The organism is Paraburkholderia sp., from assembly GCF_047605525.1.
Taxonomy (GTDB): domain Bacteria; phylum Pseudomonadota; class Gammaproteobacteria; order Burkholderiales; family Burkholderiaceae; genus Paraburkholderia.
Genome location: NZ_JASGFN010000004.1, coordinates 345,699 through 403,369, shown reverse-complemented (window position 1 = coordinate 403,369; position 57,671 = coordinate 345,699). Strand labels below are relative to the sequence as shown.

Annotated in this window: 50 protein-coding genes (2 of these 50 cut by a window edge); 12 read left to right on the top strand and 38 right to left on the bottom strand. The window is 62.4% G+C overall.

Annotated elements, in window-relative coordinates:
* The 7 genes from QM685_RS08505 to QM685_RS08475 all read right to left on the bottom strand — a co-directional run.
* On the bottom strand, positions 1-213 hold the 5' portion of the coding sequence (locus QM685_RS08505; protein WP_415114693.1) for a hypothetical protein. 96 nt of this gene lie to the left of the window's left edge; the window shows 213 of its 309 coding nt (coding positions 1-213); it begins with the start codon at positions 211-213; its stop codon lies beyond the left edge, outside the window.
* 12 nt (positions 214-225) lie between these two features.
* Positions 226-807, bottom strand: a complete 582-nt coding sequence (locus QM685_RS08500) for an RNA polymerase sigma factor (protein WP_415114691.1) — start codon at positions 805-807, stop codon at positions 226-228.
* A gap of 154 nt (positions 808-961) precedes the next feature.
* Entirely contained in the window at positions 962-1,183 is a 222-nt protein-coding gene (locus QM685_RS08495) for a hypothetical protein (RefSeq protein ID WP_415114689.1), read from the bottom strand.
* A 99-nt stretch (positions 1,184-1,282) separates the two neighbouring features.
* Positions 1,283-2,122, bottom strand: coding sequence for an ABC transporter permease (locus QM685_RS08490; protein ID WP_415114687.1), 840 nt, complete (start codon positions 2,120-2,122; stop codon positions 1,283-1,285).
* 33 nt (positions 2,123-2,155) lie between these two features.
* The gene (locus QM685_RS08485) at positions 2,156-3,424 is read right to left on the bottom strand and encodes an ABC transporter permease (protein ID WP_415114729.1); all 1,269 of its coding nucleotides are present in this window, start codon (positions 3,422-3,424) and stop codon (positions 2,156-2,158) included.
* A gap of 95 nt (positions 3,425-3,519) precedes the next feature.
* Complete coding sequence (locus tag QM685_RS08480) at positions 3,520-4,569, bottom strand: ABC transporter substrate-binding protein (protein ID WP_415114685.1); 1,050 nt, start codon at positions 4,567-4,569, stop codon at positions 3,520-3,522.
* A 157-nt stretch (positions 4,570-4,726) separates the two neighbouring features.
* The gene (locus QM685_RS08475; RefSeq protein WP_415114683.1) at positions 4,727-5,824 is read right to left on the bottom strand and encodes an ABC transporter ATP-binding protein; all 1,098 of its coding nucleotides are present in this window, start codon (positions 5,822-5,824) and stop codon (positions 4,727-4,729) included.
* Positions 5,825-5,942: 118 nt separating this feature from the next.
* Between QM685_RS08475 and QM685_RS08470 the strand changes: the two genes are divergently transcribed.
* The gene (locus QM685_RS08470; protein WP_415114681.1) at positions 5,943-7,484 is read left to right on the top strand and encodes a PLP-dependent aminotransferase family protein; all 1,542 of its coding nucleotides are present in this window, start codon (positions 5,943-5,945) and stop codon (positions 7,482-7,484) included.
* An 18-nt stretch (positions 7,485-7,502) separates the two neighbouring features.
* Here QM685_RS08470 and QM685_RS08465 read toward each other — a convergent pair whose 3' ends face one another.
* Together QM685_RS08465 and QM685_RS08460 are read right to left on the bottom strand one after the other, a co-directional pair.
* Complete coding sequence (locus tag QM685_RS08465) at positions 7,503-11,327, bottom strand: DUF748 domain-containing protein (RefSeq protein WP_415114679.1); 3,825 nt, start codon at positions 11,325-11,327, stop codon at positions 7,503-7,505.
* Positions 11,328-11,646: 319 nt separating this feature from the next.
* Positions 11,647-13,065, bottom strand: a complete 1,419-nt coding sequence (locus tag QM685_RS08460) for a DUF1254 domain-containing protein (protein WP_415114677.1) — start codon at positions 13,063-13,065, stop codon at positions 11,647-11,649.
* A 319-nt stretch (positions 13,066-13,384) separates the two neighbouring features.
* Here QM685_RS08460 and QM685_RS08455 point away from each other — a divergent pair, with 319 nt between their 5' ends.
* Positions 13,385-14,059, top strand: a complete 675-nt coding sequence (locus QM685_RS08455) for an FMN-binding negative transcriptional regulator (protein WP_415114675.1) — start codon at positions 13,385-13,387, stop codon at positions 14,057-14,059.
* A 142-nt stretch (positions 14,060-14,201) separates the two neighbouring features.
* Positions 14,202-16,853: a heavy metal translocating P-type ATPase gene (locus tag QM685_RS08450; RefSeq protein WP_415114673.1), complete on the top strand. Its 2,652-nt coding sequence runs from the start codon at positions 14,202-14,204 to the stop codon at positions 16,851-16,853.
* 43 nt (positions 16,854-16,896) lie between these two features.
* On the opposite strand, the gene QM685_RS08445 is transcribed toward QM685_RS08450, so the two are convergent.
* Positions 16,897-17,550, bottom strand: coding sequence for a glutathione S-transferase family protein (locus QM685_RS08445; RefSeq protein WP_415114671.1), 654 nt, complete (start codon positions 17,548-17,550; stop codon positions 16,897-16,899).
* A gap of 217 nt (positions 17,551-17,767) precedes the next feature.
* Here QM685_RS08445 and QM685_RS08440 point away from each other — a divergent pair, with 217 nt between their 5' ends.
* A complete protein-coding gene (locus QM685_RS08440) occupies positions 17,768-19,237 on the top strand; it encodes a polyhydroxyalkanoate depolymerase (protein ID WP_415114669.1) in 1,470 nt (489 codons plus the stop codon).
* 94 nt (positions 19,238-19,331) lie between these two features.
* On the opposite strand, the gene QM685_RS08435 is transcribed toward QM685_RS08440, so the two are convergent.
* The 7 genes from QM685_RS08435 to QM685_RS08405 form a co-directional block, all read right to left on the bottom strand.
* Positions 19,332-19,766 carry a cupin domain-containing protein gene (locus QM685_RS08435; RefSeq protein ID WP_415114667.1) on the bottom strand — a complete coding sequence of 145 codons (435 nt, stop codon included), beginning with the start codon at positions 19,764-19,766 and terminating at the stop codon, positions 19,332-19,334.
* A 199-nt stretch (positions 19,767-19,965) separates the two neighbouring features.
* On the bottom strand, positions 19,966-20,577 hold the full coding sequence (locus QM685_RS08430) for a flavin reductase family protein (RefSeq protein WP_415114665.1): 612 nt from the start codon (positions 20,575-20,577) through the stop codon (positions 19,966-19,968).
* 92 nt (positions 20,578-20,669) lie between these two features.
* Entirely contained in the window at positions 20,670-21,545 is an 876-nt protein-coding gene (locus tag QM685_RS08425) for a 3-hydroxyacyl-CoA dehydrogenase family protein (protein ID WP_415114727.1), read from the bottom strand.
* 228 nt (positions 21,546-21,773) lie between these two features.
* Positions 21,774-22,076, bottom strand: coding sequence for a hypothetical protein (locus QM685_RS08420; RefSeq protein WP_415114663.1), 303 nt, complete (start codon positions 22,074-22,076; stop codon positions 21,774-21,776).
* Positions 22,077-22,572: 496 nt separating this feature from the next.
* Positions 22,573-22,731: a hypothetical protein gene (locus tag QM685_RS08415; protein ID WP_415114661.1), complete on the bottom strand. Its 159-nt coding sequence runs from the start codon at positions 22,729-22,731 to the stop codon at positions 22,573-22,575.
* Between the two features lie 346 nt (positions 22,732-23,077).
* Complete coding sequence (locus tag QM685_RS08410; protein WP_415114659.1) at positions 23,078-24,190, bottom strand: hypothetical protein; 1,113 nt, start codon at positions 24,188-24,190, stop codon at positions 23,078-23,080.
* 142 nt (positions 24,191-24,332) lie between these two features.
* The gene (locus QM685_RS08405) at positions 24,333-25,022 is read right to left on the bottom strand and encodes an MgtC/SapB family protein (RefSeq protein ID WP_415114658.1); all 690 of its coding nucleotides are present in this window, start codon (positions 25,020-25,022) and stop codon (positions 24,333-24,335) included.
* A 265-nt stretch (positions 25,023-25,287) separates the two neighbouring features.
* On the opposite strand from QM685_RS08405, the gene QM685_RS08400 reads away from it, so the two are divergent.
* Both QM685_RS08400 and QM685_RS08395 read left to right on the top strand, forming a co-directional pair.
* A complete protein-coding gene (locus QM685_RS08400; protein ID WP_415114656.1) occupies positions 25,288-26,421 on the top strand; it encodes an AGE family epimerase/isomerase in 1,134 nt (377 codons plus the stop codon).
* A gap of 306 nt (positions 26,422-26,727) precedes the next feature.
* Positions 26,728-26,931 carry a cold-shock protein gene (locus QM685_RS08395; protein WP_085488605.1) on the top strand — a complete coding sequence of 68 codons (204 nt, stop codon included), beginning with the start codon at positions 26,728-26,730 and terminating at the stop codon, positions 26,929-26,931.
* Between the two features lie 135 nt (positions 26,932-27,066).
* Here the strand turns inward: QM685_RS08395 and QM685_RS08390 are convergent, their stop codons facing one another.
* On the bottom strand, positions 27,067-28,689 hold the full coding sequence (locus QM685_RS08390) for a methyl-accepting chemotaxis protein (RefSeq protein ID WP_415114654.1): 1,623 nt from the start codon (positions 28,687-28,689) through the stop codon (positions 27,067-27,069).
* Between the two features lie 279 nt (positions 28,690-28,968).
* On the opposite strand from QM685_RS08390, the gene QM685_RS08385 reads away from it, so the two are divergent.
* Complete coding sequence (locus QM685_RS08385) at positions 28,969-29,400, top strand: PaaI family thioesterase (RefSeq protein ID WP_415114652.1); 432 nt, start codon at positions 28,969-28,971, stop codon at positions 29,398-29,400.
* 87 nt (positions 29,401-29,487) lie between these two features.
* Here the strand turns inward: QM685_RS08385 and QM685_RS08380 are convergent, their stop codons facing one another.
* Positions 29,488-32,667 carry an EAL domain-containing protein gene (locus QM685_RS08380; protein ID WP_415114650.1) on the bottom strand — a complete coding sequence of 1,060 codons (3,180 nt, stop codon included), beginning with the start codon at positions 32,665-32,667 and terminating at the stop codon, positions 29,488-29,490.
* Positions 32,668-33,441: 774 nt separating this feature from the next.
* On the opposite strand from QM685_RS08380, the gene QM685_RS08375 reads away from it, so the two are divergent.
* Positions 33,442-35,526 carry a P-loop ATPase, Sll1717 family gene (locus tag QM685_RS08375; protein ID WP_415114648.1) on the top strand — a complete coding sequence of 695 codons (2,085 nt, stop codon included), beginning with the start codon at positions 33,442-33,444 and terminating at the stop codon, positions 35,524-35,526.
* Between the two features lie 607 nt (positions 35,527-36,133).
* Positions 36,134-36,592, top strand: coding sequence for a hypothetical protein (locus QM685_RS08370; protein ID WP_415114646.1), 459 nt, complete (start codon positions 36,134-36,136; stop codon positions 36,590-36,592).
* Between the two features lie 784 nt (positions 36,593-37,376).
* Here the strand turns inward: QM685_RS08370 and QM685_RS08365 are convergent.
* The 12 genes from QM685_RS08365 to QM685_RS08310 form a co-directional block, all read right to left on the bottom strand.
* Positions 37,377-37,580: a hypothetical protein gene (locus tag QM685_RS08365; RefSeq protein ID WP_415114644.1), complete on the bottom strand. Its 204-nt coding sequence runs from the start codon at positions 37,578-37,580 to the stop codon at positions 37,377-37,379.
* Positions 37,581-37,787: 207 nt separating this feature from the next.
* Entirely contained in the window at positions 37,788-38,222 is a 435-nt protein-coding gene (locus QM685_RS08360) for a hypothetical protein (RefSeq protein ID WP_415114642.1), read from the bottom strand.
* A gap of 9 nt (positions 38,223-38,231) precedes the next feature.
* Positions 38,232-38,747 (bottom strand): hypothetical protein, encoded by a 516-nt coding sequence (locus QM685_RS08355; RefSeq protein ID WP_415114640.1) that lies wholly within the window; start codon positions 38,745-38,747, stop codon positions 38,232-38,234.
* 260 nt (positions 38,748-39,007) lie between these two features.
* Positions 39,008-39,856, bottom strand: a complete 849-nt coding sequence (locus QM685_RS08350) for an ureidoglycolate lyase (RefSeq protein ID WP_415114638.1) — start codon at positions 39,854-39,856, stop codon at positions 39,008-39,010.
* A gap of 60 nt (positions 39,857-39,916) precedes the next feature.
* Complete coding sequence (locus tag QM685_RS08345; RefSeq protein ID WP_415114636.1) at positions 39,917-40,660, bottom strand: SDR family oxidoreductase; 744 nt, start codon at positions 40,658-40,660, stop codon at positions 39,917-39,919.
* Positions 40,661-40,718: 58 nt separating this feature from the next.
* Positions 40,719-41,549: an amidohydrolase family protein gene (locus QM685_RS08340; protein WP_415114634.1), complete on the bottom strand. Its 831-nt coding sequence runs from the start codon at positions 41,547-41,549 to the stop codon at positions 40,719-40,721.
* A 7-nt stretch (positions 41,550-41,556) separates the two neighbouring features.
* Complete coding sequence (locus QM685_RS08335; protein ID WP_415114725.1) at positions 41,557-42,597, bottom strand: aldo/keto reductase; 1,041 nt, start codon at positions 42,595-42,597, stop codon at positions 41,557-41,559.
* 106 nt (positions 42,598-42,703) lie between these two features.
* Positions 42,704-44,026 (bottom strand): UxaA family hydrolase, encoded by a 1,323-nt coding sequence (locus tag QM685_RS08330; protein WP_415114632.1) that lies wholly within the window; start codon positions 44,024-44,026, stop codon positions 42,704-42,706.
* Entirely contained in the window at positions 44,019-44,369 is a 351-nt protein-coding gene (locus QM685_RS08325) for a UxaA family hydrolase (RefSeq protein ID WP_415114630.1), read from the bottom strand. Before QM685_RS08325 ends, QM685_RS08330 begins: the two co-directional genes overlap by 8 nt.
* Before the next feature lie 25 nt (positions 44,370-44,394).
* Positions 44,395-45,453, bottom strand: a complete 1,059-nt coding sequence (locus QM685_RS08320) for an ABC transporter permease (RefSeq protein WP_415114628.1) — start codon at positions 45,451-45,453, stop codon at positions 44,395-44,397.
* Positions 45,443-46,960: a sugar ABC transporter ATP-binding protein gene (locus QM685_RS08315; protein ID WP_415114626.1), complete on the bottom strand. Its 1,518-nt coding sequence runs from the start codon at positions 46,958-46,960 to the stop codon at positions 45,443-45,445. Before QM685_RS08315 ends, QM685_RS08320 begins: the two co-directional genes overlap by 11 nt.
* 56 nt (positions 46,961-47,016) lie before the next feature.
* Positions 47,017-48,069: a sugar ABC transporter substrate-binding protein gene (locus QM685_RS08310; protein WP_415114624.1), complete on the bottom strand. Its 1,053-nt coding sequence runs from the start codon at positions 48,067-48,069 to the stop codon at positions 47,017-47,019.
* 273 nt (positions 48,070-48,342) lie between these two features.
* Between QM685_RS08310 and QM685_RS08305 the strand changes: the two genes are divergently transcribed.
* From QM685_RS08305 to QM685_RS08295, 3 genes are all read left to right on the top strand, one after another.
* Positions 48,343-49,128, top strand: a complete 786-nt coding sequence (locus QM685_RS08305) for an IclR family transcriptional regulator (RefSeq protein ID WP_415114723.1) — start codon at positions 48,343-48,345, stop codon at positions 49,126-49,128.
* Between the two features lie 86 nt (positions 49,129-49,214).
* Complete coding sequence (locus QM685_RS08300; protein ID WP_415114622.1) at positions 49,215-49,760, top strand: hypothetical protein; 546 nt, start codon at positions 49,215-49,217, stop codon at positions 49,758-49,760.
* Between the two features lie 405 nt (positions 49,761-50,165).
* Positions 50,166-51,104, top strand: coding sequence for a GNAT family N-acetyltransferase (locus tag QM685_RS08295; RefSeq protein WP_415114620.1), 939 nt, complete (start codon positions 50,166-50,168; stop codon positions 51,102-51,104).
* Positions 51,105-51,110: 6 nt separating this feature from the next.
* On the opposite strand, the gene QM685_RS08290 is transcribed toward QM685_RS08295, so the two are convergent.
* The 7 genes from QM685_RS08290 to QM685_RS08260 all read right to left on the bottom strand — a co-directional run.
* Positions 51,111-52,367, bottom strand: coding sequence for an oligosaccharide flippase family protein (locus QM685_RS08290; protein ID WP_415114618.1), 1,257 nt, complete (start codon positions 52,365-52,367; stop codon positions 51,111-51,113).
* A gap of 12 nt (positions 52,368-52,379) precedes the next feature.
* Positions 52,380-53,480, bottom strand: a complete 1,101-nt coding sequence (locus tag QM685_RS08285) for a glycoside hydrolase family 99-like domain-containing protein (protein WP_415114615.1) — start codon at positions 53,478-53,480, stop codon at positions 52,380-52,382.
* Complete coding sequence (locus QM685_RS08280; RefSeq protein ID WP_415114613.1) at positions 53,477-54,733, bottom strand: hypothetical protein; 1,257 nt, start codon at positions 54,731-54,733, stop codon at positions 53,477-53,479. The genes QM685_RS08285 and QM685_RS08280 overlap by 4 nt, the downstream gene beginning before the upstream one ends.
* Positions 54,717-55,211, bottom strand: coding sequence for a serine O-acetyltransferase (locus tag QM685_RS08275; RefSeq protein WP_415114721.1), 495 nt, complete (start codon positions 55,209-55,211; stop codon positions 54,717-54,719). The genes QM685_RS08280 and QM685_RS08275 overlap by 17 nt, the downstream gene beginning before the upstream one ends.
* A gap of 110 nt (positions 55,212-55,321) precedes the next feature.
* The gene (locus tag QM685_RS08270; RefSeq protein ID WP_415114611.1) at positions 55,322-56,209 is read right to left on the bottom strand and encodes a glycosyltransferase; all 888 of its coding nucleotides are present in this window, start codon (positions 56,207-56,209) and stop codon (positions 55,322-55,324) included.
* Between the two features lie 34 nt (positions 56,210-56,243).
* A complete protein-coding gene (locus QM685_RS08265) occupies positions 56,244-57,143 on the bottom strand; it encodes a glycosyltransferase family 2 protein (protein WP_415114609.1) in 900 nt (299 codons plus the stop codon).
* Between the two features lie 70 nt (positions 57,144-57,213).
* Positions 57,214-57,671 carry the 3' portion of a polysaccharide biosynthesis tyrosine autokinase gene (locus tag QM685_RS08260; RefSeq protein ID WP_415114607.1) on the bottom strand. Its footprint extends 1,786 nt past the window's final position, so the window shows 458 of its 2,244 coding nt (coding positions 1,787-2,244); its start codon lies off the right edge, out of view; the stop codon is at positions 57,214-57,216.

Here is a 57,671-nt window from a genome sequence, read left to right as displayed (position 1 = left end):
CCGTTCGCGCCAGCCGCCGTGTCCGCGGAATCCGCCAAACAGAATGCGGCTCAAAACCAGCAAGCCCAATGCATGTGCGAAGTCGATCGCATGAGCGCCGACGAACAGCGCCGGAATCACCCAATTCCATAGAGTCATGACCACCCAACCGAGCACGCCTATGGCGACCACCACGAGCAGCGCCTTGCCCGCGCATCTGATTCGAAAATTCATCCGTCGACTCCTCTAAATACCCAGTTCGTCATAAATGGCCTGCAGTCGGGCGCGCAGATGCAAGACCGCGTAGCGTTTGCGCGCGAGCAGCGTATTGAGCGTGACACCACTTTCCGCCGCCATCGCCTTGAAGGATCGCCCCTCCAGCTCGTGCGCGATAAATACCTCACGTTGATTCGGCGGCAAATCGTCGAGCGCATCCTGTAAGGCCTCGAGCAATAGAGCGCGAGCATAGAGGGCTTCGGGACCCGCGTCGTGCGCCGGTAGCGCGAGGTCGAGGCGATACTCACTGCTGGCGTCGTCCTCGGTCTCGGACAGATCTGTCAGCGGCTGCTCTTTCTTCTTGCGAAAACGATCGATGATGCGGTTGCGCGCGGCACGAAAAAGCCACGCGCTCGCCTGTTCAATCGGAGCGGGAAGGCGGTAAGCCTGCACAAATTCGTGGAACACATCCTGCAGGATGTCCTCGGCATCGTCCGGGTCGCGTATTCGACGCCGGATAAAATTGACGAGCCTTGTGCGCTCACGCGCCACGGTCGCGGTGATGTCGCTGTCTCGGTCGGTCATCGGGTGCGAGGTGGGTGGCGGTTCCATGCGCCTGAAGACGTTTCAGGAACGCAAATATTGTGGCCAGCGCGAAAAATCTTTCGTCGAGCCACTGCCGGTTCGCTCGAAGCAGTGCGTAACCGTTTCAGAGAGAGCCCCAACGCCCTCCCGAAGTCTTCTTGCGTATATTCGCGGAAGCAGATCAGAGATCAGGCATACCGTTGTCTTTGTCGTGCCAAACACGCCGCTTACGAATGCCAGAGAGGACCGCCATGATGATCCCGAGAACAAAGAACAAAGGCGGCAACCACCATGAAAATCGTCGCAGTTCCGCGAGCGTGATGATCACCATGCCAAAAGCAACTCCGCACAGACAGCGGAATGTTTGTACCCACGCATCTTCGTCTCTCGGAATCTTCTTCATAGTCGACTTTACGAAACACGAGGAACCAGTAGTCAGCGATTTGATTGGAACATTCTAATTGAACGAAAGAATCGTAATAATAACCCTCGCGTTTTTACTTCACCCCCTCACCGCCCGCGCCGCATTCCTCCCCCGCAGCCACTCGAGCGCCAGCAGCAAACACGTCGAGAAAACAATCAGAATCGTCGCCAGCGCGGCAATCGTCGGGCTGATGTTCTCGCGAATGCCGGTAAACATCTGGCGCGGCAGCGTGGTCTGATCCGCGCCCGCGAGGAACAGCGTAACGACGACTTCATCGAACGACGTCGCGAACGCGAACAGCGCGCCCGAAATCACCCCCGGCGCGATCACCGGCAACGTGATGCGGAAAAACGTCTTCACCGGATTCGCGCCGAGCGACAAGCTCGCGCGCACGAGGTTGTAGTTGAAGCCCTGCAGCGTGGCCGCCACTGTCGTCACGACGAACGGCACGCCGAGCGATGCATGCGCGAGGATTAGCCCGATATAGGTATTCGCGAGACCGAGCGGCGCGAAAAACAGATACATGCCGACGCCGACCACCACGACCGGCACGATCATCGGCGAAATCAGGACCGCCATCAGCAGACCCTTGCCGCGAAAGTTCGCCTTGGTGAGTCCGATCGCCGCGAGCGTGCCGAGCACGGTCGCGACCACCGTCGCCGACGGCGCGACGATAAAGCTGTTTTTCGCGGCCATCCGCCATTCATCGGACGCGACGAGGTTCTGATACCAGCGCAGCGACCAGCCCGGAATCGGATACACGAGGAACGTGCTCGACGAAAACGACAGCGGCACGATCGCGAGCACGGGCAGGATCAGATACAGCAGCGTCAGCACCACGAGCACGCGCAACGCGAAATACCACACGCGCTCGACCAGCGACGTATGCGGTGCGAACAGGGGCCTGGCAAGTTTCATCGCGGTTTGCTCCGTCCGGTTCATGTCACCCCTTCAGCCGAGGCTCAGCGAAGAACGCGTGAAGCGTCCGTAGATCACGTACAGCACGAGCGTCGCCGCGAGCAGCAGACCGCCGAGCGCGCATGCCATCCCCCAGTTGATCGTCACGTTCGTGAAGTACGCGACGTAGTAGCTGACCATCTGGTCGTTGGGTCCGCCGAGCAATGCGGGCGTGATGTAGTAGCCGATCGCGAGGATGAACACGAGCAGAGCGCCCGCGCCGACGCCCGGATAAGTCTGCGGCACGTACACGCGCCAGAACGCGGCGAACGGATGGCTGCCGAGCGAGATCGCGGCGCGCTGATACGTGGGCGGAATCGACTTCATCACGCTGTAGAGCGGCAGGATCATGAACGGCAGCAGGATATGCGTCATCGAGATATAGACGCCGGTGCGGTTGAACAGCAGCGCGAGCGGATCGTGCAGCAGGCCGCTCGCGATCAGTGCCTTGTTCACGAGCCCCTCGCTTTGCAGAATCACGATCCACGCGGCCACGCGCACGAGGATCGAGGTCCAGAACGGAATCAGCACGAGGATCATCACCAGATTCGCGCGGCGCTCGGACAGCGTCGAAATCCAGTACGCGAGCGGATAGCCGAGCAGCAGCGTGAAGAGCGTCACGGCCGCGCCGATCACGAACGTGCGGCCGAATACTTTCAGATAGATCTGCTGCTCGGGATCGGTCGGCACGATGTTGCCGAATGCGTCCTGCTTGTGATCGAGCGCGGCGAGCAGATAGAACGGCGACAACGTGCCCGAATTTTTCGCGATCGCCTGCCAGTACGCGATGTCGTTCCAGCGCTCGTCGAGTTCGACGAATTTCGCGCGCGTTTCGTGGGGCGAGAGATGCAGCGGCTGGTTGTTGTCGTCGGCGAACGGCATCGCGCGCGCGGACTTCGCGACCAGCGAGCGATAACCCGGAATCTCGACGTTCAGACGCCGCGCGAGCGCGCCCATGCCGTCGCTATCGGCGATCGCGGTAAGGTCGGTGGCGAGCGCGACAAAGGCGGCGTCGGGCGGCGGCGTTCTGCGATCCCAGCCTCTCAGTGCCTGCAGCGTATGCGGCAGCGCATTCGCGACCTCGGGATTCTGCGCGGCGCGCGTGAGCAGCGCGCCGATCGGCACGACGAAAATCAGCAGCAGAAAAATCGCGAGCGGCGCGATCAGCAGCAGGGCCATCGCGCGCTTTTTCGCCTCGGCGGCCTTCAGTTCGCGCTTGAGCCGGCTGGCTGATTCAGGCGTCGAATCGGCGGCGATCGTCATCGTAGTCACACCTGTTTCTCCATCGATACCGCGCGGCCCCGCGTCATCGCGAAGCCGCGCCTTCTCACCAAGAGCCTACGAGCTCGAAAGCTCCGTCACTTCGACGCCCACGACGCAAACCGCTGCTCCAGTTCATCGCCATGATCCGTCCAGAACGACAGATTCTGCAGCACCGCGTTCTTGCCGTTCGCCGGCGAGTTCGGCAGATTCGCGAGTGTCTTCGAATCGAGCGACCTGATCGCCGCCACGTTCACCGGACCGTACGCGATGTGGTGCGCGTAATCCTGTTGCGGCTTCGACGTCAGCGAATAGGCGATGTACTGCTCGGCGACCGCCTTGTTCGGCGAGCCCTTCGGAATCGCCCAATAGTCGAGGTCGTAGATACTGCCGTTCCACACGACCTTCAGATTCTTGCCCTCGCGCTGCGCGGCATCGATCCGGCCGTTATACGCAGTCGACATCACCACGTCGCCCGCCACCAGAAACTGCGGCGGCTGCGCGCCCGCTTCCCACCACTGGATGTTCGGCTTCAACTCGTCGAGCTTTTTGAACGCGCGATCCTGGCCTTCCTTGGTGGCGAGCACCTTGTAGACGTCCTTCGGCGGCACGCCATCGGCCATCAACGCGAATTCGAGGTTGTAGCGCGCGCCCTTGCGCATCGCGCGCTTGCCGGGGAATTTCTTCGTGTCCCAGAAATCGGCCCAGCCGGTCGGCGCGGTTTTCAGCTTGTCGCCGTTATACGCGAGCGCGGTCGACCACACGAAGAAGCCGACGCCGCAGGTTTGCGGCGCGTCCGGAATCAGATCCGACTTCTTGGCGATCTTCGACCAGTCCAGTTTCTCGTACAGCCCTTCGTCGCAGCCGCGGCCGATGTCGCCCGACTCGACTTCCACCACGTCCCAGTTCACGTGCTTCGCCTCGACCATCGCCTTCACCTTGGCCTGCTCGCCGTTGTATTCGACGGCCGTCACCTTGTTGCCGGTGGCCGCTTCGAACGGCTGGTTGAAGGCAACCTTTTGCGCGTCGCCGTTCGCGCCGCCGAAATTGACGACCGTTATCTCCGTCGCGTTAACCTGCGCGGCGCCCAGCGCGAGCGTGACAGCACCGACGGCGATGGCGCAGCGCGATTTCCCGATCCTGTTCATGGTGTGGCTCTCCTTTGGTGATGTGCGTGATGTACTTGATGTACGTCGTGCCGGACACGCTGCGGTGGGTGACGCGCCGCCCGCCGCCGGCTTTGTTATGCCGCTGAACTCCCGCGCCGACGCCTCGCGCGTACGGCGCTTCGCGGCCCTGCCTGCCTCAGGCCCCTGCGAACACCCGCAGATGCTCGGGCGCAAACTCGAGCGCGACCGGCGCGCCGGGCGCAAAGGTGTCGAGCGTATCGGTGCCGAGCGGCACCTTGACGAAGCACTCGTCCTGTTGCGGCACGCCGCAGCGCATGCGCACGTGGTCGCCGAAATAGATGAGCCCGCGCGCCTCGCCGGCAAGCGCATTGGCGCCGGGCCGCGCGACGCCGTTCGCGAGCTTCATGCGCTCGGGCCGGATGCACGCGACCGCCGGCGAGCCCGCCCGCGCGCCGCCGATATTGCGGCCCGTCAGGCGCGTGCCGTCGCTCAGATGGAATTCGCAGTATTCGCCGTCGACATTCGCGATCGTGCCGCGCAGCCGGTTGCTGTCGCCGATGAAGTTCGCGACGAACTCGTTGCACGGCGATTCGTAGAGACGGTCGACGGTATCGAGCTGCTGCACGATGCCCTTGTCGAATACCGCGACGCGGTCGGACATCGTCAGCGCCTCGCCCTGGTCATGCGTGACGTAGACGAAGGTGACGCCGAGCTTTTCGTGCAGCGATTTGAGTTCGTACTGCATGTGCTCGCGCAGTTGTTTGTCCAGCGCGCCGAGCGGTTCGTCCATCAGCACGAGCTTCGGCTCGAACACGAGTGCCCGCGCAAGCGCGATGCGCTGCTGCTGGCCGCCGGAAAGTTGCGCCGGGTAGCGCTTCGCGAAGCTCTCCATACGCACCATTTTCAGCGCGTTGTGCACGCGCCGCGCGCGTTCATCGGCGGGAAGCTTGCGCACGGTCAATGGATACGCGACATTCTGCTCGACCGTCAGATGCGGGAACAGCGCATAGTTCTGGAACACCATGCCGATGTTGCGCTTGTGCGGCGGCACGTTGTTGAGCAACTGACCGTCGAGCCAGATCTCGCCGCCGGTCGGAAATTCGAAACCCGCCAGCATCATCAGGCAGGTGGTCTTGCCCGAGCCGGACGGCCCGAGCAGCGTCAGGAATTCGCCCTGATAGATATCCAGATCGAGTTGCTTGACGACCAGCGTTTCGCCGTCGTAGGTCTTGCGCACACCTCGAAAGCTGACGATCACGTCATCGGTTTTCATAGCCTCGTCTCCTCTGTCCAACGACTCCAGCGGGCGAAATGACATCCATCGCGTGGGTCACTATAGACCGTTACGGTTCTACAATATGGAACCATTTCATTATTCCGGATAGAACCACTTGGATACTGTGATCCTGTCGGACTGGCTCGCCGCGCGACTCGATCGCGGCGCCGCCGAACCGATCTACCGGCAGACGCTGCGGCTCACGCAGCAGGCCATTCTGACCGGCCGGCTGCCGCCCGGCACCAAGCTGCCGAGTTCGCGCACCCTCGCCGAGGACCTCGGCATCGCGCGCAACACGGTGCTGCACGTCTACGACCAGTTGACCGCCGAAGGTTACGTGATCTCGACCACCGGCAGCGGCACCTATGTCGCCGACACGCAGCCGGACACGGCCGCGGTAAACCGGCGCAACAAGCCCACGGCGGTGGCCCCGGATCCGGCAGACCCGTCCGTCGGTGATAACCCGCAGCCGCCACGGCCCGATCGCGGCGACCTGTCCGCGCGCGGGCGCCGTCTGGTCGATCAGGCGGGCGTGTCGGCGAAGCAATGGGGTGCGTTCATGCCGGGCGTGCCCGACGTCTCGGAGTTTCCGGCGCGCACGTGGAGCCGTCTGCAGGCGCGGCTGTGGAAGGAAGCCAATCCCGACCTGCTGACCTATGCGCCCGGCGGTGGCTACCGGCCGCTGCGGCGCGCGCTGTCGGATTACCTGCGCGTCGCGCGCTCGGTGAACTGCACGCCGGACCAGGTCATCATCACGACCGGTATTCATCAGTCGATCGATCTCGCGGTGCGCCTCCTGACCGACATCGGCGATCGCGCGTGGGTCGAGGAACCGTGCTACTGGGGCTGGCGCAGCGTGCTGCAATCGTCGGGCGTGGCGCTCGCGCCGGTGCCGGTCGACGGTGAAGGCCTCGATCCGCGCGACGAGGATCTGCAACAGCCGCCGCGGCTCGCGCTCGTCACGCCGTCGCACCAGTATCCGCTCGGCATGGTGATGAGCCTCGCGCGCCGCCGCACGCTGCTCGAATACGCGCGCCAGCACAATGTGTGGATCATCGAGGACGACTACGACAGCGAATTCCGCTACGGCAGCCGTCCGCTCGCGTCGCTGCAGGGACTCGACGAAGCCGGCCGCGTGATCTACGTCGGCAGTCTCGGCAAGATGCTGTTTCCGGGCCTGCGGATCGGCTATATGATCGCGCCGGCGCATCTGGTCGATATGTTCAGGACGGGCGTCGCGGAGCTGTACCGCGAGGGTCAACTGATGCAGCAGGCGGTGATGACCGACTTCATCATGGATGGCCATTTGACATCGCACGTGCGCCGCATGCGCGCGCTATACGGCGAGCGGCGGCAAATTCTGATCGATGCGATCACCGCACGCTTCGGCAACGAACTGCCGGTGATGGGCGACGAAGCAGGCCTGCACTTCGTGCTCGGCCTGCCCGATTATTCGGACGATCACGCGGTAACGGCCGCCGCCTATGACGCGGGCGTGATCGTGCGGCCGCTCACGAGCTACTACAGCAACGCGGCGCAGCCGCGGCGCGGGCTGTTACTGGGTTACGCGTGCGTGCCGAACGGGAAGATCGGCCCGGCATTCGATACGCTCGCGCGGGTGATCGAGCGGACCGCGCTGAAACGGGCGGCGGCATAGAGACTCACCGCGTCCCGCTCATTTCAGCCCAAAATCCACCCGTGTGGTCGCGCCCTTGTCCTTGATGCCGTCGGCATTCAGCTTCGGCGCGACGATGAATACGCGGCTGCTGTCGATCTTGCCCTCCAGATACTGCTGCACGCTTTGCGCGCGCTGCTGCGCGAGCTGCCGCAGGCTCGCGTCGTCGATCGGCGCGTTGGCCTCGAGCGCGCCCTTCATGTCGTCGTCGGGCAGTGTCTTGGTCATGCCGATGAAATTGCGCGGCTTCTTGAAGTCGGCCGACTTGTAGGCCTTGATCAGATACTTGTCGTAATCCTTCTGGTCGACGGTCACGGTGGACAGGTCGACGCTCTCACCGTTGCCCACCACGTCCTTGATCTTCTGCTGCTTGACCAGCCGGTCGACGTAGCGCGTACGGAGTGCCGGTTCGTCGATCTTCGGATCGACGCGGCCGATCAGGTCCATGCGGATTGACGGCTTGTCCGCGAGCGCCTTCACGATCGTATCGAGCTTCTGCTTGTCGGCATCGGTGAGCTGCGCCGAACCCGGCTCGAACTCGACGTAGCCGAGTTCCTCGCCGTTGCCGCCGAACGCGTTCGCGATCAGCGAGAACGGCGCGGTCACCGCTTTCTCGAGCAGATTGAGCACCGCATGCCAGATCAGACCGCCGATGCTGAACTCAGGGTTCGACAGCGAGCCCGACACCGGCAGGTTCACGTCGATTTCGCCGCGCGAGTTCTTCAGCAGCGAGATCGCGAAACGCACCGGCAGCTTGGTCGCCGTGTCGTTGTCGACGTGATCGCCGAACGTGAGCTGATCGATGAACAGATGGTTGTTCGCGTTCAGTTGATCGTTTTCGAGCTTGTAATGCAGATCGACGTTGAGCTTGCCCTTCGTGATCGGATAGCCCGCGTATTTCGCCGAATACGGCGTGAGATTGGTCAACTCGATGTCGTGCGCGGTCGCGGTCAGATCGAGCGCCGGTTTCGCGATCAGCGGATTGACGGTGCCGCGAATCGTCAACGGACCGTTGGCGGCGAGCTTCGCGGCGACGTCGACCGGCGCGGGCGTCGTCGATTCCGTGCCGAACGCGCCGACGGTGCCCTTAATGTCGACGAGATTCGCCGTGTAATTCGGCTTGATGAAGTTGTCCGTGTAAGTAACGCGGCCCTGCTGCAACACCAGTTGCCCGAAATGCAGCTTGACCGGGTTTTGCGGCGGCGTCGCGGCGGTCACGGTCGCGGGTGCGGCAGTGGCAGGCTTGCCCGGCGCGGCCGATGCGGCCACCGGCGCGGACGCGGCAACCGCTTCCGACACCGCCTGCGGCGTCAGCGGTATCGGCCTGGCGCCGCTCTTGTCGCGCGTGAGCGACTGCGCCTCGCCGCTTTCATGCGCGACCACGTCCTTCAGATTGAGCTTGCCTTGTGCGTCGAGCAGCACGCGCCCATAGAACTTCGAGAACGTGACGCGGCCCGCATCGACCACGGTGCCGTGTTCGTCATAGTCGGCCTTCAGGTTCGACAGCGCGAGCGAACCCCAGCCCGCGAACGGGTCCGAGGTCGCCTTGTCGATCATGCGCACGTCGACGAGCGCCATGTCGCCGTGATAGTTCGCCTTCAGCGACTTCGCCTGCGTCACCGCGAGATCGCCGTTCGCGTTGAGCAGCGCGCTCGCGATCGCCGCGTTCAGCTTGCTGCCGAAGTACGGCTCGAAAGCCGCCGCGTCGAGCCGGTTCGCGTTGATCTTGACGGCCAGTTTCAGCGGCGTCGCGGTGACGTCGCCCTTCACGGCCAGCGTGCCTTTCCTGTTCAGCGTGGCTTGCAGATCGACCGGCAACGGACGGCTCAGGTCGTCGCTGATCTGCTGCACCTTCAGTTGCAGCGGCGCGATGCTGAGCTTGACCGGCTGCGGCGTCGTGTTGTCGGTGAAATTGGCGGTCGCGTCCTTCAGCGTCAGTTCGCCGATCTTGTAGTGCCAGGCGGGGCCCTCGGCCTGCGCCTGCTTCGCCGCGTGGATCGCGGTGCGCTGCTGCGCCTCCTGATGCTTGCCTGCAAGCGAGCTCAGATTGATGCTGCCGTCCTTCAGGCGCTGCGCATCGACCGCGAGGCCGGTGGCGTCGACGCTCGTCACGTCGGCCGTGCGCGCCGCCACGTCCACCTGCTTGACCACGACGTTACCCTGCGCGAGCGAAATCACCGGCGCTTTCTCGCCGCGCGCCGCGAGCTTCAGCGACTGCAAACCGAGCTGCGTATCCGCGACCGTCACCGCCGCCGGTGACTTCGACCAGTTCGCGTCGAGATTCGTCGTCGCGGACAGCGCGCCGTCGACTACCTGCGCGGACGTCGCGGTGTCGAGATAAGGCTGCAATTGCGGCAACTTCAGCGATTTCAGGTCGAGCTTCGCGCTCGCGGTCTTCGCCGCGAGGCCGACGGTGCCGTCGGCGGCGAGCGAACCGCCGTCGTCCTTGAGCCTCGTGTTCAGCGTGTAGTGCGCGGGCGCCGCCGCGAGCGTCGAGAAACCGGTCAGCGTGACCGCGAGGTTTTGCAGACCGACGTCGACCGGACGCGACGCGGCTTCGTCGTGTACGTTCACCGTGCCGTCGTTGAGCGTGAAACGTTTGATCGCGAGGTCGAAGGGCGGCGCGGCTTTTTCCGCCGCGGCGGTTTGGGCGTTGGCCCCGGATTCGGCTTTCGCGCCCGATGCCGCGGCCGGTGTGCTCGCCGCCGCGGTGGTCGGCGCCGAAGCCTTGTCAGGCGCGGCCGAGCCGGCGGGCGCCGGTGCGAACATTTTCTCGACACTGAGCACACCGTCCTTGTCGCGCGCGAGGTTCGCGCTCGGCGCGTCGATGCGGATATCGTCGAAGTGATAGACGCTCTTCAGCGGCTCGAGTGACGCCGCCGCCACGTGCACCGCGCGCGCCGCGAAGAACGGCGCCTTGCCCTGATCCCGCACGTCGACGTCGTCCATATCGACGGTGCCCGCGACGCGCAGCGACGGCGTATCGTTTGCCATCGCGAAGTTGAGCTCCAGGTCGGTCGACAGCTTGCCCGACTGCACGATCACCGGCAGCTTCGTCGGCACATAGGAGATCAGCTTCGGCACGTCGAGCGCGTCGAAGCGCAGCGACACTTCGGATTCGCGCGACGCCGAGAACGGCTTGGTCTTGCCGTCGATCGCAAGCTGGCTGTTGCCGTCGATACGCGCGCGCAGCAGCGGCTCGACGAAGATATCGGTTTTCGAAGGCAGTGTCGCGATGAACGGAATGCCGAGCTTCCATTGATCGATCACGTGGCTCGTGCCGAGCAGCCGGTCGTCGAACGTGATCTGGCCGTTTTCGACGCGAATATTGGAAACGGAAAACTGTGTCGGCTTGCTGTTGGGTTTCGCGGGCTGGTTCGCGAACTTCTCGATCAGGTCGGTGAAATTGAAGCGCTGCGCGTCGTAACGAACGATATGAAAGCGCGGCGAATCGACCTGTACTTCATCGACGATCGGCGCGCCGCGAAACAGCGAACTCCACGACGGCTTGACGATGAGCCGCGAAATATCGACGAAGTCACCCGCGCCGCCGCGCTCGCCGATATGCACGTTATCGGCTTCGAATCTCAGCGTATAGGGATTGAGCGCGATACGGCCGATCGATGCCGGCCGGTCGAGCTGCTTGCTGAGCTGCTGGCTCGCGATGTGGCGAATTAGTGGCGGCGCCGCGAAAAAGCCGAGCAGGCCGAACACGACGACGAAGATCAGCAGGCCTATGAGGACACGACGCGTGCGGCGCGACTGCGCGGCGGCGCGCACGGTCTGCATGGAGGAGGCTAACGATGCTTTATTGAGGCTTGCCATGCTCGATCTGGATGAGTGCGGCGGCAAGCCCGCCGCGAAAAACACAAATCCTGCAAGCGGCAGTATAAGTCGTGAATCCGTTACGAGACAGGAATGTCAGGCGCGGCTTGACGATTCGCGCTGCTTGCCGAGGACATTTCTGGCGGCCCCTACCCGTGGCGCGCGACGACGAACAGGCGTCGGATCGAGGCATCGGACGCGCGTCGCTGTGATCTCGCTGACGCGCTTCGCCGATGCGTTTCGCCGGCTTTTTTTGTTAGCGTTTGTTAACGGCGCGCTGTTTATCGACGCGCCGCATGGCAAAGGTCCCCCTACTGCCTTACTGCCGCACGACCGGCGGCGGCTGCCAGCTGCCGTCGGTGGCCTGCGGCTTCGGCGCATACAGGCGCAGCACCAGTTGCATATCGGCGCGTGGCGCCGGCAGCCAGTTACCGGTCCGGCTGCGCGTCGACGACACCACCACGTCGAGCGAGCCGTCGCGATTGCGGCGCGCGCCATTGCGATCGCCGACCGCGAGCCGCGCCGGCGCGTTTTCGCTCAACGCGCCATCCTTCGTGTACGCGGTGATCGACCAGAAGCCGTGCACCGGCGGCAACTGGTTTGCCGCGAAGTGGATCACGTAACGGTTCGCGCCGTTCAGCATGTTGCCGTCGCTGTCCTGCGTGACGACCGCGCGTACTTCGTCATCCCGGGTCCCGATGCCCGGCTGCGTGCTCGCCGCATACGCGCGCAGCGCATAGTCGGGGCCGTAGTTGCCGACACCGTCGCCGAACCAGTTCCAGCCGTTCGCGCTCAGCAGGTTCGAAGGCGGTGTCGCCACGCGCTCGCGGCCATCGGCGAGACCGGCCGCGAGTGCTTCGGGCTCTTTCGGCAGCTTCACCGGATCGCCCGGCGTGACGCCGAGATCCGCGAGGAATTTCAGCGCATGCGGGTCGGCCGGTGTCGGCGGATTGTCAGGCAGCGCGTCGGCGAGACGGCTGAAAAAACCGCTCGCGTCGAGCGCGGCCACCTGCTGGGCCGGCGTGCCGTTGGCCCCCGCGATGCCGCTAGCATTGCCGCGCGGCGGCACGGCCGGCGCGGCGTCGCCCTCGTAGACGCTCAACGGCGCAACCCGGATAGCGCGTTGCAGCTTGCGGACCGCCGTCAGATCGCGCGCGCCGTTCGACTGGATGCGCACGCTCACCCATGCATTGCGGGTCGGCACATCGACGCGCTTCGCGCCCTTCGGCAGTTCGCCCTTCCAGCCGGGGCCGACGAACGCGATCGTCTGCGCGCGCAGGCCTCTCGCGCCGGCCGTGCCCGCCGCGAACTGCGGGCCGGTCGACCACACGACATTGGTCCACATGTCGAGCACGCGGGCGTCGACGTATCGGCCATGCGAATCGGGCAGCGACAGGATCACCGGCTCGTCGCCGATGTCGAGCCAGCCGGTCGAGTCGAGCGTATCGAGGCTCGGCTGCGGCGGATTGGCCGCGCCGATCGGCGGCAGCGCCTGCGCGTGACGCAGCGTGTTGAAGGGAGCCTGGCCGGGGTCGGTGCCGACCGCCGCGTCGCGCGCGGTGCTCATCAGCACGAGCGGATAGCCGAATACGTAGGAATCGGCGACCTCATCCTTGATCCAGCCGGTACTTTGTTGTGTCGCGGATGGGGCCGACGCGCAGCCGGCCAGAAATGCGAGGCCTGCGAACGATGCGCAGGTCCAGTGAAGCGAAAACAGCTCTCGGCGATTTTTTATCATTCTTCAGCGTGCGGAACGTGCGGTCCTATGGGAGATGCCGGTGCGCAGCGCCAGGACAATGCGCGGCCTCCCGAAGCCTTGCGCAGCCGATCCACGGATTGCGATTCCGACAACTTCGCGTTGTATCGTATCCTTGCTAACCAGGCAAGCACAAAGCGGGGAATTACGCCTGCTAACGCGCACGCAATGCATGGACGCGATAAACGGCACGCTTGCCGTGTCCGCATCGACGGCTCGCGCGCGAGTACGCCGTCGTTCAAAAAAGCGATTCTTTTCAATTCGCCCACACTCTTTCGCCGACCGTATCGGGAGCGCTTCAATGTACATGCCCACCTATTTCGAAGAGAACCGTCCAGAGGTTCTTCACCGCCTGATCGCCGAGCAGCCGTTCGGCGCGCTGATTACGAACGGCCCGAACGGGCTCGACGCGAATCATTTGCCGTTCGAAGCGCAGCTAGTCTCCACGGCGGGCGAAGCGGCAGCCACCGGTGAGCAATCGTCGCGCCTGGTGCTGCGCGCGCACGTCGCCCGCGCCAATCCGGTCTGGCAGGAAGCCGCCACGCATCCGGACGCGCTCGTGATCTTCCAGGGGCCGGCCGCCTATATTTCGCCGACCTGGTATCCGAGCAAACACGAAACGCACAAGCAGGTGCCGACGTACAACTATATGGTCGTGCATGCGCATGGCAGGATTGTGGTGCGCGACGACGAATCGTTCGTGCGCGGCCTCGTCGCGCGACTGACGCGCAAGATGGAAGCCGGCGAGCCGGTGCCCTGGAAGATGGGCGACGCGCCGGCCGACTTCATTTCGCAGATGCTCGGCGCAATCGTCGGTATCGAGATCGAGGTGACGCGGCTCGTCGGTAAATGGAAGCTCGGGCAGAACAAGGCGGCCGAGGACCGGCGCGGCGCGGCCGAAACGCTGCTCGCGCGCGATGGGAATCAGCAGAAGGCTGTCGGGCAGGCGATGCTGGATGCGCCGCCGGCGTTTTGAATTTTGAATCCTGAGCCGGGGTTCGACGTTTGCGTATTGGGGCGCTTCTGATACCGCGCAATCCGTCCTTGACCTTCCCATCATGGGAAGGTCAATACTGGATTCACGATGCGGCCCAATGCCGCCAGGAACCTCGCCTGCCATGACCGGACTTGCCAATCCGCAGCGCCCCGCCGACGCTGCCACTTCTTCCTCGCCCACGCGCGTCGTCGAACTCGATATCGACGGGATGACTTGCGCGTCGTGCGTCACACGTGTCGAAAAAGCACTGTCGAAGGTGCCTGGCGTCGTGCGTGCGTCGGTCAATCTCGCGACCGAGCGCGCCCATATCGAGAGCGACACATCGGTCGAACCCGGCCAGCTTGCCGATGCGGTGCGCAAGGCGGGATACGAAGCCACGTTCGCAGGCTCTGCCGATGGCGCGGCGCAAGCCGAAGCACCTGCCGCCACAGCACACACCACCACCGAACTCGCCATCGGCGGCATGACCTGCGCATCGTGCGCGACGCGCGTCGAAAAAGCGCTGTCGAAAGTGCCGGGCGTCGCGCGTGCGTCGGTCAATCTCGCGACCGAAACCGCTACCGTCCATCCAGCCGGTGCATCCGCCGACGCGGATGCGCTGATCGCCGCCGTCCGGAAAGCGGGCTACGAAGCCACGCTGATCGCGCCGCCAGCCATCCCAGGCACGCTCGACACGAGCGCCGCCGCCACTGCCGGCGACACGCCCTCCATCACCCCCGCCGAGCGCAAGCAAACCCAGGCTCGCCGCGAACTCGTCGCCGTCGTCGCCGCCGCGCTGCTGACACTGCCGCTCGTCGCGCCGATGGTCGGCGAATGGTTCGGCATCCACGCGATGCTGCCGCCGTGGCTGCAATTCGTGCTCGCGTCGATCGTGCAGTTCGCGTTCGGCGCGCGCTTCTACCGCGCGGCCTACCGGGCCGTGCGCGCCGGCGCGGGCAACATGGACCTGCTGGTCGCGCTCGGCACGTCGGCGGCGTACGGAATCAGCGTCTACGAACTCGCGATGCATCCGGGCGACACGATGCATCTGTACTTCGAGGCGTCGGCGGTCGTAATTACGCTGGTGCGCTTCGGCAAATGGCTCGAGGCGCGCGCGAAGCGCCAGACCACCGACGCGATCCGCGCGCTCAACGCGCTGCGCCCCGAGCGCGCGCGCATCCGCGACGGCGCGGGCGAGCGCGACGTGCCGCTCGCGCAGGTGCGGGTCGGCACCGTCGTGATCGTGCGGCCGGGCGAGCGCGTGCCGGTCGACGGCGCGGTGCTCGAGGGCCGCACGCATATCGACGAATCGCTGATTACCGGCGAGAGCCTGCCGGTGCCGAAGCAGGCTGGCAGTACGGTCACGGCCGGCTCGATCAACGGCGAAGGCGCGCTGACGGTGACCACCACCGCGATCGGCGCCGAGACGACGCTCGCGCGCATCATCCGGCTCGTCGAAAGCGCGCAGGCGGAGAAGGCGCCGATCCAGCGGCTCGTCGACCGCGTCAGCGAAATCTTCGTGCCGGCGATTCTGGCGATCGCCGCGCTCACGCTGATCGGCTGGCTAATCGCCGGCGCGGGCGGCGAAACCGCGATCCTGAACGCGGTCGCCGTGCTCGTGATCGCCTGCCCGTGCGCGCTCGGACTCGCGACACCCGCGGCGATCATGGCCGGCACCGGCGTCGCGGCGCGCCACGGCGTGCTGATCAAGGACGCGGAAGCGCTCGAAATCGCGCACCGGGTATCGATCGTCGCGTTCGATAAAACCGGCACGCTGACGCTGGGTCAACCATCGGTGACGGCATTCGAGCCGGTCGGCGGCATGAGCCGGGACGACGCGCTTGCGCTCGCCGCCGCGGTGCAGCGGCATAGCGAGCATCCGTTGGCGCGGGCGGTGGTCAGCGCGTATGAGGCGGAGCGGGCGGCGGCGGACCGTGCCGACGGCGCCCAAAGCGAAACAAACACCATCGCGGCAGCCACGCTTGCGCGAACCCAGGCCCTCCACGCCACCGCCTCTCGTGCAATCGCCGGCCGAGGCGTCGAAGCCGACATCGACGGCCGCACGCTCGCGCTCGGCAGCACCCGCTGGCTGCATGAACTCGGCATTGCGCTGCCGCCCGCGCTCGCGGCGCGCGCCCGGGAACTCGAAGCAGCCGGCAATACGGTCTCGTGGCTGATGGCGCGCGCTCCGCAGGCACCGGAAGCGCTCGCGCTGATTGCGTTCGGCGACACCGTCAAGCCCACCGCGCGCCCGGCGGTCGAGCGGCTTACCCGGATGGGCATTCGCAGCGTGCTCGTTACCGGCGACAACCGCGGCAGCGCGGCGAGCGTCGCGCAGGCGCTCGGCATCGGCGAATTCCATGCCGAGGTGCTGCCCGACGACAAGGCCCGCGTGATCCGCGACCTGAAGATCCGCCACGCCGGCATCGTCGCGATGGCCGGCGACGGCATCAACGATGCGCCCGCGCTCGCCGCCGCCGACATCGGCATCGCGATGGCGACCGGCACCGACGTCGCGATGCACGCGGCCGGCGTCACGCTGATGCGCGGCGACCCGGCACTCGTCGCCGATGCGATCGACATCTCGCGCAGGACCTGGCGCAAGATCCAGCAGAACCTGTTCTGGGCGTTCGTCTACAACCTGATCGGCGTTCCGCTCGCCGCGTTCGGCCTGCTGAACCCGATGCTCGCGGGCGCGGCGATGGCATTTTCGAGTGTCAGCGTCGTCACGAACGCGCTGCTGCTGCGCACGTGGCGCGGCACGCCTAGCCAGGCGACCGATCAGACGGGCTAGGCGCGCCGCCCAGCGCCGCGAACGGCGCCGTAAGAAAAAGATTTCAGAATTCAACGTCCAGTTCGTCGATCTCTTCCACTTCCTGCTGTGCCGCGGCGATCCACTGCTGCATTTCCGGCAACGCCATGATCCGCTGCGCGTAGGCGACGATCTCCGGATCGAGTTTCACGTCATAGGTAGCGAAACGCGTGACCACGGGCGCGTACATCGCGTCCGCCGCGGTGCGCTCGCCGAACAGGAACGGGCCGCCGTACTGCCTCAGACATTGGCTCCAGATCGTCACGATCCGCTCGATATCGGACTGCGCGCGCGCCCACACCTTGAAGCCGGGAAAGTGCGCCTTCAGGTTCATCGGCAACGCCGAGCGCAACGACGCAAACCCCGAATGCATCTCGCCGCAGATCGAGCGGCAATGCGCCCGCGCGCGAACCTCCCGCGGCAACAGCGCCGCTTCCGGTTTGAGTTCGTTCAGGTATTCGGCGATCGCCAGCGTGTCCCAGACCTCCACGCCGTCGTGCATCAGGCACGGCACGAGAATCGACGGCGACAGCAGCAGCAGTTCCGCGCGCGTGGCGGGATCGTCGAGCGGCACGACGATCTCCTCGAACGGCAAGCCGCTGAACTTCGTCAGCAACCAGCCGCGCAGCGACCATGACGAATAATTCCTGCTGCTGATAGTGAGCGTGGTGTTCGCCATACGTTTGTCCTCCAGATCGGGCACGCGCCCCGAGCTTGCCGGCGGCCATGCACGCCGCCGTGCATCGGCGCACCAAAGCGCGGCAATGCCGGCCCCTTTCGCAGACGCGCGCAAGTGCCATGCCAATGCATGCTCGCACCGCCAGTGCCCGCCAGCGTTGGCACATCACTTGCCTCTATCGGGGCTCCTTTCTTTCTGGTGCATGGTTGCGAAGGTCATGAACCCGTTCGCATATCCCGCTTATCAGACTTTGGCCGATATGCTGCTGCCGCTTCGGCACGGCGCGGCGCTGATGAGCCGTTCGCTCGACGCGTGGCCTGAATTCGACGCTACCCCGCAGGGACGCTCGATACGTGCCGCCTGCGAACTGCTCGTGCTCGGCGGGCTTACTTCCACGCGGCCGCCGTTCGGCATCGACAGCGTGGTCACGGAAGGCGAGCCGGTCGCGGTAGTCGAAGAAATCGCCGCGCGCACGCCATTCTGCTCGCTGCTGCATTTCCGCAAGGACATCGCGCCGGCGACGCCGCAACCGCGCGTGCTGATTGTCGCGCCGATGTCCGGCCACTTCGCGACCTTGCTGCGCGGAACCGTGCGCACGATGCTTGCCGAACACGACGTCTACATCACCGACTGGCACAATTCGCGCGACGTGCCGCTCAGCGAAGGCCGCTTCGGCTTCGACGAGTTCGTGCGGCATCTCATCGACTTCACCGGCAAGATCGGGCCCGGCACGCATCTGCTCGCGGTCTGCCAGCCGACCGTCGCGGCACTGGCCGCCGTCGCCTTAATGGCCGCCGACGACCATCCCGCGCAACCGGCCAGCATGACGCTGATGGCCGGCCCGATCGATACGCGCATCAATCCGACGCGCGTCAACGAGCTGGCCAAGAGCAAGCCGATCGAATGGTTCGAGCAGAACCTGATCAGCGCGGTGCCGTTCGGCTTCGCCGGCGCGCAGCGTCGCGTGTATCCGGGTTTCATGCAACTGGCGGCATTCATGTCGATGAATCCCGACCGCCATGCCGATTCGTTCGAGACGATGCATTACGAACGCGCGAAGGGCGATCCGCGGAAAGCCGACGCGATCCGTACGTTTTACGAAGAGTACTTCGCGACGATGGACCTGACGGCGGACTTCTATCTGGAAACCGTCGACACGGTTTTTCAGCAGCACGCGCTGCCTTTGCGCGCGCTTGAAGTGGAAGGGCGTCTCGTGGACCCGTCGAAGATCCGCCGGACCGCGTTGCTCACCGTGGAAGGCGAACGGGACGATATCTGCGCGGTCGGTCAGACGCTCGCCGCGCAGGATATGTGCGAGCGCTTGCGCCCGTATCTGAAGACACATCATGTGCAGACGGGCGTCGGACATTACGGCGTGTTCAGCGGAGGACGCTGGGAGCGGCATATCTATCCGCGCGTGCGGGCGATGATTTACGACAACGAGCCGCGCGCGGTGCTTGTGAGTTCGCGGGCGCGTCCGATCCAGCCGATGCCGGCCGCGATGGCCGCCGAAATCGCAGCGGCCGCGCCGGTTGCGGCGGCCGTAGTCGAGGTGGAAGTGGAGCCACGGCCCGCGGTTGGCTCGAATGGCGTTCATTCAGCACGCCATGCGGATGCGGACTCGGGTACGGCCCGGGGCACGGAGGACAACGGCGACAGCGCGGCGCAGCCGCCCCTGGCGCACTAGGCGCATTCCTCATCGAGCGCTTTCACGCCGATTCGACGTATGGGCACATGCGCGCAAGCACGGATCGAATCGCCGCCTGCCCCGCACCGTGACGTCAGGCCGTCGCGCCCTGCCACGGCGTGGGAGCCGGCACCGCGCAGGGACCTTCGACGTCGATCGACCGGAAATCGGCCGGCGACACGATCTCGAGATATTCCATGTCTTCCGAGTAATCGAACAGATAGTGGACGATGCCCGGCGCCTGATGCACGCAATCGCCGGCGGCGACGAGCGTCTCCTTGTCGCCGTACATGAAGCGCGCCCAGCCCTTCAGCATGATCACGATGTGGAAATCGGCCTCATGGCGGTGCCAGCCGGTACCTTGCTCTGGTGCGTGATTCGCCTTCACGAGTTGCGCGAGCACCTTGCCGCCGGTCGCCTGCGCGATGCCCAGATCGCGGTAAAGGAAAAAGTCACGCAGACCGTGATCCACGTAGGACGTGTCTTGCGGACGGACATGGCTGAATTGCGTGGCGAAGGCGGTGAGCATGATTGCGCTCCAGGAGGTGGGCCAGCAGTTGAAAAACGACGAGGTGGAGCGTCGGTTGCAAGCATCAAGCGCGCCAAAGGAGTGGCGGGAGCGGTGCGCTTCGCGGTGATGTTTCGCGGTGGTGTTGCGTGGCCGTGATACGTCGGTCGCCGCGCATGCGTGCGCGGCCACGAGTTGCTGTTTCCCGCGCGACGGGAGGTCAGGCCGTCGGCCGGATCATCTGGAACATCTCGCCGATCTGCGCATAGTCGGCGCGATAGCCGGCGCGCATGATCGGCTGCGCGGCATGGGTGTCGAACAGGCCGTCCTTCAGATACGCGTCGTCGATATGCACGCCGACCACCTGGCCGAGCGACAGATAGTTATCCATCGGCTTGCCGTCGACATCATGCAGCCGCACGATCTGCAGCAGCTTGCATTCGAGCGCGGCTGGCGACTCGGCGACGTGCGGCACCGCGACGTTGCGGCCCGGCGCCGGAGTGAGTCCAGCCAGCTCGAATTCGTCGACATGCGGCGCGACCGGCGCCGACGAGCGGTTCATCTGCTCGGCGAGCGGCCGGGTCGCGAGATTCCAGACGAATTCGCCGGTCGCCTCGATATTGGCGAGGCTGTCCTTGCGGCCCTCGCTCGAAAAACCGATGATCGGCGGAAACGTCGCGAACGCGCCGAAGAAACTGTACGGCGCGAGATTGAGCGTGCCCCCGGCGTCGCGCGACGAAATCCAGCCGATCAGCCGCGGCGCGACGATCGCCTTGAATGGATCGTGCGGCAGACCGTGACCGGCGGCGGGGTCGTAGAAGTAATGAGACATGACGTGGCGTTGGATTGGCGTGTGACGGGTGATGACGAAAAAGCAGCAAAAAAACGCGGCGAAAGAACCGGGTCGAGACTATTTATACCGCACTAGCCGCGCCCGATCACACGCTTGCGCCCTTCCCTGACGCGCGCGAGATGCGCGTCGTCCCATTCGTGGAAGCCCGCGCCGCTGCGCACGCCGACCCGCCCCGCGTCGACCTGCGCGCGCAGCAGGTCCAGCACGTCTTCGTCCTTCGCGAGTTGCGGCATCAGATGCGTGGCGATGTCGACGAACGTGTCGAGCCCGCCCATATCCGCGCTCTCGAACGGTCCGACGATTCCCCAGCGGCGTCCGAGCGACGCCTTCATCACCGTGTCGACCACTTCGGGCGTCGCCGCGCCCGAACGCACGATGTTCAACGCCTCGCGCAGCACCGCGAACTGCAGCCGGTTGCCGACGAACCCCGGAATCGCCTTCGCGAGCACGACCGGCTCCATGCCGATCGCGGACATCAGCTCGGCGGTCCGCTGCGTGACTTCCGGCGCGGTCGCGCTGCCGGGCACGACTTCGACGAGCGGGATCATATGCGGCGGGTTCCAGAAATGCGCGATCACGAAGCGCTCTTTCGCGCGCAGCGGCGTGGCAAGCTGATCGGGCGGGAAGCCACTCGTGTTGCTCGCGAGAATCGCGTCGTCGGCGAGCAGGCCGGTCAGCGTCGCATAGAGACGATGCTTGAGTTCGAGCACTTCGGGAATCGCCTCGATCACGAATTGCGCCGACGCGATCGCATCGAGTTGCGCGTGCGTTTCGATGCGCGCAAGCGCCGCGTGTTTCGCCGCGTGATCGATGCGGCCCGCGTCGATCAGCTCGTCGAGCACGGCTTCCGCTTTCGGCGCGACGCTGGCGAGCCGCGCCGGGTCGACGTCGTGGACGATCGTCCGGTACCCATGCAAGGCGGCTTGCGTCGCAATGCCGACGCCCATCAGCCCCGTGCCTACCACGCCCACCGCCACGTCCTGCATTGCCTTGTTCACGCGCGCTCCCGTTGCCATCGATGAAAGCTTCAAAGCATAGCGCAGCGCGCCGCGATAGCACGTCGAGACGCGCATATGCGGACTCGCCTCTCCAGACGCGACGAAGCCGGTCTTCCCGCGAGGGAAAGACCGGCTTCGTGGACTCACGCCGCTGCGCGCGGCGCCGTCATGCCCGCATTAATAACGATGCGGGGGCGGACGATGGTCGTCGTGATGGCGCGGATCGTAGTCGTGCGGATGATGGCGCATCCACTCGTCATGCTCCCAGTAGCGATGGCCATCCCAGTAACGATCGCCATGCCAGCCGATGCTGATCGACAAGCCCACCGGCATCATGTGCGGCTGACCGTACACGACCGGCGCCGGGCCATTCTGGATGACGACCCGTTCCTGGGCGAATGCGCTGCCGGCAGCGAGCAGTGCGCCGCCAGCGAGCAGAGTTGCGATAACCGAGCGCGATGCCTTGCTAAAGGTTTTCATAGTGAACCTCTCATCAAAGTTTTATTCCAGGCCAGCGTCCGCGGTCGTTCAGGTTTCACGCGGGTTTCACGATTCGATTCATTCGATTCGCCGGAGACCCGAACCAGACGCCGTACGCTTGAGAGCCACTTTAGCGGCCCGAATCTCGTGAAGACGTGAGCACTTGTAAGCGAGAATTTCATAGATGGGGACGGATGAGGAAGTCCCGTTTTTGCTTTCGAGCCCCGTTCTCCGAGCCTCACGGCGGCAGCCGGCGGCATGGCACCGCGAACCGGAGAGAAGGCGCCGTTACATTCATTTCGGCCGCGAAATATTTGCGCAAGCGCGTTGCATCACCGATGTTAGTTAGTTGTAAGAATTGCGAGGTTTGAGGTGACGTCCGCAGTTCAAAAATAAAAGCCGCGATTCGCGTGTGTGCGAATCGCGGCTTCAATAGATATGCGCACCCGAAGTGCGCGCCCCCCGATGCATTGCGCTCGGGACGGTGAGGCAGGCTTTAGTCGGTCAGCTTGATGCCGAACAGCGTGGCTTGCGCGCGGCGCTTACGTTCTGCTTCGCGGCTGCGCGCTTCGTACGAGTAGTCCGAATCCAGCGGCAGATGGGGCGACGCAAAGAGGTCGCTGACCTTTTGGAACATTGCAAAGATGTAGCTCATGGCGACTCCCGGTTAGTGATGCATTTGCTAGGGTTTTCCCTTAGATGCGATTATAAGGGTTTCCCCTAGTAAAAAGCTAGTGCAATGCAGCAATTTTTTAGGCAGGCGCAACGTCTCAGGTAAGTTGAGCCCTGATGCGTTGCATCATGACAACGTCCCCGATTTAACAATTCGGGGCGCAAGGGGGGATTCGACGAGCGTCGACGGGCTATAGCGGCTGCGCGCCGGTTTGGCGCGCAACGCTTACCGGGCTGGTGACGGCACGCGTGCTGACTGTGCTGCACGTGAAGCACGTCTACCGTTCACCGCGCCGCCCAGCGCACTGTCGGCACGGCGCGGATAACGGTCAGTTCGAGTGGAGCGCTTTCGCCTTGTGGCCGTGCGGCGTACGGGCGGCGCGTCGGTCGTGAAGCGGCGTCGCACCGGCCTGCGCAGGCGCGGCAGGCATTGTCGCGGCCGGCGCGGACGCGGCGTTGGCTGCCGCGGCGGCCAACGCCGTGTGCGTGTCGAGCAGGCTGACCATCGCCGCCTGCTGGTTCTGCATCATCTGCTCGATGCGGTACTGCTGCGCGCTGGTCTCGCGCGTCAGACGCATCAGCAGCAAGGTCTGCGCGATACCGATCGCCACCGTGACCAGCAGCGCGCCGACCACGATCGACAGCATCCATTTCATGCGGCGCGAATGATCGGTCGCGGCGCGGCGTTGATCCGCGATCACACCGTAGAGCGCATCGACGGTATCGGCAAACGCGGTAGCTCGCGCGCGATCGAGTTCCGGCTCGGCGTGCTGTCCTTCGCGCCAAGGTGCGGCGGATGCCGCGCGGGTGTCCACGGACGCGGAACGCTGCGGCGGCTTGCCGCCGCCAAACGTCGACGACGCTGCTGAACCCGTTTCGGCAGCCTGGCGCAATGCGGTCACGCTGCGCGCGACGGTCGCCGCCGCCATCGTCGAAGCAGGCGGCGTGGACTGATCGCGTGCGGACGCCGCGAGTTTGTCGCTGGCGGTTACCTCAATCTTCGGCGTGGCCTCGCCGGCGCTGTTCACCGCACCATCCGGCATCGCCGGCTCGATATCGAACCCGCTCAACTGCTCATTGACCGGCATCGGCGCATCAACTTTCGCCGCACGTGGCACGCGGCGCGCCGCCTTGTCGGACGAAGCGCCGTCATCCAGCGCGCCGACTGCCTGCAACACCACATCCGGCAATTCGAAGCCATCCAGCGTGCCCTGACGGACGTCGATATTCATCGCTTCGAGCGTCGCGCGAGTGGGATCGTCGGGGAACAGGTCGAGCGTGCTGTCGTCGCGGGGGACGCCGCTCAGTTGCGCGAGGCGTTGTGCCGAGCGCGCCGCGCGCGCCAGCTTGTTTTCGGTTTCGGTGGAGACACCGCCCTGGCGCTGCTTCTTCGAAGCGGCGCGCCGGGGCCTGGACTGCGGGGATGCTACGGAATCTGTCATGGAGAAAAAAGCAGTCGTCGCCGCAAACGCAGGCGCCGGATACTGCTCGTCATTGCCGCTGGAATTTTTAGAGCTCGCATTGTCGCATGGCGGTCCGCCCGCGCCGAAGCCATTGCCCGACGATTTGCGACGATTTCGCCTTTCACGACGACGGCGCGTCGTCCTGACGGAACTCCTTCACGCCGGGCAGTTGCCGCAGGCGCGCGCAGATCGACTCGTATTCGACATTCGACACGCGGTGCAGCGTGATCATCACCTCGTCGCATTCGGGTGCGTCGTCGCTCTGCTGCATCACGAACTGCTTGACGCGCGGACTCGCGGCGCCGAGTTCGTCGTGCAGCGTGTGAAACGTCAGCGCGCCGCGCTCGACGATCATCGTCAGTTGACGCCGCTGCTTGACCGTGATGAAGCGCCGCTCGAGCGGCTTGATGCCGGCGAGGATGATCAGAATGATGATGGTCGCCGCGATCGACGCCGTGTACAGTCCGCCGCCGACCGCCAGCCCGATTGCCGCGACCGACCACAGGCTTGCCGCGGTCGTGAGCCCGCGCACGATCTCGCCGCGCAGCAGGATCGAGCCCGCGCCGAGAAAGCCGATGCCCGACACGACCTGGGCGGCTATCCGCGACGGATCGAGCACGACGTGTTCGTCCTTCAGCACGTCCGAGAAACCGTACGCCGACACGATCATGATGAGCGTCGCACCCACGCAGACCAGCATGTGAGTGCGTAAGCCCGCCGCCCACGAGAGCCGCTCGCGCTCGAAGCCAATCACGCTGCCGAGCGCCGCGGCCAGCACGAGACGTGAGAAGAGTTCGAAATTGCCCAACATTGTTCCTCCTTATTTGAATGTTCGAATGAGCCGGCGCTGGTCGATGTCGCGTCATGCGCGCGTTGCATCGTGCGTGTGTGATGCGCCTGATATGCGCCGTGAGTTTCACATGATCGAGGCGGCGTGTCAGCGCAAGGCGTTTGCATTATGCTAAGCCGCACATCGCCGCGGCGCCGAACCGCGGCTTTGTATCATGACTTGAACCGCGACCTTGAATCGCCGCCCCGAACGCCGCCTCGACACACTGCGCGAGCCCGATCCGACCATGCCAAGCACGCCCCCCTCTCCCGCCACGACGACCACCGCCGCGACCGCGCTGCGCGAGCATTTCGCGAACGTGGTGCTGCCGATGTGGCGCGGACCCGGCTTCAACAGCGCGTTGAAGCTGCCCTACGAAGCGCTCGGCGCCGACGATCATCAGCCGCCGCCCGTGCAACGCTACCGGGCGATGGCGTGCGCGCGACAATTATTCACGTTCGCGCAGGCGGGCGACCTGGAGCACGCGCGCGTGCTGTTCGACTCGCTGACGCACATCTTTCAGGACACCGACCACGGCGGATGGTTCTATAGCGTCGACGCGCTCGGCGTGCCGCTCGACACGACCAAGGACCTCTACACGCACGCGTTCGTCGTGTTCGCGTGCGCGGAATATGCGCGCCGCTCGGGCAGCCACGACGCGCTGAAGCTCGTCCACAACACGACCGCGCTGATCCAGTCGAACTTCGCGGCCGACGGCGATCTGTTCAATGCCGCGCTGAGCGTCGACTTCTCGAAGGTCACGGTCACGCCGCTGCAAAACCCGCTGATGCACCTGACCGAAGCCTGGCTCGCCGCCTGCGAAACGACGCGCGACAACGTCTTCGGCGCCGCGTTGCGTCGCCTGGCCGTCGCGGTCGAGCGGCATTTCGTGCATGCGCCGAGCGGCTGCGTCGCCGAATTGCCGATCGGCGCGAACGACAACCGTCTGGAGCCGGGACATCAGTTCGAGTGGTACTGGCTCGCCAGGCAGGCGGGCGGCCTGTTCGACGGCACAGGGCTCGCCGAAGCGCTCGCGCGCGCCTTTACCTTCGCGCGACGGCATGGCGTGGACCCGGACAGCGGCGGCGTGTGCGCGTCGCTGGACGAAGCCGGCAACGTCAAGGACGCGACCCAGCGTATCTGGGCGCAAACGGAATATCTGCGCGCGCTCGCCTGCCACGACGACCCGGCCGTGCGCGCGGCGCTGCCGCGGCAAATCGGGCTCTTCGAGCGACGCTTTCTGCATCCACGCGGCTGGTTCGAATGCAAGACGGCGGACGGCGAGGTCGCGCGCGCGGACATGCCCTCGACCACACCGTATCACCTGGCCACTGCCTATGCGGCGCTGCCGGCCTCGGCGGAACCGGACACGCCGTCCTGAGCGAATCTGGACGACAATGAAAGAAGTTAGCGGGTTGGACAATCCGATAAAAAAGACACGCACTGCCGGACAAAGCCAGCCCGACTGTTTTTGCGGAAAGGCAATACCACTGGTATACCCTGGCAGCCCAAAAGTCCTCGCCAGGCCCGTCCAGGCGGTGAAAAAAACTCAAACCCGGGGAATACCCGGATACGGGTTGATTGGCGTCTGTCATAAAGACGTGATACAACTCTCCCCTCGCGCTTCGCCCTCACGTCGAGAAATAGCGGAGTGCGAATGCAACACACAACATTTATTGGATCAAAAATGGCAACAGGTACTGTTAAGTGGTTTAACGATGCAAAGGGCTTTGGTTTCATTACGCCGGACGACGGCGGCGAAGACCTGTTTGCACACTTCTCGGAAATCCAGTCCTCGGGCTTCAAGTCCCTGCAGGAAAACCAGAAGGTGTCGTTCGAAGTCAAACAAGGCCCTAAGGGCAAACAGGCTGCAAACATCCAGTCGATCTAAGTACCTTCTGGTACTTTGACACCGACCTGGACGTTAAAATAGGCGCCTCTCGAGGCCCCTGCGTCTAATGCAAAATGGCTCGCTTTATGCGAGCCATTTTCTTTTTTCGATGCCTTCTTTTTAAGCGTCGCCGCTTTAAGCGGCATGCATTCCGGTTAATCCGAATTGCGCATTCGCCGCCGACATTGCACCGGGATGTTGCGTGCGCAACACAGTTTCCGAAATTTCGAACACGGAAACGGCCTGCTTCAATTGCTGCGTCTGCTGATGCAGCGAAGCGGCCGCCGCGGCGGCCTGTTCGACGAGCGCCGCGTTCTGTTGCGTCATCTGGTCCATCTGCACGACCGCCTGGTTCACCTGCTCGATGCCGGTGCTCTGCTCGAGCGACGATGCGCTGATCTCCGCCATCATCTGCGTGACGCGCGAAATCGACGTGGACACGTGGCTCATCGCTTCGCCGGCGCGCTCGACGAGCGCCGAGCCGCCCTGGATCTCCGCGACCGACTCGCTGATCAGCGTCTTGATCTCCTTCGCCGACTGCGCGCTGCGTTGCGCGAGCCCGCGCACTTCGCCCGCGACGACCGCGAAGCCGCGGCCCTGCTCGCCCGCGCGCGCCGCCTCGACGGCCGCGTTGAGCGCGAGGATGTTGGTCTGGAACGCAATCCCGTCGATCACGGAGATGATTTCCGCGATCTTGTCCGAGCTTTGCGCGATGCCGCGCATCTTGTCGACCACCTCGTTGACGACTTCGCTGCCGCGCGAGGTTGCATCGAGCGCGGTCTCGGCCAGCGCGTTCGCTTCGCGCGCGTGATCGGCATTCTGACGCACGGTCGCCGTCAGTTCTTCCATGCTCGATGCGGTTTCTTCGAGCGACGCCGCCTGGTTTTCGGTGCGCGCCGACAGATCGGCGTTGCCGGTGGCGATCTCGTCCGCGCCGATATGGATCGAGTCGGCGGATTCGCGCACGGTCTGCACGGTGCGCGCGACGCTCGCCTGCATCGTCGCGAGGCCGGAGAACAGGCGGCCGATTTCGTTGGTCCCGCGCGCGACGATCGGTTGATCGAGGCGCCCTTGCGCGATGCGCTCGAAGTGGCGGGCCGCCTCCTCGAGCGGCGCGACCACGCCACGGCGCAGCGCCGCGTGGACCGTGAACGTGCCGGCCACGAGCACGAGCAGGATCACAACGCTGACGATGCGGAACGCCGCCACGCGCGCATCGATCGAATCGAGCGACGCGCGGCTCGCGGCGTCGCCGAATTGCGCGAAGTTATGCGATTCCGCGAGATAGGCGTCCTGGAACGACTGGGTCGGCTGATCGAGAAAGGCCTGGATGTTGTTCGAGTCGAGATACTGCGCGAGCTCGGTCAGCGCACCGTGCAGCGTTTTGTAACGCTCGGCGAGCGCGGCGGCGCGCGCGCTGTTTTCGCTGCCCGTTTTCTTCGCGCTCATGAAGGCGGCGAACGACTGATCGGCGGCGGCGAGCTGTTCGCGCGCGTGCTGCACGATGTCCGTGGGCTCCGCGCCGCCGCGCACCATGCGCGTGCCGGCGCGCGACAGGTTGATGCGCGCGTCCATCAGGCGCTGGGTCGTCTGGTTGACCGCGTCGACCTGCTCGAGCGCGATGTTCGACAGATCGCCCACGTCGTCGTGCGTGCGCGTCAGCGACCAGAAGCCGAGGCCCACCGTAACGAGCTGGAAAACACAGAACGCGGCCAGAACACATAGCAGGCCGGATGCGACCTTGATCTTGCTGAACATCGTGGACACCTGAAAGGCAAGGAATGACGGAGCTATGCCAGGGTTAACGGCAGGTCGGCGCGCGGCTTGAGGCCAATTCCCGCAAAAGAAGGCTTATATGCTGGTTTCATCGTCGATCGTCATGATTACAGCCGTTTTGCACAACAATGTGGCGCGCGCCGTGTGGAATCACCTTGCGTAGCGCCACCACGCTTCCTAGAGTGGGTAGGGACCGCACGGAGCACGCCGGCCGCTGCGGCGGCACTCACGCACCACAGGGCATTGCACGAAGGAATCACGATGACCGACCTACTCGACCGGGCGCGCGGCGCACTGCACGCCCAGCCGTTCAGCATGCTGCTAGGCGCGGAGTTGATGCACGCCGGCAGCAACGAACTCACCCTCTGTCTGCCGATTCGCGACGAGCTGCGCCAGCAGCACGGCTTCGTGCATGGCGGCGTCATCAGCTATCTCGCCGACAACGCGCTGACGTTCGCGGGCGCGCTGTCGCTCGGACCGAAAGTCGTGACCGGCGAATACAAGATCAACTATCTGCGCCCGGCGATAAGCGGCATGCTGATCGCGCGCGCGAACGTCGTGCATGCGGGCCGGCACCAGGCGATCTGCCAGTGCAGCGTGTATGTGATGGACGGGAATCGGGAAAAGCTCGTGGCGGTTGCGCAGGGGACGGTCAACCGGATCGGGGAGGAGGTGCCAGCAGGCGTAGTGTGACCCGCCTGATTTCTTCGGGTCATTCATCCTGGAAGGCGGCCTTGGTTGCCTCTGATCGGCGCCGCCCCGCACGCCAGATGCCGCCCTCTAGGCCACTTTCCGCTCGGTGGTCCACGACCAGAGATCCGCGGGCGACAACGCTTCAGAGAACAGAAAGCCCTGCAGTTCATCACAGCCGATCGTGCGTAAGATGCGCGCCTGGTGTTCGTTCTCGACACCTTCGGCGACCACCCGCAAGCCGAGTTCGTGGCCCAGTTCGATGATCGCGCGAATGATCGCGAGGTCTGCCGGCGCATCGAGCATGTCGAGCACGAACGCGCGGTCGATCTTGAGCCGGTCGAGCGGGAAGCGGTTCAAATAGCTGAGGCTCGAATAGCCAGTGCCGAAATCGTCGAGCGACAGCTTGATCCCGAGCGCGCGAATGGCGTTGGTCGTCGCGAGATAGTTCTCCGCGTTGTCCATCAGCACGGTTTCGGTGATCTCGAGTTCGAGCCGCTTCGCGTCGACCTGATGCCGGGCGAGACTGCCCTGGAGCGTGCCGATCAGGTCCGGATCGCGCAGCTGGATCGCCGAGAGGTTGATCGAGACACGCAGCGGCGGCAACCCTTCCGCGTCCCATGCGGCGATCTGCTGGCACGCTTCATCGATCACCCATGCGCCGATCGGAATGATGAGTCTCGTCTCTTCGGCGACCGGAATGAACTGCGCGGGCGACACGGCGCCTATCTGCGGACTGTTCCAGCGCAGCAGCCCTTCCACCGAAACGAGCTGACCCGTGTGCGCGTCGACGCATGGCTGGTACTCGAGCCGGAATTCGTGCCTCTCGATTGCAGCGCGAAGGCATGCTTCGAGTGTCAGCCGGTAGCGGGTGCGTTCGGCCATGTCGGACGAGAAGAACTTGACGAGATTGCGCCCCGCGCCCTTTGCCTGATACATCGCGGCATCGGCGTTCTGCATCAGCGTTTCGATGTCCGAGCCGTCGTCCGGAAACAGCGCCACGCCGACACTGCACGACACCTGCAGCGTCACGCCGCCGACCTCGTGCGGCTGGCGCACGAGGGGCAGCAAACGATCTTCGATCGTGCGCGTGACGTCGGCCGCGTTGCTGACGCCGTTCAGGATCACCGTGAACTCGTCGCCGCCGAGGCGGCTGACCGTGTCGTTGCTGCGCACGGCCTGCAACAGTCGCCGCGACACCGAGCGCAGCAGGTTGTCGCCGACGTGATGACCCAGTGAATCGTTGATGTCCTTGAAGCGATCGAGATCGATAAACAGCACCGCGACGCGCTGCCCCGCGCGGCGCGCGTTGCCGAGCACGATGCCAAGACGTTTGACGAACAGTTCGCGGTTCGGCAGCTCCGTCAACACGTCGTGCTCCGCGAGGAACTGGATGCGCGCCTCGCTCTTCTTGCGGTCCGTGATGTCGATCAGCGTGCAGATGTAGTGCGAAAGGTTCGCGCGTCGGTCGCGCACCGCGCTCATCATCAGCCAGGCCGGGTAGTCGCTGCCGGCGCGGCGCCGTATGTGCGCTTCGCCGTGCCACGTGCTCAGGCGATTGACGGAATCGATAACCCCCGGAAGGATGTCGTCGTGCTCCTGCGAGCCGAAGATGAACGTGGGCTCCTGGCCCGTCACGTCGTCGGCACGATAGCCGGTCGCGCGATAGAACGATGCGTTGGCGGTCACGAGCCGCCGTTGCTCATCGAGAATCAGGATCGCTTCGGATGAGGCTTCGAACACCTTGCCCCATAACTCGAGGCGCTGCTCCATCAGCTTGATCTGGTTGATCGGCGTGAACGCGGTCAGCACGGCGTCGCGTCCCTGAAAGTCGAAGCGGCGCGCCGACAACATCGCCCAGGTGGGTTCACCGACGGCTTTCCAGCGTACTTCGAATTCATCGACGGCGTCGCGGTCCGAGAGCTGCTGGAAGAAGCGCGCGCGCACCTCCGAGTCGAGACCGAAGCCCCACGGGTCGACCGTGCAGCCATTGAGCCAGTAGAGCGCGGGCTCGTTCGCGTGCAACACTTCATGGCCCGGGATCGCCGTGACGACCATCGGCACCGGCGTCGCCTCGACGAGCGCGTACTGCGCGGCCGACGCGCGCGCGGTCGCGGCGAGTTCCTTTTGCACGTCACGCTCGCGGTCGAGTTGCGCAAGCATGTCGTTGAAGCCGCGCACGAGCTGGCCGATCTCGTCCTGGCTGTGCCAGCTGGCGCGCAGCGAGTGGTCACCCGTGCGCCGCACCGTGTCCATCACGCGCGCGAGCTGGCGCAGCGGCCGCGAAATCTGCTGCGCGACGAAGTACACCATGCTCAGGATCGCGCATAGGAGAAACAGCGCGGTGCCCAGGTGCAGCCACATCCGCTCGAAGAGACCGCGTACCCGCTCGTGCAGCAGTGTTTCGAGCTGATTGCCGGTCACGCTCCAGGCGTCGCTCACCCCTTTGATTGCGCGCTGCTGCGCGGCGTCGAGAGCGGCCAGCGTGCCGGCATCCGCACCGGCATCGACTGCCGTGCCGGCCTCTCCACGAAATGCATCGACCGTGGCCAGCATGTGCCCGATCGCGGGGCCGATCGAACCGTTCAGCGTGCTGTTCGCCGCGGATGCCTCCGCATAGTCGGAACGCAGCTCCTGCAAGACAGCGTCGAGCTGGCCTTCCAGCACGAGGTAGCGGGTGCGCAGCTCATCGTGGCTCATCGGCGCGGCGCGGTGATTCGAGCCGGCATCGTGCAGGTGGCGGCCGATCTTGTTGATGTCGCCGAGCAGTTCCGGATAGCGCAGGATCGACAGAGACATCGAGTAGTAGCTGTCGAGATCCGGATCCAGGATCAGGTTCGACTGGTTGCCGACTCGCGTCACCAGGGCGCGCGCCGCGTCGAGACCGCTGTCCACCGTCGCGTCGCTGGCATGGGGCGCCGCCGTGGCTGCAAGCACGTTCAGGACGCGCGCATTGAGTTCGGCGCTTTTCATGTTGGCGCCGTAGCGGCTCTCGGCGTCGGCGAGCCGGTTCGCCGTGTGTTGCAATTGAGCTGCCGTCGGCGGCTGCCCGGCTCCGGCGAGTGCAAAGTCGATGAGCACGTCCTGCATCGCAGCGACGTAGGCGTTGCCGACCAGTTCCTTGTTGGAGAAGTCAATCGCGATGTACTTCTCGTGGATCAGGATGCCGCTGATATACAGCACCGCGCTCAGGTCCAGCAGATAGATCAGCAATAGCTTGCGGCCGACGCGAAGACGCGCGAGTAACCGGAAGAACAGGTTGTGTGTCATAAGCGTTGCGGTTCGCGCGCGAAGCGTGCGCCCCGGGTGCCGTAAGCCGGACGATTCACTGCGTTTTCTCCGTACGGGGGGTGTCGGATCTGATTTGAGTGCGAAAGGCGCGAAAGACCTCTGTTCAAGCTATCGGCGGGTTGATTTGTTTCTTGAGCTTTTGCTTAAAAGTCACCGAGACGGTGCTTGGTGTGCGACATTGCAGTGCAGAGGGTTGGGTTGGGGTGAGGGGTGGGGTTGGTTGTGGCGTAGGCTGACGACGCTCGCCAATCGAGGCCTCGGCTGCCTCGCGGTGGGCCTGGAACCGGTGACGCCGGTGGAATGATCGTGGCGAGCGGCACGCAGACTGAGTCTCGCTCGGAAAGGAATGCCGCATGACTGTGTATCTGCGGCAATAACTCATGGCGTGAAGTGGGAGGGGCAAGGCTATGCTTTGCCTGGGAGGTCGGTGGGGGTGTTGATCTGTATTGGACCGTGTTCGGCCAGGAGACGACAGTCGACATCGCCGTCACATAGCCATTCGAACGGCCGTTATTTCGCCGAAACTGGCCTCTTCCCTTCGTGTAGAGCCGCCGTAACACGCCTCGCCGTTGCTGACCTAGGCTCTCAGGTCGTCGCTTTGCGTAATCCTCTTGTACCGTGGCTGGCTATTTAGAACTGATGCAGCCTTCCCTAAGGAATGCCAGCGAATGGTCGCCAATACGCAGAGAGAAAACTGTAGAATCAAGAGTATGAGAAGTGCCACATGGACAAAGCGCGTGACGAACGATCACCATGACAGACATCAAAGCTAACGCACTCGGTGACACCACGGCAGAGAATGACAAGAAAATGCTCACTGAGGCATTCGTTGCAACTGCCGATTTTCGGACACTTATCGAGACAGACGAGCGTACCGTGGTGGTTGGGCGGCGAGGCACTGGAAAAAGCGCGTTGTACTTACAGCTTCAAAAGCATTGGGAGGGCGACAAAAAAATCGTTGTCCTCCCTTTCTCGCCGGAAGATACGGAAGTAATTGGATTCCGATCATTACTAAAACCATTTTCAACTTCGTTTAATTTGGCGCGGGCATCCACTCGCCTGCTTTGGCGGTATGCTATGCTCATGGAAATTGCCGCGTATATTCGGGGCAATTACAAGCTGGGGCATTTGGTAGAAAATGATGAGACACTTCGGGAGCATTTGAACCGCTGGGGCAGTGTCAAAGGGAATTTGCTGACCAAATGTCGACATATTGCAAAGGCCTTTTTGTCCAGCGCGTCCCCCGAAGAAGCAGTGGGAGATTTGCCTGGCAACCTCGATTTGAATCATATTGAGAGCAAGGTTATCTCCCTCACCGAGCTTTCTGAGCGGAGATTTGTTCTCTTATTGGACCGCTTGGACGAGGGTTATGAACCGGATGAAATTGGTATCGGCATCATCACTGGCTTGGCATACGCATCGATAGAGTTAAATAAACGGGCGGATAAAATACGACCAATTATTTTTCTGCGAGATAACATTTATCGTGCCGTTGCGAAAGAAGATCCAGATTACTCCAGAAATATCGAGGGCCAGGTAATTCGCCTGCATTGGGATTGGGCGCAATTGTTACTCCTGGCGGCCGCCAGAATGCGTGTGTGCTTCAAGCTTGACCTTGAAAAAGATCAGCGCATCTGGGATCGATGCACCGCGGGCGTATTGCAAGGACGAGATGGCTTCAAGCAGTGCTTGCAGTTCACTCTTTACCGACCGCGTGACTTGCTATCGCTATTGAATGAGGCCTTCTATAGTGCGTCTCGCGAGAACCGCTCTACCGCAATTTTTTCCGATTTGGAATTTGCGGCAAGATCTATTTCAGTAGCGCGTTTGGAGGATCTCTGGAAGGAATATCAAAAAGTATTCCCCTCTATTCAGACCGTATCAAACGTCTTTGCCGATGGAGAGCCAGAATTCGATGTCGCCACGGCAACCGAACTATTGGGTAGAGTCATTGAAAAACTCGACGAAGACGAGTCACAAGCTGTGCTGCGGGACATTAGACTTCTCGAACCAAGTGGAATACTTCAGGGGCTTTATAGTGTTGGGTTTCTCGGAGTCCAAGAGATAACTACAGGCACTTTTACGTTTTGCCATGACGGCAGAACCCCTGATGTGGCATTTGACGATAAGTCGCGGCTATTGATTCACCCATGCTACTGGCTTGGGTTGAATCTGAGCCGTAACGCATTAATGCCGGATGAGGCCGAAGAAATAACTGACGAGTACGACATAAAAGTCCAATCAGTCACGCCGGAAATTAGAAATGCGAGAATCGGCCAAACTGTCTCGAAATTGGAAAAAATCCCTGTCGGTTCGGACGGGCAAAGGGAATTTGAATTATGGTGCCTTGATGCATTAAGAATTGCGTTCGCTGCGCACCTGACGAACATACAATCCCATCCCAACGGGGCTGCTGTACAACGACGCGACATTGTCGGGCGCAACCGTGAAGAATCCGAATTCTGGCGACGAGTGAGAACTGACTATGGAGTTCGCCACGCAATCTTCGAAATTAAAAATTATGGGGAGCTAGGGGCGACGGAATATCGACAGCTCCAATCGTATTTAACTGGTATGTATGGCGCCCTTGGATTTATGATTACACGAGATCTTGATGAATATTTGCATAGCGGAAAAGATCTCGATTGGATTAAGGAAATGTACCAGTCTCATGGCGTGGTACTGGTGAAATTGCCCGCGAAATTTGTCTGTAAGATTTTGCAGAAATTGCGAAGCCCTGACAAACACGATGCCGTTGATCAACAAATGAATACGTTGCTCGACATGTACGAGAGGAATTATCTCGGGATTAAATCGACACGTGCCAAGAAGCGTTAACCGGCTACGTCCTCAAAGTCGAAAATCAGCGTAATTGGATCGGGAAAGACAAAATGACTTCCGGTAAATCGTGTTTGGCAGTAATAGACCCACGAACAGCCATTGATAGAGCGAGAGATGAAAGGCCGTTTGGGGTCGATTTCGGTCTTCCCCCTTCCCCGTGAGCGGCCATCTTTCAATGATCGGTTATCGCCCGAACAATTGCGGCAACAGCCAATAGCCCACCTACCAACTTCCACCTCGATTCAGCCCAGTGTGCAAAGAAATGCTCCTCACCTATCGCACCTTATCCAATCGGCCAAATCTCACCATCTAGCCCAACCAGTCAAATGTGAGATAACTCCTGCCGTATAATCATTCGGTCGTCGGGAAACACCCGGCGATCAGGTTTAGCAGCCTGAACGTTACGTCCGTACTCCCACTCAGGTGGGAGTACGTCTACCGCTGCACGTCTATATTTCTATGGGCGGGCTGTGGAGGGGGAGCCGCAAGGCTCGCTGGTTTGACGTAACGCCAGTCTGCTAACCCTTCCATGTGCCCGCTCACCCCCTTTCCGCAAAAGCGAGTGACCAGGCGATCCAGGAAGCAACAGGGAGAAGATCGCACCATGACCAGGTCCGTCAAAAACCAACCAGCTTCACGTCCCCCCGTCGACGCCCTCCAGTACGAAAAGCTTGCCCTTTCTGCATTCGATTTATGCGACCGTCAGGTAAGCCAACTGGACACCCTGATCACCCTCGCATCGTCGATATGTAAAAACCCGGCGATAACACGCGACGAAAGGCGCAACCGTCAAACGCTGCTCGAATTACTTCTGGATACAGCAGAGCAGTATCAACATGAACTCGAATGCGACCGTGAGCTATTCCAGGTGATCGCTCTCGACGCAAAGGGCGTCCCACACAGCCGCATCACCGCGAGCCATGCGGCGAGGCTGCTTGCCGAGGCATCGCAAAGCGCGAGAGCACAGCAAACGAAATTGCCTGTCTCCAGCGCGAACGCCCCACATCGCAACGACCCGACCGCGAAAGCCTCTGACACATTGCCCTCGAACACAGTGCAGTAATGCTCGACGCATCATAGTCGGCGATCAAAGCGATCGAGCATAATCACTTCCGGAGCCATGGTCGGCCAGGCCGGCCATCCCGGCATCGACGATCAACGCCTCGACGGCAAATTTGCGACGGAAACGAGCTAGAAGATTGCAAAAAAATGAAAGTTCTAGGCGTAATGCTTTATTTGATTGGACTACTTTCTGGAGTAGCCGCGCTCTCAATGACGTTGCTTCTCTGGGTTGAGAAACCAATTGGTCTACCGTGTCACACGGTGAGCTATGACGGAACGTTCGCCGTCGGGTCTATATTCGGCCGAAAGACAGTATCTTTCCTCGGCGATGGCGACCCTCTTTTGTTGGCTGGGGGAACGGGACATCGTCTCGGACCTTTTTCGATGACATTGTTTGACGGACTAACATCTGGATCACGCGCGCGCCTGGAATATTGCGACAGCACAATTGTGCGTATGAGCGCAGATGGCCGTGAGGTATATAGACACACTCAAAAAAACGCGGAGGATAACCGTTTGGCGGGCATACGGCAGACGGGATGGTTCGCAATATTCGCATTTCTAGCTGCGATATTGGGCCGGTTGTTAGTGCGGCTATGCCCTGATGTATAGAATCGACCTAGGCGCTCCCTTGAGCCCCGGCACTTCATTGGGCGAACCGGCGCAGGCGCGCGAAGCGAATCACGATTTGCGCTCCCCATCTTCGCGCACGCCGTATCGCGGAAGAAAGCGGCAGCTTTGGAGCGATATTACGAAAAAAAATCAGGACAGTCCAGCATCAATGATCAGTCATCGTCCTTGACGGGAAGCCGGTCAGCATCGACCTTCATCTCGATCTTCGTGTACTCGGGACCGAGTACCTGCATACGTTCGGTACGGCCTTGATCGTCAGTCATTCCAACGTATTGCCGCGCGCTGGTCGTGACACGGTAGCAGATCTCAGCGAGCGGCTCGCGCTTGCCCAGGTTGTCCACGCCAATCAGAGTCAACGACTTTTCCAGAGAGTTAACTCTTGAATTCTGAGTTCAATAAATTTGACTGCATCGTCGCGCAAGGTCAGAACAGTCTTTCTGAATTCCGCGTCGCTCATGTTTTCGCAGATAGGTGGCCCGCTTGTATCTACGGTTAAAGGCGATCTGATATGGCAACTGAAGCGGTCACAACACTGCGTCTCCCTTCTCTTTGAATGTTGAAATTTATTTTCCGTCGCAGCAATTATCAGGACATCCGGGTGACAACTCAATCTCGACACGTCTGATCTTTTCAGGCGATTCTACAGAATGAACCAAGGGTCGATATATTCCACCACGAATATCGTATGGAACCTGAGTGAGGCCAAATTGCATCAACATGGTCTTCGCTTTGTCAGCGCGTTGCAGTGCCAAATTTTCGGGTTCTCTTTCGTTTTCTTCAGCTAATCCTCTAATCGACAGCACCTCTTGAATGGGATACTTCAGGCGCATATCGATAGCCCAGTTAGCCATCTTTAAAGCTTGATCCGCAGATATCCGGGACGAATTCTTCTGGAAATAAAGGTCGATATTTTGACCGGGAAGGTTCTCAGCCGTGTTGCACGCTTGCGCGCTGACAGATAGCATCCCAATGGCTAGGGCGATCAATTTAATACCCATAGACGAACGTTATTTAATTGCCTTGTTATTAGGTATCACACGCGGGTCGTTGCAAAGACGCTCGCATCCGCCTTCACATATCGGAACAAGAGTTACCGCAATCTGATCGAGTGTTTCAATACCTTTGTCATCAGTATCCGGTTCCTTGATGATTCTCGTATCAAGCCAAATATTCCCCTCTTTCACACCAAGTTGGACCAGGTAGCTTTTGAGGATTTTTGCGCGCTCTGCTGCTATCGCCTTCGGATTTTGCTCTTTTATATATCCGCCCGCATAGACGATGCATCTAATTTCGACGTCCGGCCATTGCCTCGCAGCCAGCACCATATCGGCGATCTTAATACGATCAGAATTTTGAATTTCCGTCGAGTTGAGAGGTAAGCTGCTTATCATATCCTCGGAAATAGTACAGGCGCCTGCGTTGCCTACGCTCACAACCAGGCAAAACGCCATGAGATGGCGCGCCGTTCGGCAGGGAAAATTTTCTCCTGGCATTAAATTTTCCTTAATCTTGGAATCCCACATAACATGTCAAGCTACGCGCGCACCGACCGTCGCAAAAAGCAGAACCACCGCTAACTCGTCAAACTACCGGCCAGCAAGAAACAGTGAAATAGGCGATGGATGAAAGTGCTCAACCGCGATCTGAAAAATCGTCGATGAGCAAAAAAAAGCCGCTCCCGCAAAAACGGGAACGGCTTTTCCTGTTGCAACACTGCTTATAAAACCCGGCGTCTGCCTACCTGAACCCAAACGTCAGCCAAGGCATCCACGCATCACCCTATTCACTCCGCCGCATAAGTCTTCTGCGTCTGCTCACCCAACCCCTCAATACCAAGCCGCACCGTCTGCCCCGGCTTCAGATACACCGGCTCCGGCTTAACACCCATCCCAACACCCGGCGGCGTACCAGTCGAAATCACGTCACCCGGTTGCAGGCTCATGCACTGCGACACATACGACACGACCTTCGCAACATTGAAGATCATCGTCTTCGTGCTGCCGTTCTGATAACGATGGCCATCCACTTCGAGCCACATGCTCAGGTTCTGCGGATCGGCGACTTCATCGCGCGTAACGACCCACGGGCCGATCGGGCCGAACGTGTCGAAACCCTTGCCCTTGTCCCACGTGCCGCCGCGCTCGATCTGCCATTCGCGCTCCGACACGTCGTTGATCACGCAGTAGCCCGCCACGTAGTCGAGCGCGTTCGCTTCGTCGACATACTTCGCCGCCTTGCCGATCACCACGCCGAGTTCGACTTCCCAGTCGGTCTTCTTCGAGCCGCGCGGAATTTCGATGTCGTCGTTCGGGCCGGAAATCGCGCTCGTCCACTTGTTGAAGATCACCGGTTCGGCCGGCACCGGCAGGTTCGATTCCGCCGCGTGATCCGCATAGTTCAGCCCGATGCAGATGAACTTGCCGATCCTGGCCACGCACGGCCCGATACGCGGATTGCCTTCGACCACCGGCAACGAAGCCGGATCGAGCGCGCGCAGTTTCGCGAGGCTTTCATCGCTGAGCGCCGCACCGTCGATATCGCCGACCGCCTTCGACAGATCGCGAATCTTGCCTTGCGCGTCGAGCAGGCCCGGTTTTTCCTGGCCTTTCGGCCCATAACGAAGCAGTTTCATCGTTGCACTTTCCTTTGGTTCAGTTGTGTTCGGTTCGTCGATCGGATCGGCGGGACCGGATCAGTTCGACCAGCCGCCGTCGATCACGTGCGCCTGGCCCGTCGTGAACGACGACTCGTCGGACGCGAGATACAGCGCGAGCGCGGCGATCTCCTCCGCCTTGCCGACGCGGCCCATCGGCTGACGCGCGACGAACACGGCCTGCACCGCCTCGAGCGTCGCACCCTGCGCCTGCGCCTGGGCGGCGATTCGCTGTTCGAGCGACGGCGAGGATACCGTGCCCGGGCAAATCGCGTTACAGCGTACACCACGCGTGACGAAATCCGCGGCAACGGCCTTGGTCAGCCCGATCACGGCGGCTTTCGACGCGCCATACGCGAAGCGGTTCGGCACGCCCTTCACGCTCGACGCCGCCGACGACATATTGACGATCGAGCCGCTGCCCTTCTCCAGCATTGCCGGCAGGAACGCGCGGATCATCCGGTACATCGCCTTCGCGTTGAGATCGAACGCGAAATCCCAATCCTCCTCGCTGCATTCGAGGATGTTGCCCGCGTGCACGAAGCCCGCGCAGTTGAATAGCACGTCGACCGTGCCGACCTCGGCGGCCAGCGCCTTGATTGCCGCGCCGTCCAGCACGTCGAGCTTGCGCGCCTCGACCGGCTTGCCGGCCAGTCCGTCGATGCGGATATCGGTGGCGATCACGCGCGCGCCTTCGCGCGCGAACAGTTCGGCGGTGGCGAGACCGATGCCTTGTCCCGCGGCGGTGATCAGGGCCGTTTTGCCGGCCAGTCTTTGTGTCATCTACGACTCCAGTTCAATGGGCTGCTAACGTTGCAGAGTGGCCAAAGCGGCCAAAAAATCAAAGCCGGTAAAACGCGGCGGCGTTCTCGCCGAACACGGCAGCGCGCTCGGCGTCGCTCAACGACGCAAGCAGCGTGGTCGCCACCGAATGCCAGAGCAGATAGTCGCCATTCAGTTCGAGCACCGGCCAGTCGCTGCCCCACATCAGCCGCGCGGGGCCGAACGTATTCAGCAGATGCTCGACGTACGGCCGCAGCGTGTCCTCGGTCCAGCCGGGCGACGCCTCGGTGGCGAGACCCGAGAGCTTGCAATGCACCTGCGGCAGCGCGGCGAGCCGCGTGATCGCATCGCACCACACCTGATAGCCCGCCTGACCGTAACGGATCTGCGGCTTCGCGCCATGATCGACGACGACGCGCAGCGCCGGAAAGCGCTGCGCGAAAATCTCGACGTACTGGACGTGGCGCGCGTAGATCAGCGCATCGAAGGCGAGGTCGTGGGCGATCAGCGCATCGATTGCCGGCGCGAGGTCGGGGTTGGCGATCCAGCCGTCGTCGGGAATGTCCTGCAGCATCGGCCGCACGCCCTTGAACTTCGGCTCGTGCGCGAGCACTTCGATCAGCTCGGGTGCATTCGGCAGCAACAGCGGCACCCAGCCGACCACGCCGGCAATAGACGGCTCATGCCGCGCGATGTCGAGCAGGTAGCGGGTTTCGTCGAGCGTCGGCGCCGCCTGCACGACCACGGTCCGCTCGATGCCGGCCTGCTCGCGCAACGGCTGCAAGTCCGCCGGGCCGAACGGCCGGTAGAGGATTTTCAGCTCGGGCGTCAGCCACTCGTAATCGCCTCGCGCGGGGTCCCAATAGTGCTGGTGAGCGTCGATCGCCATCGTCGGGTCAATCCTCGGGCGCGGGCGCGCGGGCGTCGAGCAGGCCGGCTTCGCGCAACGCGGACCACAGCGCGGCGGGAATCGGCAGCTCGAACGACGCGACGTTCTCGCGCAATTCGTCGGCACTGCGCGCGCCGGTCAGCACGGTGGCGACCGCCGGATGCGCATACGGAAACTGCAACGCGGCGGCGGCGAGCGGCACGCCATGCGCGCGGCATACCGACTCCAGACGCGCGACGCGCTCGATCACCTCGGCCGGCGCCGCGCCGTAGTTGAACTTCAGATCGCCCGCAACGCCGCGCGCCAGAATGCCCGAATTGAACGCGCCGCCTAACAGGATGCTGACGCCGCGCGCCTCGCAGGCGGGCAGCAGGTCGTCGAGGGTGGTCTGTTCGAGCAGCGTATAACGGCCGGCGAGCAGCGCGCAATCGATATCGAATTCGGCCATTGCATCGAGAATCACAGCGCCTTCGTTGACGCCCAAGCCAACCGCCTTGATCGCGCCGCTCGAACGCAACCGCTCCAGCGCGCGAAAGCCGCCGCCTTCGGTCAGTTGCCGCCAGTAATGCGGATGCTGATCGCCGTGCGTGACGCGGCCGATGTCGTGCACGAGCAGGATGTCGATATCGACGATGCCGAGGCGCTGCTGGCTGTCCTCGAACGAACGCAGAATGCCGTCGTGCGTGTAGTCGTAAATGGCTTCGAAGGGCAGCGGATTCTGCCAGCCTTCGCGGTCGTCGAACGGCGAGGTGCGCGGCACGAAGCGTCGGCCGACCTTGGTGGACAGCACGTACTCGCCGCGCGGATAGTGGCGCAGCGCGGCGCCGAGCCGATGTTCGGCTTTCGTGTTGCCGTAGTGCGGCGCGGTGTCGAAGTAGCGCACGCCCGCATCCCATGCGGCGGCGATCGTCGCATGAGCCTCTTCGTCGGACAGGTCGCGGTACAGGCCGCCGAGCGGCGCCGTGCCGAGACTCAATCCGCTCACCTCCAGCGAGCCACGGCCGATGCGGCGCCGCTGCCCGATCTTCGATCCGGTCGATGCCGTCATTGAGGGCGTCTCCATGTTTTCTCGTGTTTTTACCATGCGCGAGCGGGAATTGCTTTCCAGATTGCCCGCCGGATTGCCGGCGGCCCCGCGCCGGCGCCTGCCCCGCTCACTGCTGCGCGAGCGTCACCACCCTCTGCCCCGGAACCGCATTCGACGGCAAGCACGCGGGCCCAACCGGCTCGAACGTCTTGTAAGTCAGGATGAACTCCTGATGCCCGAGCGATTCCGACTTCGACGCCGCGCCCAACGACACGGCCACCGTCCGCTCGAACACTTCGCGGCCCACTTCATCGAGCGTGCCGCGGCCTTCGAGAATGCGGCCTGCGTCGACGTCCATATCGCCGGCGAGGTTGCGGTAGGTCGCCGGATTCGCGCATACCTTGATGACCGGCGAAATCGCCGAGCCGACCACCGAACCGCGCCCGGTCGTGAACAGAATCACGTGCGCGCCGCACGCGATCAGCTCGCCGATCTCCGCGTTGTCGCTGATGTTCGGAAAACCGAAACGCGGCTCGCCGTCGGGCACGACATCGAGCAGATAGAGCCCGCCGGTCGGCGGAATATCGCCCGGCTTGATGATGCCGACGATCGGCGACGCACCGCTTTTCGCGTAGGCGCCGAGCGACTTTTCTTCCTGCGTGGTCAGGCCGCCGTCCGCATTGCCGACCGCGAAACTGCCGTGGCCGAGAATCGAGTAATAGCGCGCCGCCTTGGCAACGCAGGCGACGATTTCATCGCCGAGTTCCGGCCTCGCGGCGCGCGATTTCATATGGAACTCGCAGCCCACCAGTTCGCCGGTTTCCTCGAAGATGCAGGCCGCGCCGGCATCGATCAGATGATCGAACGCGCGGCCCACGGCCGGGTTCGCGGTAATGCCGCTGGTGCCGTCCGAGCCGCCGCAGATCGTCGCGACGACCAGTTCGCTCAGCGCCATCGGCACCTTGCGCTGCGCGGCGAGTTGTTCACGCGCACCGCGAATCCAGTCGACGCCGTATTGAATCGTGCTGCGCGTGCCGCCGTTTTCCTGGATCGTCAGCACTTCGACCGGGCGGCCGCTCGCGCGCACCACGTCGACCAGGTAGTGCTTGTTCATGCTTTCGCAGCCGAGCGAGACGAACAGCACCGCGCCGACATTCGGATGCGTGGCCAGGCGCTCCAGCATCTTCTCCGCGTACCCGTTCGGATAGCAGCCGGGAAAGCCGATCAGATGCACCGGCGGCTCGCGTTCGGCGGAGGGGTCGTCGAAGGCGTCGAGTGGTTCGCGAAACTGCGCGACGATTTCGTGCGCCACGTGATGCGCGCATTCGACCAGGTAGGCCACCGCGACCACGTTGCGGATGCCCTTGCGGCCGTCGCTGCGCGGATAGCCTTGCAGCATCGGCTGCTGCATCGCGCTTGCTATGGCGCTTGTTGCGGAGATGTCAGTCATGATCGTGTCGGTGATGAACGAACTCGTGGCCCGCGTCGTGCGTGTAGGTCGGCAGGTAGTCGCTCGCGAGGTTGTGCGTATGCAGATGCTCGCCGCGCGCCACCGCTTCGGTCACGTGGCCGATCGGCGCGCCGTAGCGCAGCACCTTGTCGTCCTGCGCGAGCGCGTGGCGCGCGATCTTGTGACCGAGTTCGATGGTCTTCGCGAGCGTGACGCGCTCGCCTTCGATATCGACCTGCGTGCCCGCCGCGAGCCGCGCCGCCGCGATCAGGCAGTTGTCGGCGGGACTCAGCAGGATCAGGCGCGAGTCGGTCGGCAATGGGTGCGAGGGATGGCTCGTCAAAGCGGTTCTCCGTCGTGCGTGCGCATCAGTTCTGGCCTTCGCCGCTCGCCAGACGTGCCACCATCAGCGAGCCGAGAATGATCGCGCCGTAAATCGCCTGAATCCAGAATGACGGCACCTGGGCGAGCGTCAGCAGGTTCTGCACGACGCCGAGCAGCAGCACGCCGGACAGTGCGCCGAGCATCGTGCCCTTGCCGCCATCGAGCGAAATGCCACCGATCACCGCCGCCGCGAACACCGTGAAGATCATGCCGTTGCCCTGGTTCGCGTTGATCGCGCCGACATAGCCGGTCACGATCAGCCCGCCGAGCGACGCGAGCACGCTGCCGAGCACGAACACGCCCCACGTGATGCGCTCGACGCGAATGCCCGCCGCGCGCGCCGCTTCCGGGTTGCCGCCGATCGCATACAGCGCGCGGCCGAGGCGGTGATAGCGCAGCATGAACGCGGCGATCGCGAAGGCCGCCACCGCGAGCCATACCGACAACGGCAGGCCGAGCACGATCGTGGTGGCGAGCGCGAAGAACGACGGCGGCATATCGAACAGCGTGCCGCCCTTGGTCGCGCCGACCAGCATGCCGCGCAGCACGATCAGCATCGCCAGCGTGACGATGAACGCGTTCAGCCGCAAGCGCACGACCAGAAAGCCGTTGATCAGCCCGATCACCGCGCCGACCACGACGATCGCGAGCAGCCCGGCCGCCGCCGGCCATTGCGTGCCGAAGCCCGCGGACGCGGCCGGCATCACCAGCATCGCGCCCACGGCCGGCGCGATGCCGACCGTCGATTCGAGCGACAGGTCGAACTTGCCGGTCAGCACGATCAGCGATTCCGCGAGCACGACGAGCGCGAGCGCCGCCGATGCGCCGAGCACGCTGATCAGATTCGCGCGCGTCAGAAAGCTCGGGCTCACGAATGCGCCGATCACGATCAGCAGCGCGAGCGCGGGGACGAGCGCCAGTTCGCGCAGCCGCGCGAGTTCGAAGCGGGCACGTTTGCCGCGCGCCGCGCTCGCGGCCGGCGCGGCCTGTTGCGACTGGGCCGCCGCCGCGCCGAACGCGGGGGTGGGCACACTATTCTTCATGGAGACTGACCCCTTCAACGGATGCGATCAGATCGTGGTCTTGCCAACCGGCGGGGAATTCGGCCGCGACGCGGCCACGGAACATCACGAGCACGCGGTCGCAGGTGCGCAGATCGTCGAGCTCGCCGGACACGACCAGCACGGCCTTGCCCTCTTCGCGCACGCGATCCACCACGGACAGCAATGCTTCCTTCGATTTCACGTCGACGCCCGCGGTGGGGTCGATCAGCACGAGCACGTTGGGATCGGTGGCGAGCGCGCGCGCCATCACCACCTTCTGCTGATTGCCGCCCGACAGCCCGGACACCACGTGCTCGGGCCCCTGCGCGACGATGTCGAGCGCGTCGATCATCCGGCGGCCGAACGCGTTCTTCTTCGCGGGCGGTGCGATGCCGAACTTGCCGAGCAGGCGCGCGATCGTCATCGAGGCGTTTTCCGCCACCGATTGCGTGAGCACGAGCCCTTCGTGATGCCGGTCCTTCGGCACGCAGCCGACGCCGTGCGCGAGCGCGGCCGGCACGTCGCCGGGCGGCAGCGTCGTGCCGTCGATGCGGATCGCGCCGCGCTTCGCCGCGCGCAAACCGGCAATCGCCTCGGCGACGCTCGTGCGGCCGCTGCTCGTCGCGCCGGTCAGGCCGACCACCTCGCCGCGCCTGACCTGAAACGACACGTCTTCGTAATCGGCGCCGGCGAGGGTTTCGACTTGCAGCGCAACCGGCGTATCGGCGGGCAACGCGGCGCGCAAGGCCGCGTCGTTCACCGCGAGGCCGCCGCGCTCGCCGGTCATCGCTTCGATCAGCTGCTCGCGCGGCAACGCCGCCACCGGCGCGCTGACGATATGCCGCGCGTCGCGCAGCACCGTGACGGCCTGGCAGATCTCGTACACCTCCTGCAGATGGTGCGAGATGAACAGGAACGTCACGCCTTCGCGCTGCAACTCGCTGATGCGCCGGAACAGCCGCTTGATCTCGTCGCCGTCGAGCTGCGCGGTCGGCTCGTCGAGGATGATGAAGCGCGCGCCGTACGACAGCGCCCGCGCGATCTCCACCAGCTGGCGCGCTTCGACCGTCAGGTCGCCGGCGCGCGCATCCTCGCGCACGTCGATCTTCCAGTGATCGAGCAATGCGCGCGCGTCACGGCGCATCGCATGCCAGTCGATCATGCCGCCGCGCCTCGGCTGCCGGTTGATGAACAGGTTCTCGGCGACGCTCAGCTCGCGGATGATCGTCGAGTGCTGATAGACGCAGGCGACGCGCTCGCGCCAGGCATCGCGATCCGCGATCGGCGGCGCGGCCTCGCCGCCGAAACGCACTTCGCCGGTATCGGGCTTGCGCAGGCCGGTGAGGATCGACACCAGCGTCGATTTCCCCGCGCCGTTGCGCCCGACGAGCGCATGCGACTCGCCGGGCATCACGCGCAGGCTCACGTCGTTGAGCGCGGCGTGCGAACCGAAGCGCTTGCCGACCCCGAGCGCCTCGACGACCGGCGGGAGTCCCTGCGGGGCCACCGCAGGGATCCCTTGCGGGGAAACTGGAGCAGTAGACATCTGGCTCATCTGAGCGCTCACTTGACGGTGTTGCCCCACAAGGCCTTGTCGTCGACGTTCGCCTTCGTCACGAGCGGCGCGGGCAGTTGGTCTTCGAGCAGGCCCGGTGCGAGCTGGATGATGTTGCTGCCGTGATCGGTCGGGCCCGGCTTGAAGGTCTGCCCCGCGAGCGCGGCCTTGATATAGAACAGGCCGTATTTCGCGTACGAATCGGCGGGCTGCGATACGGTCGCGTCGATCTCGCCGCGGCGGATCGCCTCGAACTCCTGCGGAATGCCGTCATTGCTGACGATCACGACGTGCTTCGCGTCGCCCGCCGGAAACAGCATCTGTTTGCGGCGCAGCGTTTGCAGCGTCGGCGACAGATACACGCCGCCCGCCTGCATGTAGATCGCCTTTACGTCGGGGTTCGCGGTCAGCAGGCTGTCGAGCGCGGTGGCCGCGACATCGCCTTTCCAGGCCGCCGGAATTTCGAGCAGCGACAGGTTCGGATAGCCCTTCAGACACGCGCGGAACGCCTCGGAGCGGTCGCGCCCGTTCACCGAGGCGAGGTCGCCCATGATCTGCACGACCTTGCCCGACTTCACGTGCTCGCCGATGTACTTGCACGCCTTCTCGCCGTACGCGTGATTGTCGGCGCGCACGACCATCGCAACCTTGCCCTGGGTCGGCGCGACGTCCACCGCGACGACCGGCACGTTCTTCGCCGCGGCGGCGTCGAGCGCGCGGCTGATCGCGGCCGAATCGAGCGGGCCGACCACGATGCCCTTCGAGCCGAGGTTCAGCAGGTTGTTCATGTCGGTGATCTGCTGCACGGGATCGCCGTTCGAATTGACCGGCGCGAGGATGTCGAGGCTCATGTCCTTCGCGTACTTCGGCAGGTAGTTGTTGTACGACTGCCAGAACGGCGAGGTGAGCAACGGCAGATCGAGGCCGATCTTGCCGGCCTCGGCGGCCTGCGCGGCACTACCGCTGGCGGCCACGCCGGCGACGCACGCGGCGGCGGCCAGCGCGGAAAGGGAGCGACGGAACAGACGGCGGCCCGCGCGGGGCCCTTGAACGAACGACATGGTTTGTCTCCTGCCAGGTGTTGGGGAACTGCGTGAGCCGGTCGTCGATGCCGGCGCTTCGTCCTGCGTTTTCTTTATCGGGTTATTGGCGTAGCGTTCATTCACCAATGAACGTATTATTCATAGACGAACTTTCTGAAGTCAAGAACGGGGCGCGGGGGAAGGCGTCCGGATTTTCCCTGGACGGGCCGGGTCTCCCGCCGGAATCGCTACGCACTTACACTTGCGCGCCAGATAATGAGAACTGCACCCGGAACCTCGCTGACGATCACGATGGACGCAGAAGACAAAGACGACGACCGTTACCGCGCCCCCGCGCTCGACAAAGGCCTCGACATCCTCGAACTGCTGTCCGAGCAGAAGGAAGGGCTCACGCGCGCCGAAATCACCAAGCTGCTGGGCCGCAATGCGAGCGAGATGTACCGGATGCTCGAGCGCCTCGTCGCGCGTCAGTACGTGGTGCGCTCGGCGGCCGGCGACCGCTACTCGCTAAGCCTGAAGCTGTATGCGCTCGCGCATCGTCATCCGCCGATGAACCGGTTGATCTCCGAGGCGCTGCCGCTGATGCAGCGTTTCGCCGACATGGCCGAGCAGTCGTGCCACCTCGTCGTCTACGATCGCGGCAACCTGCTCGTGATCGCCCAGGTCGACGGGCCGGGCACGTGGGGAATGTCGGTGCGGCTCGGCTCGCGCGTCGGTCTGATCGACACCGGTTCGGGGCGCGTGATGCTCGCGTTCCAGAGCGTCGAGCAGCGTCAACAGATGCTCGCGGAACACACCAGGGTGAAGGGCGAAGTGACGATCGATCGCGACGCGCTGGAGGCGGCGTGCGAGCGGATTCGCGCGGCCGGCTTCTCGCAGAAGGACAGCCAGCAGACTTTCGGCGTGACCGATGTGACGTACCCGATTCTCGGGCCGGCCGGTCAGGCGATCGCGGTACTCACGTGTCCGTATCTGCGGCGTATCGACGAATACGTCGCGCCGACGCTCGAAGCGGCGACCGCATTGCTGCGCGACACGGTGCAGGCGCTGTCGATGTTTCACGAGCAGGCCGCGTAGCAGCGTGCTCGCGCGCATGGTTTAGAATGGCGGCCCTTTCAAAATTACGCCGCATGCATCGCTCATGCGCGCGCATCGATTGAACAATGGCCAAACTTCTGACCGATTCCGAATTCCAGCGTTTTTCCGAACTCCAGCAGAAGCAGTCGAGCTTCACGATCACCCCCGAGGAAGCCGACGAACTGCGCGACATCGTCGCTCACGCGCAGAAGCGCCGCGACGATCGCGCCGCGGCGATGCACAGCATCGAGACTTTCATCCAGCAATTCGGCATCACGCCGGACGAGCTGTTTTCGCCCGAACAGATCGGCGAAGCGGCGCGCACCTACGGCCTGATTCCGGCCGCGCGCAAGGAGCGCGTGCTGCCGCCGTCGCTGACGTTCAACGGCAAGCCGTATCAATGGACCACGCGTGCGCTGCCCGACGAAATCCGCGTGCCGCTGTTCGATGCGTTCAAGGGCGGCGAATCGGTCAGGTCGTTTATCTCGACGCTGAAAGATGCGAACCGTTGCGCGGCGACGATTGCGCGTCTCGAGCGTGAAACCGGCGCGGTATATGCGCAGCAGTGGCTCGATGAACTCGCTGTAACGCGCGCGCAAGTCGACGAGGCCGCGGCGAAGCTGGCAGCTTGAGCTAATGATCGAGCTCGATGTCGGGTGCCATAAGAACTAAAAAAGCCCGACTCGCCTTTTGGACCGCCGCTGAGCGGACTCATTCGCTGCCGGACGAATTTGCTACCCAGCGTGCGCGATCGCACACACGTTGCGTTCGAATCGGGCATTCTCGACTCTCGGGCGTCGCCGCAATCCACCTGCCCAACCCCAGGGAAAACAATGAACGACGCGAGCGCGGCATACGAAATCGTCACCGAAGAAGCGGGCTTTCGCGCGCTTCAGCCCGAATGGGATGATCTGTGGGCGCGCTCGCGCGGATGGTATTACCAGTCGTTCGGTCATTGCTGGCTCGCGTGGGAGCAAATAGCGAAACCTCTTGGCAGAAAGCTGCACATCATCGTGCGGCGCGAAGCGGGCAGCGCCGTGCTGATCTTTCCGCTGATCACTCACAGACGGGCCCTTTGGACTTATCTCACGCCGTTGTCCTCCGAATCCGCGGATCTGACGAGCATTCTGGTCGAAGACAATGCACGCACCGCGGCACTTGTCGAGGGCGCGTGGGACGCGGCGTGCAAGCGTTGCAGCGCGGATTTCATCCAGATGCCCTATGTCCCCGACTCGACGGACCTGCACCGGCTCGCGCTGCAGCAACGTCACTTCGTAGTGCGTGAACATACGTCCCGTTATGTCGCGAAAATTAGCGAAGAATCTCAACGTTACGACTGGAAGGCCTTTTGCGATTCGCTTGGCACCTTTTACCGAAAAAAACCGGGCAAGCTCGAACAGCGCCTCGCGACGGCAGGAAGGGTTGCCATCGATGTGCTCGACTGGACCGATAAAACGCGAATTACCGCGGCGGTCGACACGATGCTCGCGTGGAAACGCGACTGGGCCGTGCGCGCCGGTAAGCAGGGACCGTGGCTCAATTCGGAGCACTACCGCAATTTTCTCGTTGCGTGGTTGAGCACCGAAGGCAACGCGGTCAGAAGCCGTGCAACCGTTATCGCCGTCGACGACGCGCCCATCGCCGTCGTGCTGGTGTGTTCCGACGCTCGCGCGGTGACAGGGATCATGACGAGTTTCAACCCCGCATTCGGAAAATGGTCGCCGGGTTTGCTGAGCATCGAACTCACCGCGAAGTGGGCATTCGATCTTCACCTCGATTTTGAATGCGGACCAGGCGCCGAGGAATTCAAGTCCTACTGGTCACGCGGCAATCTTAGCTATTGCTGTACGACGCTCAGCATCAATTCATCGTGGGGTCTTGCGGCGTTCCATATGCGCCGCTTGTTGCGTAATGTCGTGAGGCGCGCTCGCACGTCGGGGAAAGATATCGAAGCCTCGTTCCCTCAATCGCGTTGAGCGAAGTCAAGCCTCCTTACTCGAAAGCGCGCCAGTCCCATTGACTGCCCGATATGTCAGCGCAATTCCCAGGACAGTCAACACGGTGGCCGCCAGTGAAAAGGCCTGAACGGATTCCTGAACCGGCAGTCCTGCCATCCTTGCCAGATACAACGTCGCCCAAAGTCCCACGCAGGATGTGAACTGAATGAGGAAATGCGTGCGCTGCACTCTGGCGGCAAGGAAAATCTGCGCGAGCGGCAGAAAGATGATTTGCAGGGTGAACCACGGCAGCAGACGGAAGAACAGCTCGATCGTCTCATGCCAACTCGGACCGAAGGTGAGTCTCACGAGGGGTGCAAACAGCAAACCGGCACCCAACGCGTAAAGTGCGCCAAGCGCTGTCAACGTACGCGCATAGGCGGCATAGACCCGCCGCAACTCCATTCCCGTGCCATCTTCCGATATCGCCGCAAGCGCGTCCCGTCTGAAAACGCCTCCCAGGCTCTGCCCGATCAATGAGACCGGGAAATATCCCAAACGATAGGCCACCGCGAAATAACCGGCACTTTCTACGCCGTACCATCTGGGAATGACGACCGCCAACGCGCAGCCCACGAGCGATTCGCACACGGTCGATGGAAGAATGTAGATGGCGAAGCGCCGGTTTGCGACGAAGAAGTGCTTCGAAATCCGGAAAGAAAAACCTTCTTTTCGCGCGCCTCTGACGATGCTGATTACCATCACCAGAGCGACGCCCGCGCTGATCCACGAGTACCAGACGAAAGGCTCCGAGCCGCCGCCCCGCGCGTGAAAATGATCGAAAACCAGATAACCGATGAACAGCACGTTGATCGCCGTTCGGGGGATCGCGAGTTTTCCGTAACTGCGTAAGCTGTTGTAGTACAGCGACGCCGCTATCTGAATGAACGACGCCAGCGAGAAGAGAGCAATGACGTAGTACTCCGGGTCGCCGAGCAGATAGATGACCGGCAGCACGACCAGCACGACCATGACCGCCATGACGCTCGAATGAATGAACGCACTGAATGAGGCTGATGGCTGGTCGTCGGCGCAGGCGAGTTCAAAGCGAAAAGCGAGTATGGAGCTGGTAAAGGAGCCTATCGCCAACCAGTAGTTGAATCGCCCGAGCGCTCCTTGCCCGTGCCAATGGCCCAGCAGATACACGCAAACAAACATCGCAAGCTGCGCAGTAATGACTCCGCATAGCGACACCACGGAATCCCGTGGATTGATAACGGTTGCCGACTTTTGGCGAAGCATGCGAAATGGCCTTTACTGTGTGCGCGCACCGAAAACACTTCTTACCTGTTGCAGATATTCGAAACCCCACTTCTCCGTCGGCTCGATATACGAACCTTCCCCAAATTCGTTCCAGCAACAGATGACCACGGTGCGGCGTGTTTCGCCCGGGTATCTGTCGAGTAGTGACCTCGCGCTTTCCAGATGTTCCTTGAACTCGCGCGGAGTGCCATACGACTGGTCGTGCATCTTGTCCGGACTACCGCCCCACGGACGTTTATCCCAGCCGGAGGTGACCGGTACGAAATAAGGCAGTCGCGAATGCGCGAGAATCCAGCTCCAACTCTGAAGGTAGCCATCGGTCAACTCGCGATAGGAATGCGAAAGGGGAATGTCTACCGAATAGCGACCCGAGAGACCCATGTGATAGTTGTACGCACTGACGGCATCGTAGCCGGATGCCGGCAGATCATGCTGAATAGGCCCAGCGACTGCCTGGCTAGTCCCGACGAAATAAATTCCCGGAAGACCTGCGTTGACCGCTTTTCGACGTGCCCGTGCCAACAACTGTTCGACACCAGTGCCGAACGAAGCAGCCTTACGCTCGAGGCCATCGGGGGAAAAGATGAAAACGACAGGTACGCCATCGACGCGATAGTACGATTTCTGAGAAAAGTAATGACGGATCCAGTAGTCAACGATCGCATCGAACTGCCCGAGCGAAGATGGCGTATCGGTATGGTTTGCCCAAAGTATCGAAAATTTGACGGCGGAACGCGCCGGCGACTGCAAATAGGCGTCTATTGCCTGCGTGAGAACTGGACCGCCGTCATTGATCCAGTACCAGTCGTAGATCACAAAGTCGATACCGTACTCGTGCATCCATTGAAGCTGACGTGTCGCCGTGTCGATCCTTCCTTCGTCGTACCAGCCCAGAATCGGCTTGCGGCCACCGTATTTGCGTATCGCATCCCAAGGCGGCTCCTGGATCAACGGAGGGACAAACAGCCAGCCCGGATAGTAGTAGACGCCGACGCTGTAGTTTCTCGTTTCCGCGCCGAGCGCGGATACCACGAACGCGATCGCAAACAGCAAGGCTGCCAACGTGCGAAAGGATGTATGTGCGATTTTCATCGCGCACTCGCCACGTGATCGCCTTCTTCAATCTCGACCTCATCCGCGGCCGTGTCGCCTGATGACTCGTCGCCCCTGGCGTAGGCGGCCACGCTCACTTCATCGGAGAACAGCAGCACGAAGAAAATCACCGGCAAATACTTATAGAAGCCGTTCACAAAGGCAGCCGCGACAATATAAAAACCTAACATCGAAAGCAGCCTGGATGACGAGGCGATCTGGAAGGATCTTTTTATCGCCAACAGATGCGGGACGACATACGCGATGAAAACCCCAATACCGTAGGAGTAGAACACGCTCAAAAAATCGTTATGGAACCAGATGTATAGACCGATCTCACGCGCGTTGAAATCGAATGAACTCGAAAAATTACGACCGACGAAGAAGTCGAGCGCGTTGAACGACGAAATCGCCGAGAACCAGCTATTCCAGATGATCACGCGGCTCAACCGGTCGAAGTTGTCGTGCATCGTCTCGAAGAACGACACGTACTGGTACAGGAAACTTCCGAACAGGGCGTTCAGAATCTCCGTCATGTAGGCAAAAAGCAGCGCCGTGAGGATCACGATGCCCGCGGTGATCAACATCTCCCGTACACGGAGCCGGATGTTCGCGACAAGATAGGCTGCGCCCATCACGATCACCGGGGTTCTCGACCCCGTGTACAGCGTGAACACAAGAAACAGGGCGGCGAGCATCAAGTGCCGTGTCTTCCGGCTATACGTGGCAACGTAGGTCCACCAGAGGCTGCTGAAGGCGAGCATGTAAGACGCGACGTGAGGAAGCCGATATAAGCCCTGGTTGTAAACCCTGAGAAACTCGACGTCGGTGGATCCCGACCTGAACACGTCGACATCTTCACCGAAGCCGCTCGCGTTGATGCCGATCAATGCCGGCAGGAAAAGCAGCGCAAAGACGTAGGTCGCGTGACTGATCGCCGACGGACTGACGCGCGCATTCCGGGCATAAAAGAAAGCCGAAAAAAACTGTGCGAGGAACAGGATGTCGGAGACGTCTTCGATCGACATCCTGAACCGCGCAAAGTTGACCAGTACCGATGCCATCAGAAGCAGGAGGGACGCGATAAACCAGAGCCGGTCCATCTGGTCGCGCGTGAAACGAAACATCAGGAGTATCGATACGGGGATCGATGCGACATACACCGGCACCGCGGCAAAATAATTGACCGCGTTATCCAACGCAAAGGCACCGACGATGAAGTAGATCGGAAGATCATCAGGATCGCGGCGCATTTCGAGCGACCTCCCGCGCGGGATTGCCGACCACTACCGCGCCTCGAGCCACATCCCGGGTGACCACTGCTCCGGCGCCAACTTTCGCGTCATCGCCAATGCTGATATCTCCGATCACGATCGCACCTGCACCAAATTCGACGCGCTGCCCGACGCTCGGCGGAGCACTCTCGCCGTCTTTTCCCAGCTTGTTTCCTATCGTGACTCCATGCCGGATGGTGCAGCCGTCGCCGATCGTCACGCGGTCGTTGATCACGATACCCACGGAGTGATAGAGCACCACGCCCCTGCCAATCGTGACCTGGCACGGGATATCGATCCCCATTACCCAATCCACGACGAGCCGGTAAAGCAACCTGTACGGAGCCGTTAGCGCCCGCGTAAAGCGCCGCCGATCGTTATACGACGCGTGCGCGAGCCTGAAAAGTGTGAGAACGAATCGGGACTTGTAATGCGGATTGCAACGCCAGTCCTCCATGATGACGGACACCAGCGATCCGCGGTGCAAGCGATCCTCTTGGGCAGGAAAGCCGCCATTCAATGGACGTTCCTTACCGAAGTACCGGTCATGGACTCGATCGTTCATATTCATCTTCCTGGCCGATAAGCAACACGTCTTGCAATTTTTCTCGCGAGCTTCTGCGGATAGCACAGCGACGAGAGCCCGGCCCATGTGTATTTCGACACTACCGATCGCGAATCCAGGTAGTTCCGGTAGCACTTGATGAACCAGTAATAGGTGCGCACCTTCCAGCGCGGCGTATGTCCGCCGAAAATACTGTCGCGAAGCTGATAGGTGCGCAGAATCGTTGAATAGCGCAACCGCGCGGATGCACTCGTGTCATGTATCCGGTAACGGATCAGTGGCTCGGTAAAATTGCCAAATCTGGCTCCCCGCTTCAGGAATCTGGCGAAAATGTCGTAGTCCTCGGCGGGAACATTTTCCTGCATGTAGGGTTCGCTCCTGAAGAACGCGGCGCGACCCATCACCGTGGCGTGCAGCACGCCGTTCTCGCCCTTGATGATCGTCTTCTCGATGTCCGAATGATCCGACGGGAAGTTGGTCGAACCGATGGAAGCACCTGTCGAGCTGTGGAAAATGAGCGCGTTACCGCCCACTATATCGAGGTCGTGTCGGGTGATGTAGTCGTACTGGCGTTCTATGCGTGTGGGCAGAAGGATATCGTCGGGATCCATCCTCATGATGTAGGTCGCGGCGCTGCTTGCTATACCGGTATTCAACGCATTCGCAAAGCCGACGTTTTTCGGCAATGCAATGATCTTCATACTTTTCACGTCTTCTGCCGCACGGCGCGCGATGTCCAGCGAATCATCGGTGGAACCGTCATCGACGAAAATGATCTCTCGCGGTAACGCTGTCGAGCACAGGATCGAACGGAAAAATTCGTCGAGGTAGCGGCCATTGTTGAAATTGGCCACGACCATGCTCACATCCAACGTGGGCTTCGTATGCATAGGTGACTCGTGGACCGTATTCACGTGGAATTCCCTATATGTTCTGGCCATCTGCCATCTTCACCGCGTTGCGCAGCCGGATTCTCCTGATGCGCATATGCAGCCAGTTGCACTGCGGAGCTGCCGCGTTGATATCCTTTGCCAGTACGCGCGAGCTGATAAAGTACGGAATCGCCTTTTCCACGCCGGAAACCGATGGCCAAAGAAACTCTCTGAGTTTTCGGGTTTGAACCGTGCAACCGTGTTGTTCCAGCATTTCGCTCGCTATCCTGACGTGGGCATCCCGCTGACGGTCGATTCGTACGACGCTGACCTGCCCGCCATGCACCCTGTAACGCAGTAGTGGTCGCGGAATGTTGGCGAACTTCCCGAACCGCGCCAGTTCGGTCCATAGCCGGTAGTCTTCGACATATTCGGAGTCGGAGCGGTATACAAGGCCTTCCTGTTTGACGACTTGCGCACGCATCATCACCGTTGGATGTGCGAAGCAGCTCTCGATCATCAGCAGCGCCTTGCAATCCTCGTCGGTGCGCGGTGTGGGTACATATTGAGCCGCATCCCCAAACTTGACGAAGTCGGTTCCGCAAGCCACCAGCCGCGGCTCGGCTTCCATCTTCGCCACCTGCATCCCCAGCCTCAACGGATGTGCAATGTCGTCGGCGTCCATTCTCGCGAGGTACTTTCCGTTTGCGTGGTTCATCGCGTTGTTCAATGCCGCCACGATTCCGCTCTTCTCCTGCCAAAGAACATGGATGCGCTTGTCGAACAGACGCAGCCAGGTGGCGATCGCGTTGGTCTGATCATTCGATCCATCGTCGACAATCAACAGTTCAAAGTTCCGATATTGCTGCTGCAAAATGGAGTGCACTGCTTCTGCAAGGAATCTGGCACCGTTATGCACAGGCATCAACACGGATATCATCGGTTCTTGCATGTTGCGATTGCGGATGTAGAGTCGGCTCGTGACCGGCGATCGCCGCGGATGATCCTCGACGTCCGCCGAACTACCTGGTGAGTCTGGGAGGATCCTCGTACGTATAAGCAGCGTATCGATAGCTCCCGTAAATCGATCCAAAGCCGTAGCGGCCGAGATTCGGATTGACCCCGTTGAAAAGAACGCCGTTCGGCGTCACCCCATTCTGCGATAGCCGCTTTATCGACTCCTTCAGCTCGCCGGCTTTCGTCACCCCCGCCTTTGCGACAACGAATACAGTTCCGGCGGCCGGCGCCAATACCGTCGCGTCGGTCACCGTGAGGACCGGTGCCGCATCCATCAGCACAATGTCGTATCCGGCTGATAACTCGTCGATGAGTTCGGGTAAGCGGTCGTCCGTCAATAGCTCGGATGGGTTCCGCTGGATCGAACCTCTCGAAATGAAGTCGAGATTGGGAGCTACGGTTCTGACCGCGGCTTCGGGGCCCGCCATGCCCGTGATCAGATCAGTGAAGCCAACGGCGGTAT

Excerpts from the sequence above, each read along its gene's own strand:
- QM685_RS08500 (WP_415114691.1), bottom strand. The coding sequence starts at position 807 with ATGGAACCGCCACCCACCTCGCACCCGATGACCGACCGAGACAGCGAC.
- QM685_RS08495 (WP_415114689.1), bottom strand. The coding sequence starts at position 1,183 with ATGAAGAAGATTCCGAGAGACGAAGATGCGTGGGTACAAACATTCCGC.
- QM685_RS08490 (WP_415114687.1), bottom strand. The coding sequence starts at position 2,122 with ATGAAACTTGCCAGGCCCCTGTTCGCACCGCATACGTCGCTGGTCGAG.
- QM685_RS08485 (WP_415114729.1), bottom strand. The coding sequence starts at position 3,424 with ATGACGATCGCCGCCGATTCGACGCCTGAATCAGCCAGCCGGCTCAAG.
- QM685_RS08480 (WP_415114685.1), bottom strand. The coding sequence starts at position 4,569 with ATGAACAGGATCGGGAAATCGCGCTGCGCCATCGCCGTCGGTGCTGTC.
- QM685_RS08475 (WP_415114683.1), bottom strand. The coding sequence starts at position 5,824 with ATGAAAACCGATGACGTGATCGTCAGCTTTCGAGGTGTGCGCAAGACC.
- QM685_RS08465 (WP_415114679.1), bottom strand. The coding sequence starts at position 11,327 with ATGGCAAGCCTCAATAAAGCATCGTTAGCCTCCTCCATGCAGACCGTG.
- QM685_RS08460 (WP_415114677.1), bottom strand. The coding sequence starts at position 13,065 with ATGATAAAAAATCGCCGAGAGCTGTTTTCGCTTCACTGGACCTGCGCA.
- QM685_RS08455 (WP_415114675.1), top strand. The coding sequence starts at position 13,385 with ATGTACATGCCCACCTATTTCGAAGAGAACCGTCCAGAGGTTCTTCAC.
- QM685_RS08450 (WP_415114673.1), top strand. The coding sequence starts at position 14,202 with ATGACCGGACTTGCCAATCCGCAGCGCCCCGCCGACGCTGCCACTTCT.
- QM685_RS08445 (WP_415114671.1), bottom strand. The coding sequence starts at position 17,550 with ATGGCGAACACCACGCTCACTATCAGCAGCAGGAATTATTCGTCATGG.
- QM685_RS08440 (WP_415114669.1), top strand. The coding sequence starts at position 17,768 with ATGAACCCGTTCGCATATCCCGCTTATCAGACTTTGGCCGATATGCTG.
- QM685_RS08435 (WP_415114667.1), bottom strand. The coding sequence starts at position 19,766 with ATGCTCACCGCCTTCGCCACGCAATTCAGCCATGTCCGTCCGCAAGAC.
- QM685_RS08430 (WP_415114665.1), bottom strand. The coding sequence starts at position 20,577 with ATGTCTCATTACTTCTACGACCCCGCCGCCGGTCACGGTCTGCCGCAC.
- QM685_RS08425 (WP_415114727.1), bottom strand. The coding sequence starts at position 21,545 with ATGGGCGTCGGCATTGCGACGCAAGCCGCCTTGCATGGGTACCGGACG.
- QM685_RS08420 (WP_415114663.1), bottom strand. The coding sequence starts at position 22,076 with ATGAAAACCTTTAGCAAGGCATCGCGCTCGGTTATCGCAACTCTGCTC.
- QM685_RS08415 (WP_415114661.1), bottom strand. The coding sequence starts at position 22,731 with ATGAGCTACATCTTTGCAATGTTCCAAAAGGTCAGCGACCTCTTTGCG.
- QM685_RS08410 (WP_415114659.1), bottom strand. The coding sequence starts at position 24,190 with ATGACAGATTCCGTAGCATCCCCGCAGTCCAGGCCCCGGCGCGCCGCT.
- QM685_RS08405 (WP_415114658.1), bottom strand. The coding sequence starts at position 25,022 with ATGTTGGGCAATTTCGAACTCTTCTCACGTCTCGTGCTGGCCGCGGCG.
- QM685_RS08400 (WP_415114656.1), top strand. The coding sequence starts at position 25,288 with ATGCCAAGCACGCCCCCCTCTCCCGCCACGACGACCACCGCCGCGACC.
- QM685_RS08395 (WP_085488605.1), top strand. The coding sequence starts at position 26,728 with ATGGCAACAGGTACTGTTAAGTGGTTTAACGATGCAAAGGGCTTTGGT.
- QM685_RS08390 (WP_415114654.1), bottom strand. The coding sequence starts at position 28,689 with ATGTTCAGCAAGATCAAGGTCGCATCCGGCCTGCTATGTGTTCTGGCC.
- QM685_RS08385 (WP_415114652.1), top strand. The coding sequence starts at position 28,969 with ATGACCGACCTACTCGACCGGGCGCGCGGCGCACTGCACGCCCAGCCG.
- QM685_RS08380 (WP_415114650.1), bottom strand. The coding sequence starts at position 32,667 with ATGACACACAACCTGTTCTTCCGGTTACTCGCGCGTCTTCGCGTCGGC.
- QM685_RS08375 (WP_415114648.1), top strand. The coding sequence starts at position 33,442 with ATGACAGACATCAAAGCTAACGCACTCGGTGACACCACGGCAGAGAAT.
- QM685_RS08370 (WP_415114646.1), top strand. The coding sequence starts at position 36,134 with ATGACCAGGTCCGTCAAAAACCAACCAGCTTCACGTCCCCCCGTCGAC.
- QM685_RS08360 (WP_415114642.1), bottom strand. The coding sequence starts at position 38,222 with ATGGGTATTAAATTGATCGCCCTAGCCATTGGGATGCTATCTGTCAGC.
- QM685_RS08355 (WP_415114640.1), bottom strand. The coding sequence starts at position 38,747 with ATGTGGGATTCCAAGATTAAGGAAAATTTAATGCCAGGAGAAAATTTT.
- QM685_RS08350 (WP_415114638.1), bottom strand. The coding sequence starts at position 39,856 with ATGAAACTGCTTCGTTATGGGCCGAAAGGCCAGGAAAAACCGGGCCTG.
- QM685_RS08345 (WP_415114636.1), bottom strand. The coding sequence starts at position 40,660 with ATGACACAAAGACTGGCCGGCAAAACGGCCCTGATCACCGCCGCGGGA.
- QM685_RS08340 (WP_415114634.1), bottom strand. The coding sequence starts at position 41,549 with ATGGCGATCGACGCTCACCAGCACTATTGGGACCCCGCGCGAGGCGAT.
- QM685_RS08335 (WP_415114725.1), bottom strand. The coding sequence starts at position 42,597 with ATGACGGCATCGACCGGATCGAAGATCGGGCAGCGGCGCCGCATCGGC.
- QM685_RS08330 (WP_415114632.1), bottom strand. The coding sequence starts at position 44,026 with ATGACTGACATCTCCGCAACAAGCGCCATAGCAAGCGCGATGCAGCAG.
- QM685_RS08320 (WP_415114628.1), bottom strand. The coding sequence starts at position 45,453 with ATGAAGAATAGTGTGCCCACCCCCGCGTTCGGCGCGGCGGCGGCCCAG.
- QM685_RS08310 (WP_415114624.1), bottom strand. The coding sequence starts at position 48,069 with ATGTCGTTCGTTCAAGGGCCCCGCGCGGGCCGCCGTCTGTTCCGTCGC.
- QM685_RS08305 (WP_415114723.1), top strand. The coding sequence starts at position 48,343 with ATGGACGCAGAAGACAAAGACGACGACCGTTACCGCGCCCCCGCGCTC.
- QM685_RS08300 (WP_415114622.1), top strand. The coding sequence starts at position 49,215 with ATGGCCAAACTTCTGACCGATTCCGAATTCCAGCGTTTTTCCGAACTC.
- QM685_RS08290 (WP_415114618.1), bottom strand. The coding sequence starts at position 52,367 with ATGCTTCGCCAAAAGTCGGCAACCGTTATCAATCCACGGGATTCCGTG.
- QM685_RS08285 (WP_415114615.1), bottom strand. The coding sequence starts at position 53,480 with ATGAAAATCGCACATACATCCTTTCGCACGTTGGCAGCCTTGCTGTTT.
- QM685_RS08280 (WP_415114613.1), bottom strand. The coding sequence starts at position 54,733 with ATGCGCCGCGATCCTGATGATCTTCCGATCTACTTCATCGTCGGTGCC.
- QM685_RS08275 (WP_415114721.1), bottom strand. The coding sequence starts at position 55,211 with ATGGAGGACTGGCGTTGCAATCCGCATTACAAGTCCCGATTCGTTCTC.
- QM685_RS08270 (WP_415114611.1), bottom strand. The coding sequence starts at position 56,209 with ATGCATACGAAGCCCACGTTGGATGTGAGCATGGTCGTGGCCAATTTC.
- QM685_RS08265 (WP_415114609.1), bottom strand. The coding sequence starts at position 57,143 with ATGCAAGAACCGATGATATCCGTGTTGATGCCTGTGCATAACGGTGCC.